The sequence below is a fragment of the Actinokineospora sp. genome (assembly GCF_052390155.1).
In the GTDB taxonomy this organism is placed as follows: Bacteria; Actinomycetota; Actinomycetes; order Mycobacteriales; family Pseudonocardiaceae; genus Actinokineospora.
The window spans coordinates 1-55191 of the sequence record NZ_JBQTHF010000034.1; the positions used below are offsets into that span (position 1 = coordinate 1).

At 69.8% G+C, this 55191-nt stretch carries 61 protein-coding genes, 3 tRNA genes and 1 pseudogene (1 of these 65 only partly in view); 37 read left to right on the plus strand and 28 right to left on the minus strand.

The features are described 5' to 3' along the window. From ACT4N7_RS13840 to fxlM, 7 genes and pseudogenes are all read left to right on the plus strand, one after another. A partial coding sequence (locus tag ACT4N7_RS13840) for a hypothetical protein (RefSeq protein WP_444829106.1) occupies positions 1-221 on the plus strand: 221 nt, incomplete at its 5' end. After that, positions 200-532, plus strand: coding sequence for an FxLD family lanthipeptide (locus ACT4N7_RS13845; RefSeq protein WP_444829107.1), 333 nt, complete (start codon positions 200-202; stop codon positions 530-532). The genes ACT4N7_RS13840 and ACT4N7_RS13845, both read left to right, overlap by 22 nt. Before the next feature lie 254 nt (positions 533-786). Continuing rightward, positions 787-2648 (plus strand): annotated as a pseudogene (locus tag ACT4N7_RS13850) (lantibiotic dehydratase family protein); the annotation flags it as partial. Positions 2649-2864: 216 nt separating this feature from the next. After that, positions 2865-3695 (plus strand): thiopeptide-type bacteriocin biosynthesis protein, encoded by an 831-nt coding sequence (locus ACT4N7_RS13855; protein WP_444829176.1) that lies wholly within the window; start codon positions 2865-2867, stop codon positions 3693-3695. After that, positions 3692-4165: a lanthionine synthetase LanC family protein gene (locus ACT4N7_RS13860; RefSeq protein ID WP_444829108.1), complete on the plus strand. Its 474-nt coding sequence runs from the start codon at positions 3692-3694 to the stop codon at positions 4163-4165. Before ACT4N7_RS13855 ends, ACT4N7_RS13860 begins: the two co-directional genes overlap by 4 nt. An 11-nt stretch (positions 4166-4176) precedes the next feature. Next, the gene (locus ACT4N7_RS13865) at positions 4177-4908 is read left to right on the plus strand and encodes a lanthionine synthetase LanC family protein (protein ID WP_444829109.1); all 732 of its coding nucleotides are present in this window, start codon (positions 4177-4179) and stop codon (positions 4906-4908) included. Continuing rightward, positions 4905-6113, plus strand: a complete 1209-nt coding sequence (gene fxlM / locus ACT4N7_RS13870; protein WP_444829110.1) for a methyltransferase, FxLD system — start codon at positions 4905-4907, stop codon at positions 6111-6113. Before ACT4N7_RS13865 ends, fxlM begins: the two co-directional genes overlap by 4 nt. A gap of 36 nt (positions 6114-6149) precedes the next feature. On the opposite strand, the gene ACT4N7_RS13875 is transcribed toward fxlM, so the two are convergent. Further along, positions 6150-6524 (minus strand): hypothetical protein, encoded by a 375-nt coding sequence (locus ACT4N7_RS13875; RefSeq protein ID WP_444829111.1) that lies wholly within the window; start codon positions 6522-6524, stop codon positions 6150-6152. 318 nt (positions 6525-6842) lie between these two features. Between ACT4N7_RS13875 and ACT4N7_RS13880 the strand changes: the two genes are divergently transcribed. From ACT4N7_RS13880 to ACT4N7_RS13895, 4 genes are all read left to right on the plus strand, one after another. Further along, complete coding sequence (locus tag ACT4N7_RS13880) at positions 6843-7103, plus strand: hypothetical protein (protein ID WP_444829112.1); 261 nt, start codon at positions 6843-6845, stop codon at positions 7101-7103. Positions 7104-7449: 346 nt separating this feature from the next. Further along, entirely contained in the window at positions 7450-7881 is a 432-nt protein-coding gene (locus ACT4N7_RS13885; RefSeq protein WP_444829113.1) for a hypothetical protein, read from the plus strand. Next, positions 7878-8540: a methyltransferase domain-containing protein gene (locus ACT4N7_RS13890; RefSeq protein WP_444829114.1), complete on the plus strand. Its 663-nt coding sequence runs from the start codon at positions 7878-7880 to the stop codon at positions 8538-8540. Before ACT4N7_RS13885 ends, ACT4N7_RS13890 begins: the two co-directional genes overlap by 4 nt. After that, positions 8491-9096 (plus strand): hypothetical protein, encoded by a 606-nt coding sequence (locus ACT4N7_RS13895; RefSeq protein WP_444829115.1) that lies wholly within the window; start codon positions 8491-8493, stop codon positions 9094-9096. The genes ACT4N7_RS13890 and ACT4N7_RS13895 overlap by 50 nt, the downstream gene beginning before the upstream one ends. A 92-nt stretch (positions 9097-9188) precedes the next feature. On the opposite strand, the gene ACT4N7_RS13900 is transcribed toward ACT4N7_RS13895, so the two are convergent. Both ACT4N7_RS13900 and ACT4N7_RS13905 read right to left on the minus strand, forming a co-directional pair. Further along, positions 9189-10118 (minus strand): NAD-dependent epimerase/dehydratase family protein, encoded by a 930-nt coding sequence (locus ACT4N7_RS13900; protein WP_444829116.1) that lies wholly within the window; start codon positions 10116-10118, stop codon positions 9189-9191. Continuing rightward, positions 10119-11411 (minus strand): lipopolysaccharide biosynthesis protein, encoded by a 1293-nt coding sequence (locus tag ACT4N7_RS13905; protein WP_444829117.1) that lies wholly within the window; start codon positions 11409-11411, stop codon positions 10119-10121. A gap of 250 nt (positions 11412-11661) precedes the next feature. Between ACT4N7_RS13905 and ACT4N7_RS13910 the strand changes: the two genes are divergently transcribed. Further along, positions 11662-13530 carry a glycosyltransferase gene (locus ACT4N7_RS13910; protein WP_444829118.1) on the plus strand — a complete coding sequence of 623 codons (1869 nt, stop codon included), beginning with the start codon at positions 11662-11664 and terminating at the stop codon, positions 13528-13530. A gap of 108 nt (positions 13531-13638) precedes the next feature. Beyond that, a complete protein-coding gene (locus tag ACT4N7_RS13915; protein WP_444829119.1) occupies positions 13639-15537 on the plus strand; it encodes a glycosyltransferase in 1899 nt (632 codons plus the stop codon). Between the two features lie 66 nt (positions 15538-15603). Here ACT4N7_RS13915 and ACT4N7_RS13920 read toward each other — a convergent pair whose 3' ends face one another. Beyond that, positions 15604-15807, minus strand: coding sequence for a cold-shock protein (locus ACT4N7_RS13920; RefSeq protein ID WP_444829120.1), 204 nt, complete (start codon positions 15805-15807; stop codon positions 15604-15606). 278 nt (positions 15808-16085) lie between these two features. Between ACT4N7_RS13920 and ACT4N7_RS13925 the strand changes: the two genes are divergently transcribed. Both ACT4N7_RS13925 and ACT4N7_RS13930 read left to right on the plus strand, forming a co-directional pair. Next, a complete protein-coding gene (locus ACT4N7_RS13925) occupies positions 16086-16442 on the plus strand; it encodes a hypothetical protein (RefSeq protein WP_444829121.1) in 357 nt (118 codons plus the stop codon). Beyond that, the gene (locus ACT4N7_RS13930) at positions 16442-17179 is read left to right on the plus strand and encodes a lysophospholipid acyltransferase family protein (protein WP_444829122.1); all 738 of its coding nucleotides are present in this window, start codon (positions 16442-16444) and stop codon (positions 17177-17179) included. Before ACT4N7_RS13925 ends, ACT4N7_RS13930 begins: the two co-directional genes overlap by 1 nt. Positions 17180-17198: 19 nt before the next feature. Here ACT4N7_RS13930 and ACT4N7_RS13935 read toward each other — a convergent pair whose 3' ends face one another. Together ACT4N7_RS13935 and ACT4N7_RS13940 are read right to left on the minus strand one after the other, a co-directional pair. Then, positions 17199-19325, minus strand: coding sequence for an acyltransferase family protein (locus ACT4N7_RS13935; RefSeq protein ID WP_444829123.1), 2127 nt, complete (start codon positions 19323-19325; stop codon positions 17199-17201). A 97-nt stretch (positions 19326-19422) separates the two neighbouring features. Then, positions 19423-20232 (minus strand): Cof-type HAD-IIB family hydrolase, encoded by an 810-nt coding sequence (locus ACT4N7_RS13940; protein ID WP_444829124.1) that lies wholly within the window; start codon positions 20230-20232, stop codon positions 19423-19425. Between the two features lie 75 nt (positions 20233-20307). Here ACT4N7_RS13940 and ACT4N7_RS13945 point away from each other — a divergent pair, with 75 nt between their 5' ends. From ACT4N7_RS13945 to ACT4N7_RS13965, 5 genes are all read left to right on the plus strand, one after another. Then, the gene (locus ACT4N7_RS13945) at positions 20308-20859 is read left to right on the plus strand and encodes a hypothetical protein (protein ID WP_444829125.1); all 552 of its coding nucleotides are present in this window, start codon (positions 20308-20310) and stop codon (positions 20857-20859) included. Positions 20860-20868: 9 nt separating this feature from the next. Then, positions 20869-21843: an LLM class flavin-dependent oxidoreductase gene (locus ACT4N7_RS13950; RefSeq protein WP_444829126.1), complete on the plus strand. Its 975-nt coding sequence runs from the start codon at positions 20869-20871 to the stop codon at positions 21841-21843. Positions 21844-21933: 90 nt separating this feature from the next. Beyond that, a complete protein-coding gene (gene glf / locus ACT4N7_RS13955) occupies positions 21934-23145 on the plus strand; it encodes a UDP-galactopyranose mutase (RefSeq protein WP_444829127.1) in 1212 nt (403 codons plus the stop codon). A gap of 86 nt (positions 23146-23231) precedes the next feature. Next, the gene (locus ACT4N7_RS13960; protein ID WP_444829177.1) at positions 23232-23729 is read left to right on the plus strand and encodes a phosphatase PAP2 family protein; all 498 of its coding nucleotides are present in this window, start codon (positions 23232-23234) and stop codon (positions 23727-23729) included. Further along, complete coding sequence (locus ACT4N7_RS13965) at positions 23726-24631, plus strand: decaprenyl-phosphate phosphoribosyltransferase (protein ID WP_444829128.1); 906 nt, start codon at positions 23726-23728, stop codon at positions 24629-24631. The genes ACT4N7_RS13960 and ACT4N7_RS13965 overlap by 4 nt, the downstream gene beginning before the upstream one ends. Here the strand turns inward: ACT4N7_RS13965 and ACT4N7_RS13970 are convergent. Further along, positions 24628-25383 (minus strand): decaprenylphospho-beta-D-erythro-pentofuranosid-2-ulose 2-reductase, encoded by a 756-nt coding sequence (locus tag ACT4N7_RS13970; protein ID WP_444829129.1) that lies wholly within the window; start codon positions 25381-25383, stop codon positions 24628-24630. The two genes, ACT4N7_RS13965 and ACT4N7_RS13970, sit on opposite strands and share 4 nt — an antisense overlap. A gap of 115 nt (positions 25384-25498) precedes the next feature. Here ACT4N7_RS13970 and ACT4N7_RS13975 point away from each other — a divergent pair, with 115 nt between their 5' ends. Then, positions 25499-25915 (plus strand): GtrA family protein, encoded by a 417-nt coding sequence (locus ACT4N7_RS13975; protein ID WP_444829130.1) that lies wholly within the window; start codon positions 25499-25501, stop codon positions 25913-25915. A gap of 10 nt (positions 25916-25925) precedes the next feature. Here ACT4N7_RS13975 and ACT4N7_RS13980 read toward each other — a convergent pair whose 3' ends face one another. The 7 genes from ACT4N7_RS13980 to ACT4N7_RS14010 all read right to left on the minus strand — a co-directional run bounded on the left by ACT4N7_RS13980 (position 25926) and on the right by ACT4N7_RS14010 (position 30837). Continuing rightward, positions 25926-26192 carry a hypothetical protein gene (locus ACT4N7_RS13980; protein WP_444829131.1) on the minus strand — a complete coding sequence of 89 codons (267 nt, stop codon included), beginning with the start codon at positions 26190-26192 and terminating at the stop codon, positions 25926-25928. A gap of 85 nt (positions 26193-26277) precedes the next feature. Beyond that, positions 26278-26664 carry a hypothetical protein gene (locus ACT4N7_RS13985; RefSeq protein ID WP_444829132.1) on the minus strand — a complete coding sequence of 129 codons (387 nt, stop codon included), beginning with the start codon at positions 26662-26664 and terminating at the stop codon, positions 26278-26280. Positions 26665-26706: 42 nt separating this feature from the next. Then, positions 26707-27609 carry a galactofuranosyltransferase GlfT1 gene (glfT1, locus tag ACT4N7_RS13990; protein WP_444829133.1) on the minus strand — a complete coding sequence of 301 codons (903 nt, stop codon included), beginning with the start codon at positions 27607-27609 and terminating at the stop codon, positions 26707-26709. Further along, entirely contained in the window at positions 27606-28397 is a 792-nt protein-coding gene (gene wzt / locus ACT4N7_RS13995) for a galactan export ABC transporter ATP-binding subunit Wzt/RfbE (protein ID WP_444829178.1), read from the minus strand. Before wzt ends, glfT1 begins: the two co-directional genes overlap by 4 nt. 15 nt (positions 28398-28412) lie before the next feature. Continuing rightward, positions 28413-29303, minus strand: coding sequence for a galactan export ABC transporter permease subunit Wzm/RfbD (gene wzm / locus ACT4N7_RS14000; RefSeq protein WP_444829179.1), 891 nt, complete (start codon positions 29301-29303; stop codon positions 28413-28415). A gap of 72 nt (positions 29304-29375) precedes the next feature. Then, on the minus strand, positions 29376-30206 hold the full coding sequence (locus tag ACT4N7_RS14005; RefSeq protein WP_444829134.1) for a class I SAM-dependent methyltransferase: 831 nt from the start codon (positions 30204-30206) through the stop codon (positions 29376-29378). Positions 30207-30273: 67 nt separating this feature from the next. Continuing rightward, positions 30274-30837, minus strand: coding sequence for a bacterial proteasome activator family protein (locus ACT4N7_RS14010; protein WP_444829135.1), 564 nt, complete (start codon positions 30835-30837; stop codon positions 30274-30276). Between the two features lie 137 nt (positions 30838-30974). Between ACT4N7_RS14010 and ACT4N7_RS14015 the strand changes: the two genes are divergently transcribed. Beyond that, positions 30975-32177 (plus strand): cysteine desulfurase-like protein, encoded by a 1203-nt coding sequence (locus tag ACT4N7_RS14015; RefSeq protein WP_444829136.1) that lies wholly within the window; start codon positions 30975-30977, stop codon positions 32175-32177. Here ACT4N7_RS14015 and ACT4N7_RS14020 read toward each other — a convergent pair. Further along, positions 32167-33129, minus strand: coding sequence for an NAD(P)H-quinone oxidoreductase (locus tag ACT4N7_RS14020; protein ID WP_444829137.1), 963 nt, complete (start codon positions 33127-33129; stop codon positions 32167-32169). The genes ACT4N7_RS14015 and ACT4N7_RS14020 overlap by 11 nt on opposite strands. A gap of 134 nt (positions 33130-33263) precedes the next feature. On the opposite strand from ACT4N7_RS14020, the gene ACT4N7_RS14025 reads away from it, so the two are divergent. Both ACT4N7_RS14025 and ACT4N7_RS14030 read left to right on the plus strand, forming a co-directional pair. Beyond that, positions 33264-34826, plus strand: a complete 1563-nt coding sequence (locus ACT4N7_RS14025) for a M28 family metallopeptidase (protein WP_444829138.1) — start codon at positions 33264-33266, stop codon at positions 34824-34826. A 220-nt stretch (positions 34827-35046) separates the two neighbouring features. Further along, entirely contained in the window at positions 35047-36624 is a 1578-nt protein-coding gene (locus tag ACT4N7_RS14030; RefSeq protein WP_444829139.1) for a M28 family metallopeptidase, read from the plus strand. A 77-nt stretch (positions 36625-36701) separates the two neighbouring features. On the opposite strand, the gene ypfJ is transcribed toward ACT4N7_RS14030, so the two are convergent. Then, on the minus strand, positions 36702-37613 hold the full coding sequence (ypfJ, locus tag ACT4N7_RS14035; protein WP_444829140.1) for a KPN_02809 family neutral zinc metallopeptidase: 912 nt from the start codon (positions 37611-37613) through the stop codon (positions 36702-36704). 615 nt (positions 37614-38228) lie between these two features. On the opposite strand from ypfJ, the gene ACT4N7_RS14040 reads away from it, so the two are divergent. After that, positions 38229-38699 (plus strand): MarR family winged helix-turn-helix transcriptional regulator, encoded by a 471-nt coding sequence (locus ACT4N7_RS14040; RefSeq protein WP_444829141.1) that lies wholly within the window; start codon positions 38229-38231, stop codon positions 38697-38699. A gap of 38 nt (positions 38700-38737) precedes the next feature. Further along, positions 38738-38822, plus strand: a tRNA-Ser gene (locus tag ACT4N7_RS14045). A 91-nt stretch (positions 38823-38913) separates the two neighbouring features. Here ACT4N7_RS14045 and ACT4N7_RS14050 read toward each other — a convergent pair. Further along, positions 38914-39588, minus strand: a complete 675-nt coding sequence (locus ACT4N7_RS14050) for a hypothetical protein (RefSeq protein WP_444829142.1) — start codon at positions 39586-39588, stop codon at positions 38914-38916. Between the two features lie 166 nt (positions 39589-39754). Between ACT4N7_RS14050 and ACT4N7_RS14055 the strand changes: the two genes are divergently transcribed. Both ACT4N7_RS14055 and ACT4N7_RS14060 read left to right on the plus strand, forming a co-directional pair. After that, positions 39755-40468 carry a DUF433 domain-containing protein gene (locus tag ACT4N7_RS14055; RefSeq protein ID WP_444829143.1) on the plus strand — a complete coding sequence of 238 codons (714 nt, stop codon included), beginning with the start codon at positions 39755-39757 and terminating at the stop codon, positions 40466-40468. Continuing rightward, complete coding sequence (locus ACT4N7_RS14060) at positions 40458-40922, plus strand: hypothetical protein (protein WP_444829144.1); 465 nt, start codon at positions 40458-40460, stop codon at positions 40920-40922. Before ACT4N7_RS14055 ends, ACT4N7_RS14060 begins: the two co-directional genes overlap by 11 nt. A 20-nt stretch (positions 40923-40942) precedes the next feature. On the opposite strand, the gene ACT4N7_RS14065 is transcribed toward ACT4N7_RS14060, so the two are convergent. The 3 genes from ACT4N7_RS14065 to ACT4N7_RS14075 are packed head-to-tail and all read right to left on the minus strand — an operon-like array spanning position 40943 to position 43153. After that, positions 40943-41116 carry a hypothetical protein gene (locus ACT4N7_RS14065; RefSeq protein WP_444829145.1) on the minus strand — a complete coding sequence of 58 codons (174 nt, stop codon included), beginning with the start codon at positions 41114-41116 and terminating at the stop codon, positions 40943-40945. Positions 41117-41118: 2 nt separating this feature from the next. Beyond that, positions 41119-41889, minus strand: coding sequence for a putative hydro-lyase (locus ACT4N7_RS14070; RefSeq protein ID WP_444829146.1), 771 nt, complete (start codon positions 41887-41889; stop codon positions 41119-41121). Positions 41890-41902: 13 nt separating this feature from the next. Continuing rightward, on the minus strand, positions 41903-43153 hold the full coding sequence (locus ACT4N7_RS14075; protein ID WP_444829147.1) for an MFS transporter: 1251 nt from the start codon (positions 43151-43153) through the stop codon (positions 41903-41905). Positions 43154-43273: 120 nt separating this feature from the next. Here ACT4N7_RS14075 and ACT4N7_RS14080 point away from each other — a divergent pair, with 120 nt between their 5' ends. Together ACT4N7_RS14080 and ACT4N7_RS14085 are read left to right on the plus strand one after the other, a co-directional pair. Beyond that, complete coding sequence (locus ACT4N7_RS14080; RefSeq protein WP_444829148.1) at positions 43274-43987, plus strand: GntR family transcriptional regulator; 714 nt, start codon at positions 43274-43276, stop codon at positions 43985-43987. A 346-nt stretch (positions 43988-44333) separates the two neighbouring features. Beyond that, entirely contained in the window at positions 44334-45089 is a 756-nt protein-coding gene (locus ACT4N7_RS14085; protein ID WP_444829149.1) for a sulfite exporter TauE/SafE family protein, read from the plus strand. A gap of 6 nt (positions 45090-45095) precedes the next feature. On the opposite strand, the gene hisC is transcribed toward ACT4N7_RS14085, so the two are convergent. Then, positions 45096-46163: a histidinol-phosphate transaminase gene (hisC, locus tag ACT4N7_RS14090; RefSeq protein WP_444829150.1), complete on the minus strand. Its 1068-nt coding sequence runs from the start codon at positions 46161-46163 to the stop codon at positions 45096-45098. 122 nt (positions 46164-46285) lie between these two features. Between hisC and ACT4N7_RS14095 the strand changes: the two genes are divergently transcribed. Together ACT4N7_RS14095 and ACT4N7_RS14100 are read left to right on the plus strand one after the other, a co-directional pair. Next, positions 46286-46957, plus strand: a complete 672-nt coding sequence (locus ACT4N7_RS14095) for a dienelactone hydrolase family protein (RefSeq protein WP_444829151.1) — start codon at positions 46286-46288, stop codon at positions 46955-46957. Then, a complete protein-coding gene (locus ACT4N7_RS14100) occupies positions 46957-47712 on the plus strand; it encodes an ESX secretion-associated protein EspG (RefSeq protein WP_444829152.1) in 756 nt (251 codons plus the stop codon). Before ACT4N7_RS14095 ends, ACT4N7_RS14100 begins: the two co-directional genes overlap by 1 nt. 33 nt (positions 47713-47745) lie before the next feature. Here ACT4N7_RS14100 and ACT4N7_RS14105 read toward each other — a convergent pair whose 3' ends face one another. After that, a complete protein-coding gene (locus ACT4N7_RS14105) occupies positions 47746-48408 on the minus strand; it encodes a 3-oxoacid CoA-transferase subunit B (protein WP_444829153.1) in 663 nt (220 codons plus the stop codon). A 4-nt stretch (positions 48409-48412) separates the two neighbouring features. After that, positions 48413-49180, minus strand: coding sequence for a CoA transferase subunit A (locus ACT4N7_RS14110; RefSeq protein ID WP_444829154.1), 768 nt, complete (start codon positions 49178-49180; stop codon positions 48413-48415). Positions 49181-49540: 360 nt separating this feature from the next. Between ACT4N7_RS14110 and ACT4N7_RS14115 the strand changes: the two genes are divergently transcribed. Further along, positions 49541-49630 (plus strand) — tRNA-Ser (locus tag ACT4N7_RS14115). A gap of 35 nt (positions 49631-49665) precedes the next feature. Continuing rightward, positions 49666-49738 (plus strand) — tRNA-Arg (locus ACT4N7_RS14120). A 264-nt stretch (positions 49739-50002) separates the two neighbouring features. Here ACT4N7_RS14120 and ACT4N7_RS14125 read toward each other — a convergent pair. Next, positions 50003-50785, minus strand: a complete 783-nt coding sequence (locus ACT4N7_RS14125) for a transglutaminase-like domain-containing protein (protein WP_444829155.1) — start codon at positions 50783-50785, stop codon at positions 50003-50005. 296 nt (positions 50786-51081) lie between these two features. Here ACT4N7_RS14125 and ACT4N7_RS14130 point away from each other — a divergent pair, with 296 nt between their 5' ends. After that, positions 51082-51918, plus strand: coding sequence for a hypothetical protein (locus ACT4N7_RS14130; protein WP_444829156.1), 837 nt, complete (start codon positions 51082-51084; stop codon positions 51916-51918). A gap of 27 nt (positions 51919-51945) precedes the next feature. On the opposite strand, the gene ACT4N7_RS14135 is transcribed toward ACT4N7_RS14130, so the two are convergent. From ACT4N7_RS14135 to ACT4N7_RS14145, 3 genes are all read right to left on the minus strand, one after another. Next, positions 51946-52431 carry a hypothetical protein gene (locus ACT4N7_RS14135; RefSeq protein ID WP_444829157.1) on the minus strand — a complete coding sequence of 162 codons (486 nt, stop codon included), beginning with the start codon at positions 52429-52431 and terminating at the stop codon, positions 51946-51948. Between the two features lie 53 nt (positions 52432-52484). Next, complete coding sequence (locus ACT4N7_RS14140; RefSeq protein ID WP_444829158.1) at positions 52485-52676, minus strand: hypothetical protein; 192 nt, start codon at positions 52674-52676, stop codon at positions 52485-52487. Between the two features lie 157 nt (positions 52677-52833). Continuing rightward, positions 52834-54111, minus strand: a complete 1278-nt coding sequence (locus ACT4N7_RS14145; protein ID WP_444829159.1) for an MFS transporter — start codon at positions 54109-54111, stop codon at positions 52834-52836. A 133-nt stretch (positions 54112-54244) separates the two neighbouring features. Between ACT4N7_RS14145 and ACT4N7_RS14150 the strand changes: the two genes are divergently transcribed. Continuing rightward, positions 54245-54436 carry a hypothetical protein gene (locus ACT4N7_RS14150; RefSeq protein ID WP_444829160.1) on the plus strand — a complete coding sequence of 64 codons (192 nt, stop codon included), beginning with the start codon at positions 54245-54247 and terminating at the stop codon, positions 54434-54436. Positions 54437-54613: 177 nt separating this feature from the next. Here ACT4N7_RS14150 and ACT4N7_RS14155 read toward each other — a convergent pair whose 3' ends face one another. Continuing rightward, the gene (locus ACT4N7_RS14155) at positions 54614-55021 is read right to left on the minus strand and encodes an SRPBCC family protein (RefSeq protein WP_444829180.1); all 408 of its coding nucleotides are present in this window, start codon (positions 55019-55021) and stop codon (positions 54614-54616) included. Here ACT4N7_RS14155 and ACT4N7_RS14160 point away from each other — a divergent pair. After that, positions 54922-55191, plus strand: the beginning of a protein-coding gene (locus ACT4N7_RS14160) for a DUF885 domain-containing protein (RefSeq protein WP_444829161.1). Its footprint extends 1386 nt past the window's final position; only the first 270 of its 1656 coding nucleotides appear in the window; its start codon is at positions 54922-54924; its stop codon lies beyond the right edge, outside the window. The two genes, ACT4N7_RS14155 and ACT4N7_RS14160, sit on opposite strands and share 100 nt — an antisense overlap.

Consider the following 55191-nt stretch of genomic DNA (forward strand, 5'->3'; position numbering starts at 1 on the left):
TGGATTTGCCGAGTGCTGCCGGGGTGGTGGTGGTCGACGGGGCGCATCTGTCGCCACGGGTCGACGTGGTGACGGAGTTGGTGCGGCAGATCCGACGTAGGGGCGCCGCCATCCTGGTCATGGACGGTGGGCTGCCACCGGAAGCCGAAATGCTCTGCGTACACCAGACAGTGCCGCCCGGCGGGGGCAGTGAGGCATCGTGCTGCTGCTGCTCATTCTGACCCGCGCCCGCGCTGATGCTCACGCACGCGGTCGGCGCAACCAGTTCCTGCCCGGAGAACCCTTGCTCCGCACGGCGTTCCGCGGCCAGGTTAGTAGGGATCTGCTCAACCACAAAGAAAGGGAACCCATGTCCGCACCCACCATCGTTGAGACCCCGGTCGAGGCGCCCGCCGTTGAGGACCCGTTCGCCCTCGACGTGCAGATCATCACCGACGTTCCACCCGGCCACCCGCTCGCGGGTTGCAAGGGCAACACCGACGACGGCTGTGACCCCACCTGCGCGTCCGCGTGCGTCACCGGCGGCGTGTGAGATCCACTGCCCGACTGTGAAGCACGGGGCCGGGGACGACATCCTCCGGCCCCGTGCTTGCCCACCCACCCACCCACCCACCCACCCACCCGCTCGACGGCTAGGAGGACTGGATGCGTGCCAGCGACAGAAAGCCGCTCTACCGACACGTTGACGTCGCACTGCTGCGGGCCGCAGCAGCGCCGCTGACCAACACCCTGAACCGTTGGCCCGACCTGACTGACATCGGCGGGTGCAGACACTGGCTGGAAGAGATGTGGTCCCAGCCCGATCTCGCCGACGCCGTGCGCCAAGCCAGCCCGTCGCTGGGCGAGGGCGTTGACGCCATCCGCGCCGGGAATACCCTGGGCGACAAGCAGATCCGTAGCGCCACCCTGTCCACAGCGCGGTATCTGTTGCGCAGCATCGGCCGCCCCACCCCGTTCGGCCTGTTCGCCGGAGTGGCCCCGGTGACCTTGGCAGGAACGGCCCAGGCGGACTGGGGCGAGGACCATCGGGGGGTGGCCCGCGTCAACACCGGGTGGTTGGCCGACATCATCACGCGCGCTGAACGGTGCCCGGACTGCTGGAACGGCTCCACGTGGTGGTCACCGACCTCGCGGTCCGCCGTGGTCCTCGACTCGAAGTGCGGCAAGGGCCGAACCGGGTGACCATCCGCTACACCCGCGCGGTCGCGGCCGTCCGCGACATGGCCGCGACCCCGGTCCGGTTCGGGACCTTGATCGACACGCTGACCGGGGACTTCACCGCCGACCGGTCAACGGTGCGGGACATGCTCACCGAACTCGTCCGGCAGGGCTACCTGCTGACCAACCTGCGCGCTCCGTTCACCGTCACCGACCCGTTCGCCCATCTGATGGACCGACTACACGACGCCGACGCCGAGAGCCTGCCGACGATCGCGACCCTGGTAGGCGACCTCGACGCGATCCTGGCCAAACTACGCCACCACAACCATGAAACGACCACCCGAACCGAGCAGAGCCATCTCCGCGCGACGGTCACCCGCCGGATGCGGGAACTCTCGCCGGAGGGGCGCACCCCGCTGGCGGTGGACCTGCTGCTCGACTGCGCGATTCGGCTACCCCACCAGGTCGCCCGGGAGATGGAGCGAGCCGCCGGCGCGCTGCTGCGCCTGACGCGGCAGCCGACCGGCGAGGCAACCTGGCGCGACTACCACTCGGCCTTCGTCGACAAGTACGGCACGTCCACGGCGGTGCCGCTGGCCGAAGTCCTCGACCCGGACGCCGGCCTGGGGTATCCGGCCGGGTATCGCGGGAGCGTGCTGCCCGCGCCGACACCAGGGATCTCCGAGCGCGACGAGCGGCTGCTGGCGCTGGCCTGGCAGGCGATGGCTGACGGCACCCGCGAGATCGTCCTGACCGACGACGTTGTCGGCGAGTTGACCGACGAGACGTTCGACGAGCGCTACATCCCGCCGCACGTGGAGTTGTCCGCCCGCGTTCACGCCGCCACCGCGCAGGCGCTTGCGCGTGGCGATTTCCTGCTCACCATCGCGCCCGCCCGCTCCGCAGGCACCCTCACCTCGCGGTTCACGCCGACGGCCACCGGGTCCGGCCTGGCGCAGGCGTACCGGGCGCTGCCCGCCGCCACCGATGGGGCGCTGCGGGTGCAGATGTCCTTCGGGCCGCTGTACCCGCACGCGGAGAACGTCTGCCGCGTCCCGGCCTACCTAGACCACGTTCTCCCACTGGGAGAACACCGTGAGTCCGGCGACGAGCACCTGCTCACGATGGATGACCTGGCCATCACCGCGACCCGCGATCGGCTCTATCTGGTCAGCATCTCGCGTTGCCAAGTCGTTGAGCCGCAGGTGTTCCACGCACTCGCACTGGACAAGCAGCCCCCGCCGATGGCCCGGTTCCTGGCGCATCTGCCGCGGGCTTTCTCCGCCACCTGGTACCAGTTCGACTGGGGACGGCACCTCCGGTTGCCGTTCCTGCCACGGGTTCGCTACCGGCGGACCGTCCTGTCCCCGGCGCAGTGGCGGCTTGCCCCCGGCGACATCCCGCCCGGCCAGGCCGGATCCGACGAAGTGCGCCAGGTGCTCGACCGGTGGCGGCAGCGCTGGGGCTGCCCCGACGTAGTCGAGTTGCGCGACGCGGACCGTACGCTGCGCCTCACCCTCGATGAACCGGCCCACGCCGCACTCCTGCACACCCACCTCAAGCGACACGGCCAAGCGATCCTCTGTCCGGCCACCCCGGCGGCCGAGTACGGCTGGATCGACGGCCACGCCCACGAGATCGCACTCCCCCTCGTCAGCACCCGGCCCGCGGCGCCTGACCCACTAAGGGGCCACCTACCCGCCGTGACGAACACCCGCGGGCACCTGCCCGGCACTCTGGACGCCACCTGGATTTCGGCGAAGCTGTTCACTCACCCCGAGCGGATGGTCGAGATTGTCACCGAGGCACTTCCCGGCCTGCTGACCACGCTCGACGCGCCCGCGTGCTGGTGGCTGCGTTACCGCAGCCCGCAGGAGACAGACCACCTGCGGCTGCGGCTGCGCACCACCCCCGGCCGCTACGCTGAGTCCTTGAACGCGGTCGGGGAGTGGGCACAGCGGATGCGGCAGGCGGGACTTCTCGGGCGGCTGGTGATCGACACCTACTACCCGGAAGTCGGCCGCTACGGGAACGGCGAGGCGATGGACGCCGCGGAGATCGTCTTCACCGCCGACTCCGCCACCGTGGCCGCCCTGCTGCGGCACCTGCCTGCCACCGACCCGGATCTCGCGCTAGTCGTGGCAAACATGGTGGGCATCGTCCACGGGTTCTTCGGCGATCCTGCTGAGGCGATGGACTGGCTGGCTGCCCAGCCGGTTCCGACTGCTGCGGCCATCGACCGGGCGGTGACCGATCGAGCGATCCGGCTCGCCACCGACCCGGCAGGATTGCTGTCGCCGTCCGGCTGGGACGTCGAAATCGGGCGGGCGTGGGAGCACCGGGCCGACGTCCTGGCCGACTACCGCAAGGCGTTGCCGCCGGAGGCGAACACCGACGTGGTGTTGGAGTCGCTGCTGCACATGCACCACAACCGGGCCGTCGGCATCGACCGGGACAGCGAACGCACGTGCCGTCGCCTGGCCCGCCAAGCCGCGCTCACCTGGCGAGCCCGCACCGACGGTGGTGCCCGGTGACCTACACCAACCCGCACACGCCGCCGCCTGAGCACGATCCCACACCCGGCTGGGGTCAGTCCCTGTCCAACGGGGCCGCCGGAATGGCGCTGCTGCACATCGCCTATGCCCACGCCGGGATCGGCGACTGGGCCACCGCCCACCAGTGGGTCAAGGCCATGACCCGCGTCCCCGTGGCCGCCGACCCGGACGCTTGCCTGTACCGGGGCGCTCCGGCAGTCGCGTTCGCGCTGAGCACCGCCACCCAACCCGCCTACGCCGGGGTGCTGGCCACCCTGGATCGGCACATCGCCGAGATCACCCGGCACCGGCTGGAACTGGCGCACGAGCGGATCGACCGCGCAGAGTTGCCGAAGCTGCGGGAGTTCGACCTGATCAACGGGTTGACCGGCATCGGCGTCTACCTGCTCCAGGCCGGGCACACCGACCTGCTGCACGGGGTGCTGGCCTACCTGGCACGGTCACCGTAGACGGCAGCACGGTGCCCGGCTGGTGGACGACCAACGGCCCCGCCGGCCGGCCTGACTCGCGCTGGCCGGGCGGCCACGCCAATCTGGGTCTGGCCCACGGTGTCAGTGGGCCGTTGATTCTGCTTGCTACCACGATGATTCACGGCGTCACCGTGCCCGGACAGCCTGAGGCGATCGACCAGGTCGACGCGTTCATCGGGCGCTGGTGCTGCGGCACCCGGACCCGCCCGTGGTGGCCGGGCATGATCTCCGCCCGAGAATGGAGGACCGGCACCGTCGATCAGCCCGGCCCGCAGCGGCCGTCTTGGTGCTACGGCACCCCCGGCCTGGCCCGCGCCCGCCAGCTCGCAGCCCTGGCACTGGATCTGCCGCAGCGCAAGGTGCGGGCGGAGGCGGCGCTAGCCGGATGCGTCACCGACGACACCCAACTCGCCCAACTCGGCGACGACTCGCTCTGCCACGGATGGGCAGGGCTCGTGCACACCACGGTGCGGGCGGCGGCCGACGCCGGAGGCGACAGCGAACTGGCCCGTGTCGTGCCCGGCCTGGAGCGCCGCTGGCGGCAGCACCGCACACAGGCCCGTCCGCAACTGTCAGACCGACATGGGATGTTGGAGGGCAGCACGGGCATCGCGCTGGCCCGCCACAGCATCGAGCGCGCCGGTCCACCCTTCGGGTGGGACGCCTGCCTGCTCACCACCTGGCACAACGAGAAGAATCCGCACATGGAAGGAACCGGATGACCAACGCGACCAGCACCCGCCCCGAGGACCTGCGCGAGAAGATGGTCCAGCACATCAAGGACGCTGGCCACCTGTACTCCGCGCGCATCGAGCAGGTACTGCGGACAGTTCCCCGGCACCGGTTCGTGCCCGCCGCGTCCGCCGAGGACGCCTACGCCAACAAGGCCATCACCATCAAGCCCGGCGCAGACCGGCCCGCCAGTTGCATCTCCGTGCCTACGGTCGTGGCGATGATGCTCGGCCAGCTAGACCCCCAGCCCGGAGACCACGTCCTGGAGATCGGCGCCGGGACCGGCTACAACGCGGCATTGCTGGCCGAACTCGTCGGTGTCGAGGGCAGCGTCACCACCATCGACATCCACTCCGACGTCACCGCCCACGCCCGCCGCGCCCTCGACGAGACCGGCTACCAGCGGGTTCACGTGGTCACCGGCGACGGTGCTCTCGGCGACCCCGCATACGCCCCCTACAACAAGATCATCGTCACGGTGGGGCCGTGGGACCTGCCCCCGGCATGGTTCGAGCAGCTCGCCCCCGGCGGGACCCTCGTGGTCCCGCTGCACTGGCGCGGCCAGGCCCGCAGCGTCGCCTTCACCCGCAAGGACACCCATCTGCGAGCGGAGAACAGCCAGCTCTGCGGGTTCATCCCCATGATCGGCATCGTCCCCACCGGCGAACAGACCGGTGCCCTCGCCGAGGACGTCGCCCTGCATTGGGACGCTGACCAGAACATCGACCCGGCCGCACTGCACGAGGTGTTCACCGGACCCGAGACCACCGTGTGGTCCGGCGCGTCCGTCATCGTCAACGAGCCGTTCGACCACATCTGGCTGTGGCTGACCGCCACTGAACCCGGCGCCTGCCGGATCGCCGCCGAAGACGAGGCCATCGAGGCCGGGACCTGCCGCCCCGCGTTCGCCTACCGCACCCCGGCCATTGTCGAGGGTGACTCCCTGGCGTACCTCACCAAACCCCGCCCCCTCGACCAGGACGGCGAACGCCGCTACGAACTCGGCGCCACCGGCCACGGCCCCCACGGCACCGTGCTGGCCGAGCGCCTGGTCGAGCAGATCCGTCGCTGGGACCGCGACCGGGCCGCTCAGCCCGTTATCGCCGCGTACCCCGCCGACACGGCCGACGCCAGCCTCCTGGCCGGCGGGGTGGTCATCGACAAGCGGAATATCCGGATGGTCGTCTCACCCTGAACAAGCCATCCCGATGGTCAGCCGGACACCCTTGAGTCAACACCGCCCGGCCCCTCGTGGGCAGGGCGGTGTTGCTGCAGTGCGAGGTTGTTGGCCGCGGGGATAGCCGCGGCTGGTCTGGTGGATCAGCGTTGACGCGTCATCGGAGTACAGGGTGTCCGACCGCCCCGCGAGGCCGAGGTGGTGGCGCAGGTAGCTGCCGGTTTCCTCCGGTGTCATGGGCGGCATCGTGTAGCGCAGTGCGATCCGTTGGTCGAGGGCGGCCAGGGCGCCCATCTTCATGCGCCGCCGCTGGGTGGGCTGGCCGACGAGCAGGCAGGCGAACGGGCTGGTGGAGTCCATGTCGTGGTTGGTCAGCATCCTGATCGACTCGGGTTGGGAGTGGTCGAGCAGATGAGCCTCGTTCAGCACCGGGACCGGAGTCCGGCCCCGTTCGACTTTGTTCGGTGGTCAGGGCGTCGGCGGTCTGGGGAACGAGGGTGGCGTGATGGACCAGGGGTTGCCCGCCCAGGGCGGCGACGATCTAGTGGTGGATGCCGCGGACCCCGACGGTCGGGTTGGGCAGATAGATCACCGTGAAGCGGGAGCTGTCCAATGTGGACAAAGTGGCGCGGATCCTCACCGTCGACGCCGCCCGACTACCCACACACGCTCACCCGAATGTCGTAGAACACATGTGCGAGGGTAATCAAGTCGATGCCCAGAGTCACTGCCAAGGAGATAATGAGGATGCCCATCACCGACCCGGTCATGGCCGTGCTGGACAGGCTGCCGCTCGCCGGTTCACAGCGCGGCGCGGCTGAGCCGACCTCGCGCGAGCGAGGCGGGCCCGCACCGTTCGGCCTACGGTTCGCTGTCACCCCCATGATGCCCTGCGGCAAGCACAATAGGACCTATTACACGGTGACGGTGAAGGAGGCTGACCGAGGTCAGCCAGGCGGCAAGGTCGTGACCATCCAGGACGACGTGCAGAAGGAGAGGGAGGACTGACCGTGGCTGTCCTGGCCGTCACCGCGCACGACGATGACACTGCCACCAGGGTCTGTCGGGCGCTTGCGGCGCGGGGACAGGACTGCGCGAGGATGGATCTGGGCGACTTCCCCGAGAGGCTTTCGTTCACCGCGTCCGGCCCTAGCCCTGTCTGGGCCGGATGGCTGTCCGATGGGACGCGCGACCTAATCTCTGGCGGACATCACGGCCGTCTACTGGCGACGGCCCACCAGCTTCCGGCTTCCCGCCCAACTGGATGAGCAGGAACGGCGGTTCGCCTTGGCAGAGGCCCGGCAGGGCCTCGGTGGGTTGGTCTCCTGCCTGCCCGTTCCGTTTCGTCAACCAGGTGAAGCTGGTCTACGCGACCCTGGTCGGAGCGGGCGAGATCGACGACGCCGCCATTGCGTTGAGCCCCTGCCAGTTTCAGGTGTTCATTCCCAAGAGTCGAGACATTCGCCTGGTCGCGGTGGGGAGGGAGTGTTTCGCCGTCGCGATCCACGCGGGCTCGGACAAGTCCTATGTTGACTGGAGAGCCGACTACCCCGCACTGTCCTACGCGGCGGTTCAGACGCCCAACCACATCGCCGCGGCCGTCGCCGCCTACCTCAAGTGGTTCGGGTTGTCGTTCGGGTGCTTCGACTTCACCGTGTCAGCCGACACCGGGGAGTGGGTATTCCTTGAGTGCGGCCCGAATGCCCAATGGGGATGGTTGGAGCACGAGACGGGCCTGCCCATGGCCGACGCCATTGCCCGCAGTCTCACCGGAGACACCGCATGACGGACGCCGACTGGGAGCCCAGGCTCGCCGCCCTCGTCGCCGCCCTCATCGAGGGTGGCCATCTGCGAAGCAGGGAATGGATGAAGGCGTTCGCCGCCACGCCCCGGCACCTGTTCACTCCTGAGGTCATCACCGTCACCCCACTCGGCTACCGGACGCTTTCGGCCGCCGACCCCGGCGTCCGCCAGGAGTGGCTGTCGGCGGTCTACTCTGACGAATCCCTTGTCACGCAAGACAAACCTCATGCAGCCGGGTACCTGCTGCCCGCCGGGCAGCCGCTACGAGTCCCCACCAGTTCGTCGACGATGCCCTCCTTGATGGCCCGGATGCTGGAGGTCCTCGACATCGGCGACGACATGCGGGTCCTGGAGGTCGGCACCGGCACTGGCTACAACGCGGCCTTGCTGTCGCACCGCCTCGGTGACCGCCAGGTCGTCTCCATCGACATCGACCCCTACCTGGTCGACCTGGCAGCCCAACCCCTCGCCCACCTCGCCCACACCCCAACGCTGCTCGCGGGCGACGGCGTGTACGGCGCCGCCGAGCACGGCCCTTACGACCGGATCATCGTACGCCACCGCCGCCGTCCCCGAGATCCCGCTGGCCTGGGTGCAGCAGCTCAAGCCCGGCGGGAAGATCCTGGCCAACCTGCGTGGTGACCTCGCAGGCGGAACCCTCTGCCTGTTGACCAAAGAAGGGGCCGATGACGAGGTCATCGGCCCGATCCTGCCCATCGGCGGGTACTTCATGTGGTTGCGATCCGATCCGTCCGACCCGCACCGGCCCCACGAGCACACCCCGGCCGCACAGCGCGGCACGACCAGCCGCAGCACAACCAGCCTCAACCCGGCCCAAGTCCCTGTCGACGAGGGATTCCTGTTTCTGCTCCAACTACAACTCCACGCGGCACAATCCCTCTGGCGAGGACAGGTGCACGACCCGGCTACCCGCGACCAGCAGGACGCGGTCATCGCCACCGCCGCCGATGGCTCCCGTGCCGAAGCACTTACCCACCCTGAGCCAGACGGCTCCTATCGAGTCGTCCAGTCCGGGCCACGTCGCATCTGGGATACCGTCGAGGCCACTCACCGGCTGTGGCGGCACCTCGGCCGACCTACACCCGACAAGTTCGGCGTCGTCGCCAACAGCGACACCCAATTCGCTTGGTTCCGCAACGACGACAACTGGCGCCGCTGGCCCCTGCCCCTCGTCTGACCACCGCAGGGCGTTCGAGACGCCGCGAAGCGTGCCGTCGTGCACGACGCATAGCGCGTAAGACTGTCTCTTGTGGACGGTCGGCCGTGCGGTCAGCCGCGGAAGTAGGCCACGGTCCGGCGCACACCTTCGGCGATGTCGACCCGCGGCGTCCAGCCCAGTTCGGCGCGGGCCGCGGTGGCGTCGATCGCGGAGGCCCGTAGGTCGCCGAGCCGGGCGGGGGCGTGCTCCGGGTCGTCGGCGACGCCGATCTCCTTGGCCACCACTGTGTGCAGCATCCGGTCGGAGGTCTGCTCGCCGGTGCCGATGTTGTAGCGGCGCCCGCCGCCCAGTTCGCCGGACGCGCTGAGGAACGCGTCCACCACGTCGCCGACGTAGACGTAGTCGCGGGTGTTGCCGCCGTCGCCGTAGACCTTGGTCGGGTGGCCCGCGAGCAGCGCGTTGGCGAAGATCGCGACGACTCCGGCCTCGCCGTGCGGGTCCTGTCGCGGGCCGTACACGTTGGCCAGCGCGAGGTGTGTGCAGTCGAGGCCGTAGAGCTGGCGGTAGGTGTTCAAGTAGATTTCGGCGGCCACCTTGGACGCCGCGTACGGCGACTTCGGGTTGATCGGCGCCGACTCGCTGACTGGCAGTTCCTCCGGTGTGCCGTAGATCGACCCGCCGGACGACGCGAAGACGATCTTGCGCACGCCCGCGCGGTGCGCCGCCTCGGCGAGGTTGACCGTGGCGACCACGTTCTGGTTCACGTCCAGCAGCGGGTCGGCCACGCTCACCCGGACGTCGATCTGCGCGGCCAGGTGGAACACGACCTCCGGGCGTGCGGTGGCGAGGACGTCGGCCAGTTCGGGGGACAGCACGTCCACCTCGTGCAGCTCGCACCCCGCCGCCAGCGCGGCCGTGAGGTTGGCGCGCCTGCCGCGGCGCAGGTCGTCCAGGATGACGACGTCGTGGCCTGCCGACAGCAGTCGGTCGACCAGGGTGGAACCGATGAAACCCGCACCACCGGTGACAAGGGCACGCATCTAGGACGATCCTCCGAGAGTCGTGGCCTGGCGCAACCCGGCGCGCAGACCCAGCAGGACGATGAGCAGCGTCAGGGCGGGCCCGACGATCTGCGCGACGGCGGCCGCGAGTACCGCGTCGAGGGGAATCAGCACGATCGCCAACGTCACGACCGACCCGATGGTCCACCCCAGGGTGACCACCTGGTCGCGGTGCAGCGCCACCAGCGCGGGCTGTACGGCGTAGGCCGCGACCAGCACCACCGTGCTGAACGCCAGCATCGCCATGGTCGACGTGTCCAGCTCGGCGGCGGTGTTCAGGAATGTCCGCAGCACCCACGGCCCCAGCAGCACGAAGATCACCGCGCCGAGCATCCCCACCCCGGCTACCCCGGCCAGCGTCAGCCGGACCCGGCGCGCCACGACACCCATCTCCCCGCGCGTGACGGCCGCGGTGAGGCTGGGCAGCAGCATGGTCTGGATCGGGAAGAACAGCAGCAGCGGTATCCGGGCCACCACCGCCGCCTGCCCGAACGCCAGCGCGACCGCGCTGTCCTCGGCCAGCCGCGAGGTGACCGCCAGCGGCGCGAGGTTGGGCAGCAACTGGGCGAACAGTGTCGCCGTCGCCAGTGCCGCGAGCCCCTTGCCGATGTGCGGCTGCTCGGCGGCCGCGGCCACCGGCTCGCTGGCAGGCGCTGTGGAACCCTTGCGCAGCAAGACAACCCCGACCAGCATCGCGACGACCGAGCCCGCCAGGTACACCGCGCCGTAGGCCCACGCGGTCGACGCGCCCGCCACCGCCAGCGCCACGCAGAACACCAGCCGCGCGACCCCCTCGACCGCGAGCGTGACCGCGTAGCCGCCGAACCGTTGCAGGCCGCCGAGCATCCCGCGCACCAGGTGCACGCCCGCCCCGATCACGGGCGTGGCCAAGACCTCGACGAACAGCACCCAGTCGCCGTGCAGCGTCGCGCCGACCAGGATCGGGCTGAGCAGCAGCAGGATGGCCATCACCGCCGCGACCAGCCACAGCCCGCCCCGGCGGGTCTGGGCGATCGCCGAGCCCAGCGGCCGCCCGGCGGCGACCGCGCCGCTGACCGACCGGCTCGTCACCTGCTCCAGCGCGTAGAAGATGCCCGGGCCGACGACGTTGACCAGGAAGTAGAACGCGATGGCGAGGTTCGCCTCGGCGCTGGAGAGGGTGCGGCCGGTCAGCGCGACGAAGACGTAGCCCGCGATCCCGAACAGGATCAGCCCCGCCGCCATCTGGGCGGGCGGCCCGAAGACCCGCCGCAGCCGTGTCGAGGTCAGCACCCGGCCAACTGTAGCCGGCGCGGTCGTGCCGCCGGTGGCTGCGGTCGGCCGTGGCCAACCGGGTACCCTGGGTCGTCCCCGAGCCCGTGGAAGTTGGCGGGGACGGCCGTGCGCGACGACGTCCGCATCCGGTCCTCGACCACGAGATGGCGCTCACGTTGCCTCTGGAGGACAACGAGGTATGGCAGGTAGCACTCGCACCACGAGTGGCACTCCGAAGACCCGCAACCAGCCGAAGTCGGAGGGTCGGGTGGAGACTTCGCCCGCCATGGACCCGACCGGCAGGATGGTGGCCCAGCGCGGCCTCTTCCGCGGGCCGGACCCGGTGTGCCCGGACGAGCTGTACGCCACCATCGTGCGGGGCACCGCCGACCGCGAGCGGCAGCGGCTGGTCGTAGGCCCGCACTCGACGGTCAGCACCGACACCTACTTCGGCCGGTTCCCCGCCGCCTACTGGCAGCGCTGGACCGTGGTGGACGAGGTCGCGGTCGAGCTGGTGCTGTCCGGCTCCGCGCGGCTCGCGCTGATCGCGTCCGACTTCAACGGCGAGACCCGGCCCGAAGCGGTCCGGGTTGTCGAGGACGCCCAGAGCCAGACCGTCCGGCTGACAGCCAAGCTCGACAAGTTCTTCGACGGCGGCTCGCTCTGGCTCGACCTCACCACCGAGGGCACCGAGCTGGTCGTGGAGCAGTTGCGGTGGACGGTGCCTGCGCCCGAGCGCGTCCGCCAGACCTCGGTCGTCATCTGCACGTTCAACCGGGCCGACGACTGCGTCCGCACCCTCGGCGCGCTCGCCGCCGACCAGGACGCGCTCACCGTGCTGGAGACGGTGCACGTCGTGGACCAGGGCACCGACACGGTCGAGTCCCGCCCCGGCTTCCCGGACCTGGAGAAGGCGCTCGACGGCCGGTTGCGCTACCTGCGCCAGCCCAACCTCGGCGGCGCGGGCGGCTTCGGCCGCGGCATGTACGAGGTCGTCAAGGCCGGTGACGCCAACGTCCTGCTGATGGACGACGACGTGCTGTGCGAGCCCGAGATCGCCGTGCGGCTCAGCGCGTTCGCCAACCGCACCGGCAAGCCGACCCTGGTCGGCGGCCAGATGCTGCGGCTGCTGCACCCCACCAAGCTCATCGCGGGCGCCGAGTACGCCGACTTCGCGCACCTGCAGCCGGGCGCGGTGGTCATGAACGCCCTGGACGACGTCGACCTGCTCGCCGAGGCTCTCGACGAGGACGGCGAGCCGACCGGCAAGCCCAACCGCGGCGACCGCAGGGTCGACGCCGACTACAACGCCTGGTGGTCGTGCCTGATCCCGAACGAGGTGGCCAGGGAGCTGGGCCTGCCGCTGCCGCTGTTCTTCCAGTGGGACGACGTCGAGTACGGCTACCGGGCGCGCGCCCGCGGCTACGCGACGGTCACGCTGCCCGGCGCCGGACTGTGGCACGCGGACTTCGACTGGAAGGACGCGGACAAGTGGAACGAGTACTTCGCGGTGCGCAACGCGATGATCGTCTCCGCCCTGCACTCCGCGTTCCCGCCCAAGCAGGTCGCCCGGGTGCTGGTGGCGCGGGTCGTGCGGGCGCTGCTGAGCATGCAGTACGGCCTGGCCGCGACGCTGATCACGGGCGCTGAGGACTTCCTGGTCGGCCCGTCGGTCCTGGCCGACGGCGGCAAGCGGGCGGCGGCGGAGATCCGCCGGATCCGCGCCATGTACCCAGACACCGTGGCGCACCCGATCGCCGGGCTGGCCGACATCGGCCTCGACCACGTGCCGATGGTGCAGGCCGCGCCCGAGCCGAAGCTGCACCGGCTGGTGTTGCTCAAGCGGCTGCTGCACCTCTCGCTCGGCAAGGCGAACTACGACATCGGGGCCATCCCCGCCGACGACTCGTCCTGGTGGCACGTGTCGCAGTTCCAGCGGGCCGTCGTCACCGACGCCGCCCAGGACAGCGTCCGGGTCCGGGTGCGCGACCGGGCGATGATGGTCGAACTGGGCAAGCGGCTGGCGGTCGTTGCTCGCAGGCTGCTGGCCGAGGGGCCCCGCCTCCAGCAGGAGTACCGGGCGGCGGTCCCGGAGCTGATCAGCGAGGAAAACTGGAAGCGGCTCTACGGTCTGTAGTGGCCGCCCGCGCGACCCGCGGGCGGGCTCGGGGGGCCGACGGAGTTAGCTCGGGAAGATCGTTCCCGAGTCGATCACGAGCCTGGACGGCTCGTTGGAGGGACAGACGTGACCGAGCAGAGGGACCCGACCGGTCCTGCCGTCGATGTGCACCGGGTGTTGCAGCGCGTCATCCTGCCCAGGGATGCCGACCCGCTCGACGTGCGACCGCTCTACCTCGACGAGCCGGAGAACGTGCACAGCCACGTCTCGTCCCGCCGGTCGGTGACCGTGCCGACCTCGGCCAAGGTGTCCTTCGCCGCCTACTTCAACGCCTTTCCGGCGAGCTACTGGAAGCGCTGGACCACGGTCGAGCGCGTCGTGCTGCGGATCAACGTGCGCGGCGGCGGCCGGATCGACGTCTACCGGTCCAAGCCGAACGGCGACCAGATCCACCTGCAGGGTGCCCCGGTCCGCACGGGCGACGACTGGGACACCGTCGAGTTCACGATCAGCCTCGCGCCGTTCGAGGACGGCGGCTGGATCTGGTTCGACGTGTTCACCGACGACTCCACCCTGGAGGTCGCCGACGCCGCGTGGCTGTCCGAGACGCCCCTGCCGCCGCAGCAGCTGGCCATCGGCACCACGACCTTCAACCGTGTCGACGACTGCGTGTCCTCGCTGCTCGCGCTGAGCGAGGACCCGGCCGTGCTCGCCGTGATCAGCCGCGTCTACGTGGCCGACCAGGGCTCGCAGAAGATCAGCGGCCACCCGCGCTACGCCGAGGCGGCCGAGCGGCTCGGCGACCGGCTGCAGGTCATCGAGCAGGACAACCTCGGCGGCTCGGGCGGGTTCACCCGGGCGCTGTACGAGTCGATCGAGCACACCGACGTCGACCAGGTGCTGCTGCTCGACGACGACATCGCGCTGGAGCCGGACAGCATCCTGCGGGCCAACGCGTTCGCGCGCGCGTCGGCCAAGCCGGTCGTCGTCGGCGGCCACATGCTCAACCTGCAGGCCAAGTCCCGGCTGCACAGCATGGGCGAGATAGTCGACCTCAGCGCGTGCGTGTGGCGCGCCGCGCCCGACGCCGTGGTCGACCACGACTTCGGCGCCAAGTCGCTGCGCGAGACCAAGCAGGCGCACCGGCGCATCAACGCCACCTACAACGGCTGGTGGATGTGCCTGTTCCCGCGCGCGGTCGTGGAGAAGTGCGGGCTGCCGCTGCCGCTGTTCATCAAGTGGGACGACGCCGAGTACTCGCTGCGCGCCCTGGCCAACGGCTTCCCGACCGTCACCCTGCCCGGTGCCGCGGTGTGGCACATGCCGTGGACGGACAAGAACGACACCACCGACTGGACTGTCTACTTCCACCAGCGCAACCGGCTGATCATGGCGGCGCTGCACAGCCCGTACGACGTCCGCAAGACGCTGCTGCTGCAGGGCCTGCGGACCTCCGTGCGCAGGCTGCTGTCCATGGAGTACTCGACCGTCGCGATCGAGCAGAAGGCCATCGAGGACTTCCTGGCAGGCCCCGGCAGGCTGTTCGAGCTGCTGCGCACCGGCTTGCCGGAGGTGCAGCAGGTGCGCAAGAAGTACACCGACGCGCAGGTCCTGCCCTCGGCCCAGGAGTTCCCGCCGCCGACCTTCGACATGGTCAAGGCCGAGCAGATGCTGCGCCCGCCCGTGCACCCGGTGAAGATCGCCGCCCGGGCCTCGCAGGCGCTCGTGCACAACCTGCGCGCGCCCGCGCAGGCCGCGGGGGAGCGCCCGCAGGTCAACATCCCGGCGGGCAGCGCGCTGTGGTTCCTGCTGGGCAACCTGGACAGCGCGACGGTGTCCAACGCCGACGGCAGCGGTGTGGCCTTCCGCAGGCGCGACCCGAAGGTCTTCCGCGAGCTGTCGGCGCGGGCCATGCAGAACTACCGCAAGCTGGTCCGCGAGTGGCCCCAGTTGCGCGAGGAGTACCGGGCCGCGCTACCGGAGCTGACCTCGGTCGAGTCGTGGCGCAAGGTCTTCGAGAACTGACCCGGACAACACACTGGGCCCGTCCCCTTCGCGGGGGGACGGGCCCAGTGTGTTACTTATCGCAGATCAGACGGCCTTGACGCCGGTGGCCTGCGGGCCTTTCTGGCCCTGGCCGATCTCGAACTCCACGCGCTGGTTCTCGTCCAGGCTCTTGAAGCCCGAGCCCTGGATCTCCGAGTAGTGCACGAAGACGTCGGCGCCGCCGTCGTCCGGCTGGATGAAGCCGAAGCCCTTCTCGGAGTTGAACCACTTCACTGTGCCCTGTGCCACGTCTATCTCCTCAACAGGTACCGATTAACGAACGTGCGCGGGTGCACACGCGTGGTCGGTTTCAGACGGCGACTTCTCCGGCTTGACCTGGAGGAAAACCGCGCGCCCGCAACGATCTCTTGCGAGCGTGATCTAACACGTACTCAAGAAAATTTACGACCGTTGACAGTCAACCACACACTGGTTCCCTCGCGCACGTGCCAACTGTGGCGGGTCGGGAGGCCCGCCACACCGGGTCGGGGGTTGCGGTGGTCCACCGGCTGGGAGACGCTTTCGGAGTGAGCGAGCTCGCCAGTGACCAGCCCGAGTCCATCGCACTGCACCTCGACGAAGCCGGAGTCTCCGTCGACCTGCCCCGTCCGGCCAATGATCGCGACCAAGTCCAAGGTGTGCCCTACCGCCCGGTCGAGTTCCGCGACGACGATCTGCCCGCCGCTCTGGAGCGGGCCGCGTCCTGGCTGCGCAGCACGCAGGAATGGCTCGGAGAACCCGTGGACGTCATCGCCATCCATCTCGACTACGACGACGGCGACGGCGCGCCGTACTACGACGTCAAGCTGCTGTGCAACGAGGAAGACCTCGCGGGCGCCCCGATCGCGATGCGCGAGCACGCCTCGAAGGCTGTGAGCGGCTAGTGGCCGAGCTCGTCTACCCGCCGGTCGTGCTGGCGGCGAAAACCCTCTTCCGGGTGATGGACTACCAGATCGACGTGCAGGGCGGCGAGCACATCCCGGCGACCGGCGGCGCGGTCATCGCCTGCAACCACGTCAGCTACCTGGACTTCATCTTCGCGGGCTTCGGCGCCCAGCCCGCCAAGCGGCTGGTGCGGTTCATGGCCAAGCGGGAGATCTTCGGCAACCGGATCGCGGGCCCGCTGATGCGCGGCATGCGGCACATCTCGGTCGACCGCGGCGCGGGCCAGGCGTCTTATCAGGAGGCTGTCGACAAGCTGCGCGCAGGCGAGGTCGTCGGGGTGTTCCCGGAGGCCACCATCAGCCGCTCGTTCACCGTCAAGGAGATCAAGACGGGCGCGGTGCGGATGGCCGCGGAGGCGGGCGTGCCGGTGGTGCCGATGGCGCTGTGGGGCACGCAGCGGCTGTGGACCAAGGGCCGCGAGAAGGACCTCAAGCGGCGGCACATCCCGATCACCATCCTCGCGGGCGAACCGTTCACGGTCGGGCCGGACGACGACCTGGACGAGGTCACCCGCGACCTGCGCACCCGGATGATCGCGCTGGTGGACCGGGTGCAGAAGGACTACCCGGACGCGCCTGCGGGCGCGGACGACTCCTGGTGGATGCCCACCCACCTGGGCGGCACCGCGCCGACGCCGGAGGAAGCCGCGGCCATGGACCAGCGTCGACCGGAGTAGCCCGGCCGGGTCAGTACAGCTAGTCGTCGAGGCCCATCGCGGCGGCGATCATCGGGCCCAGGCTGCGGCTGAACTCCAGGTTCAGGTGGTTGGCGTCGTAGTAGACGACGACGTTGCCGACCACGCTGTAGCACCGCCGCGCGTCGCAGAAGTAGTCGGTGAGGTCGACGTAGCGGACGTTCGGGTCCTCGACCGCGGCGGTGGCCTCGGCCAGCGGGTCCGGCGGCTGCGCCGTGGCCCGGTCGACCGCGCAGGCCCGCGGGTCCTGCGGCGTCAGGGCCACGCAGTCCACCGGGCGCACCTCGCCGTTGAGCGGCGGGTCGCCGAGCACGAAGACCCGGGCGCCCGCGTCGGTCAGCGTCCGCCAGTACGGCGTCATGCCGTCGCGGTACTGCTCGGCCTGCGAGCGGCCGGTGTTGTCGTCGGCCCGCTCCTGGCGGGCGTAGAACGACATGAACACCGACGCCGGGCGTTCGGCGGCGATCGCCTCGACCATGTCCGCGGTCCACGTCGTGCACCGCCGGGCATCGGCCGCCGAGTTCGCGCCGAGGAAGCCGCGGAACTCGATCTTCGCGAACGGGCAGCCGCCGAGGTAGCTGAGGTTGAGCACCCAGCGGTGCCTGCGCGCCAGGTCCAGCAGCGGCCCCTGCCACTGCTGCGCGTGCGAGTCGCCGACCAGCCAGACGACGTCGGCGGCCGGGTCGCCGCCGCTGAAGTCGCACACCTTGGTCGTCTTCCGATCGCCCGCCAGGTAGCGGTCCAGCTCCGGCCCGCACTCGGGCGCGCCGTTGAAGTACTCGTTCGCGGGCCCCATGTGGACGACCTTGGCCGGGCCGTACGGGTCGCCGCAGTCGTTGGCGGGCGCCAGCGCGGCGGCGCCGTAGCAGGGGTTGACCGCCGCCACCCGGGTGTCGGCGGCGGCTTGGGCGACGTGCCGGTCGTAGGTCCACAGCAAGCCGCCCGCCGCCAGCGCGATCGCGACCATGCCCGCGACCATGGCGGCGAACGTGGCCCTCGTGCTGTTCGCCAGCGGCGGCCAGGACATCCCGCGGTCCTCGACCAGCACCTTCGACAGGTGCGCCAGCACGATCGCCACGACCAGGACGCCGAGCCGCTGGGCCAGGGTCAGCCTGCCCTCGTCCAGCGCGTCCGCCAGGGCGAAGGGCGCCAGCACGATCAGTGGCCAGTGCCACAGGTACAGCGAGTAGCTGATGTTGCCGAGGAACTGCACCGGGGACGCCGAGGTGAACCGGGTGTGCCACAGCCGGTCCGGCCGCACGCCCGCGGCGATGACCAGCCCGGTCCCGACAGCCGGGAGCAGCGCCGCGTAGCCGGGGAACGCGGTGTGGTGGTCGAACAGGAAGGCCGACCCGAGGATCATCGCCAGCCCGGCGAACGACGCGAGGTCGGCCGCGATCCGGGGCAGGGCGAGCCGCAGCCCGCCGAACGCGATCAGCGCGCCGATCGCGAACTCCCACACCCGGACCGGCGTGATGAAGTACGCCTGGCTCCGCGCGACCTCGGTGAAGTACACGCTGAACGCCAGCGAGGCCAGCCCGACGACCGCGATCCCGATGATCTGCGCCTGCCGCCGCCGGATCAGGAACAGCAGCAGCAACAGCAGCGGCCAGCACAGGTAGAACTGCTCCTCGACCGACAGCGACCAGTAGTGCTGCGCCACGCTCGCGGACGCGGTGAGCGCCGAGTAGTCCACCGAGTTGATCGCCAGCAGCCAGTTCTCCCAGTACAGCGCGCTCGCCAGCACCTCGTCGGCGGTGGCCGCCCAGCGTGGGAACGGCAGCAGGAAGTACGCGGCCACCAGGCTGGCCGCCAGCACCAGGAACGCCGCGGGCAGCAGCCGCCGGACGCGCCGGGCGTAGAACCGGCCCAGCCGGATGCGGCCGGTCCGGGTGACCTCGCGGTCGAGGTGCGAGCTGATGAGGAAACCGGAGACGACGAAGAACACGTCGACGCCTATGTAGCCGCCGGTGAGGGCCTGGGGCCACAGGTGGTTGACCACGACCGCCATCACCGCGATGGCGCGCAGGGCCTGGATATCAGCCCGATACCCCTTGGGGGTGATCTTGCCGGGATCGTTCGGGGCGGGCTCGGGGTTGCCGCGACCCACCTGTGTAGCCGTCTCCAAGTACCGTCCACCCCTACACAGCGTCCGTGGCCATCCCGTGCGGTCGAGAAGTGTACGAGACGCGCGCCGTCCGACCTGCACTAACGCGCGATCCGGGTCAGAACCAGCGCTCCAGCACCATCGCCACACCGTCCTGTGAGTTCGGCGCGGTCACCTCGTCGGCCGCCGCCAGCACCTCCGCGTGCGCGTTCGCCATCGCCACCCCGTGCCCGGCCCAGCGCAGCATCTCGATGTCGTTGGGCATGTCGCCGAACGCGACGATCGCGTCCCGCGCCACCCCGACCAGTTCGGCCACCTCCGCGAGGCCGCGCGCCTTGGTCACCCCCGGCGCGGAGATCTCGATCAGCCCGCGGTTGGTCGAGAAGGTGACGTCGACCGCGTCGCCGAGCAGTTCGGTCGCCGCCAGCGACATCTCCTCGCTGGTCATCTTCTCGTGCCGGACGAGCAGCTTGGTCGCGGTGTGGCCGAGCACCTCGGCGCGTGGCCGCACGTTGCTCTCCGCGTCGCCCCACGGGTTGCGGTAGCCGGGCTCGGTGGCGAACGGGGCGCCGGCGGAGTCGGGGCCGGGTTCGGCGCGCTCGGTCGCCACCTTGATGCCGGGCAGCACCCTGGCCAGCGCGTGCACGACGTCGTGCAGCACGAGCGCGTCGAGGCCGTGCACGGACAGCACCCGGGCTGCCGCGATGTCGTAGACGATGGCGCCGTTGGCGCAGACCGCGTAGCCGTCGAGGCCAGCCATGTCCGCCACGGGCGGAATCCACCGCGGCGGACGGCCGCTGACCAGCACGAACGGTGTGTCCGCCGCGATCACCCTGCGGATCATGGCCGCTGTGCGCACGGTGATCTGCTCGAACGGGTCGAGCAGGGTGCCGTCGATGTCGGACGCGATCAGCCGGGGTTTCTGCACCTCTGCATCCTCCCTGACGCGAGATGCGCGCGAAGGGTGTTCCCCGTTACCGTACGGCCGATTCGAGGGGGAGAAGTGAACTATCCGTACTCGCCGTACTACGGTCAGCCGCCGTATCAGCCATACTGGGGTCCGAAACCGCCGTCGCGGGCGATGGCCGCGGTGGCCGCGCTCGTGTTCTTCGCCTGCTGCCTGCTCATGTTCATGATCGTCGTGGTCGGATGGTCGCTGGAGGAGGTCGGCAGCGGGCACGTGCCGAACAACCCGCAGTTCCTCACCGCCGCCGTCGGCATCCAGCTCGTGGACCACGTCGGCCCGGTCTGGCAGGCGCCGCGCGTGCTCACGGCGGTGGTCGGGGTGTTCGCGCTGCTGCTGGCACCGACGCTGGCGGCCGGTTTCGACGCCGGGCGGGTGCTGCTCGGCATCCTCGGCGCGACGATGACCGCGTACTACGGGTACATGCTGGTCTACCTGTTGACACAGAACGGTTTCCGGGTCAGCGGGATCGTCATCCTGGCCCTGGGGCTCTGGCTGATCGCGTTCGTCTTCTGCTGTCTGCCGCCGGTCGGCCGCGGGATGCTCAGCTACCGCAGGCGGTTCGCCGCGTATGTCGGCGGCTACCGATAGGTTCGAGTCGTGCGTGTTGGCATCGTGATCCTCCCCGAGCACCGCTGGTGGGCAGCCGAGCCGCGGTGGCGCGGCGCGGAGACATACGGCTTCGACCACGTCTGGACCTACGACCACCTCGGCTGGCGCACGCTGGTCGACGGTCCGTGGTTCGACGCGGTCCCCACCCTGACCGCCGCCGCGATGGTCACCTCGACCATCCGGCTCGGCACCTTCGTGGTCTCGCCCCACTTCCGCCACCCGGTCCCGTTCGCCCGGCAGCTCCTGGCCCTGGACGACATCTCCGACGGCCGGTTCATGCTCGGCCTCGGCTCCGGCGCGAGCGGCGCGGGCGGCTACGACCGGACGGTCATGGGCGGCCCCGAGGTGACGCCAAGACAGGTGTCCGACCGGTTCGCCGAGTTCGTCGAGCTGACCGACTCGCTGCTGGTCAGACCCAGGACGGACCACTCCGGCGAGTACTACCAGGCCGTCGCCGCCCGCAACGCGCCCGGCTGTGTGCAGCGGCCCCGGCTGCCGTTCCTGGTCGCGGCCAACGGGCCGAAGGCGATGCGGGTGGCCGCCCGGTTCGGCCAGGGTTGGGTCACCACCGGTCGCCCGGGCGCCGACAGCGTGGCCGCGTGGTGGCGCAACGTCGCCGAGTGCGCCGACCGGTTCGACGAGGTGCTCGCCGCGCACGGCCGCGACCGGTCCACCGTCGACCGGTATGTCAGCGTCGACGCGTCGCCGCTGTTCGCGCTGGAAAGCGTCGGGGCGTTCCGGGAACACCTCGGCCGGGCGGCGGAACTGGGCTTCACCGACGTGGTCACGCACTGGCCCCGCGCCGACGGCCCGTACGCGGGCCGCGAGACCGTGCTGGAGGAGGTCGCCGCCGACGTGCTGCCGCTGCTCGGCGGCCGGGCGAGCAGGAAAACGGGTGCCGAGGGCAACGCGGGCCCGGGCCCGCGCGTCCATGACAGTGAGGCAGGCAAGTCGGAGGGATGAAGTGGGGACACGGGCCCCGGCGTCGGGGGAGCGGCGCCGGGGCCCGTCCGCTTGTCGGCCCCCGCCGTCACGCGGGTAACCTGGGCCCCCGTGAGCGCCGCCAACTCCCTTGAGAACTTCGCAGCCTACGACTTGGTCATCGTCGGGTCCGGTTTCTTCGGCCTGACCATCGCCGAGCGCATCGCGACCCAACTCGGCAAGCGCGTACTCGTGCTGGACCGCCGGTCGCACATCGGCGGCAACGCCTACTCGGAGGCCGAGCCGGAGACCGGCATCGAGGTGCACAAGTACGGCGCGCACCTGTTCCACACCTCGAACAAGCGGGTGTGGGACTACGTCAACCAGTTCACCGAGTTCACCGGCTACCAGCACCGCGTGTTCGCCCGCTACCAGGGCCAGGTCTACGCGTTCCCGATGAACCTCGCGCTGATCAACAACTTCTTCGGCCGCTCCTTCACCCCGGACGAGGCCAAGGCGCTGATCGCCGAGCAGGCCGCGGAGATCGACACCGACGCCGCGCAGAACCTGGAGGAGAAGGCGATCTCGCTGATCGGGCGCCCGCTCTACGAGGCGTTCGTCCGCGGCTACACCGCCAAGCAGTGGCAGACCGACCCCAAGGAGTTGGGCGCGGCGATCATCACCCGCCTGCCGGTCCGCTACAACTTCAACAACCGGTACTTCAACGACACCTACGAGGGGCTGCCCGTCGAGGGCTACACCGCGTGGCTGGAGAAGATGGCCGCGCACCCGAACATCGACGTGCTGCTCGACACCGACTACTTCGACGTGCGCGAGCGCGTCCCGGCAGGCACCCCGACCGTCTACACCGGACCGATCGACCGGTACTTCGACTACGCCGCGGGCGAACTGGGCTGGCGCACGCTCGACTTCGAGACCGAGGTCGTGGCGACCGGCGACTTCCAGGGCACCTCGGTGATGAACTACAACGACGAGGACGTGCCCTTCACCCGGATCCACGAGTTCCGCCACTTCCACCCCGAGCGCACCCACTACCCGACCGACAAGACGGTCATCGTGCGCGAGTACTCGCGGTCCGCGGAGTCCGGCGACGAGCCGTACTACCCGATCAACACCCCCGAGGACCGCGCCAAGCTCGCGCACTACCGGGAGCTGGCCAAGGCGGAAGCCGCGCAGAGCAACATCATCTTCGGCGGTCGGCTGGGCACCTACCAGTACCTCGACATGCACATGGCGATCGGTTCGGCCCTGTCGGTCTTCGACAACAAGATCGCCCCGCACCTGCGCGACGGCGCCGCCCTCGACGGTTCCATCGACGTCTAGAAACGCCGGACCCCCCGATGGAGATTGTGCATCGGGGGGACTATCGGCGACCTGGAGGTAGGCACGTGGACCGCAGCCCATCCGTCCTGGGGCGGGAGACCGCCGCGTTGAGCCGGGTGCAGGGCGCCATCGGCACACCCGCGGTGGTGACGGCGGCCCGCGGGCTGTCCCTGTTCGGTGAGCACAGCGCGGGCTGGCTCGCGCTCGGCCTGATCGGCGCCGCGCTCGACCGGCGCAGGCGCCGCGACTGGCTGGCCGCCTCGGCGGGTGTGGTCGCCGCGCACGCCGCGTCGATCGCGGTGAAGCGGGTCGTGCGCCGGCCGCGGCCGGACGATCCAGGGGTGCGGGTGCTCGTCGGCACGCCGAGCAAGCTCAGCTTCCCGTCGGCGCACGCCACGTCCACCACCGCCGCGGCGGTGCTGTTCTCCGCGCTCACCGGGCGCAGGCTCGTGCCCGTGCTGGTCCCGCCGATGCTGGTCTCGCGGCTGGTGCTCGGCGTGCACTACCCGAGCGACGTGCTCGCGGGCTCCGTCCTGGGCGCCGCGGTCGGCGCGCTGGTGCGGCGCGGACTGGGCCGCCGGTGAGCGCCGAGGCGACGACGGTCGCGGGCAGGCCGAACCTGCTCGGCGGCCTGGTCCGCACAGCGCGGCCGCGGCAGTGGGTCAAGAACGTCCTGGTCGTCGCCGCCCCGTTCGCCGCGAACCGGATCTTCGAGCGCACCGTGCTGATCGACGCCGCGATCGCGTTCGTCGCGTTCTGCCTGGTCTCCTCGGCGGTGTACCTGGTCAACGACGCGGTGGACGTGGCGGCCGACCGCGAGCACCCGACCAAGCGCAACCGACCCATCGCGGCCGGGATCGTGCCGGTGCCGCTGGCCTACGCCGTCGCTGGCGCGCTGTTCGTGGCCGCACTCGCGATCGGCCTGCTGTCCGGGTGGCCGCTGGTCATCGTGCTCGCGGTGTACGCGGCGGTGCAGATGGGCTACTGCTTCGGCCTCAAGCACCAGCCGGTCATCGACCTGTGCATCGTCGCGTCCGGGTTCCTGCTGCGCTCCATCGCGGGCGGCGTCGCGGCGGGAATCCCGCTGTCGCAGTGGTTCCTGCTGGTCACGGCGTTCGGCTCGCTGTTCATGGTGTCCGGCAAGCGGTACGCCGAGATCATCCTGTACGAGCGGACCGGGGCCAAGATCCGCGCGTCGCTGGCGAAGTACTCCTCGACCTACCTGCGGTTCGTGTGGGCAACCTCGGCCGCGATCATGATCACCACGTACTCGCTGTGGGCGTTCGAGATCCGCGAGGTCAGCCCGAACAACTCGGTGTGGGCGGTCATCTCGATCGTGCCGTTCGTCATCGCCGTCCTGCGCTACGCGGTCGACGTGGACGAGGGCGGGGCGGGTGAGCCGGAGGACATCGCCCTCAAGGACCGCGTCCTGCAGATCCTCGGCGCCGCCTGGCTCGCGTGCCTGGCGCTGTCGGTGTACCTCTAGATCGGCAGCTTGCGGAACAGTGGGCGCGGCACGTGCCGTAGCACCGACATGACGGCTCGCCATGGCGCTGGCGCCCACACCAGGTCCTTGCGGCCGCGCACGGCGTCGACCACGATCTCGGCGACCTTGTCCGGGGTGGTGGCCAGCGGCGCGGGCTTGAGCCCCGCGGTCATCTTGGTGTGCACGAAACCGGGCCGCACCACGGTGACGTGGACGCCCTCGGGCCGCAGCGCCTCGCCGAGGCCGAGGTAGAACCCGTCGAAGCCCGCCTTGGTGGAGCCGTAGACGAAGTTCGACCGGCGCACCCGCTCACCGGCCACAGAGGACAGTGCGACCAGCGCCCCGTGGCCCTGCTTACGCAGCCGCTCGGCCAACGCAATGCCCAGTGACACGGGAGCGAGGTAGTTAACCTTGGCCAGTTCCACCCCGGCCGCGTGATCCTGCCAGAGCTGCTCGGCGTCACCCAGGAGTCCGAACGCGACGATCGTGACGTCCACGTCACCCTCGGCGAACGCGTCCGCGACCACCTTCGGGTGGGACTCGATGTCCTTGGCCTCGAAGGGAATCGTGCGCACGGTCGCGCCCAGCGCGCGCAGGCCCTCCGCCGCCGCGTCGAGCCGGGTCGACGGGCGGGCGGCGAGGGTCACCGTGAGCGACCCCTGCCGCGCGTACCTCGCCGCGATGGCGAGGCCGATCTCGGAGGTTCCGCCGAGCAGGAGCAGGGACTGCGGGGTGCCGACTGCGTTGATCAAAGTCCGAGCCTTCGCGATTGGTCCGAGGTGAACGCCGGACCCAGGGTAGCGTCGGCCCGCCGCGCTCCTAGACTTGTCCCGGCCGTCGGGGTCAACAGGGGACGGGACATCGCACGTGGCCGAGGTCGGGAACGACACCCAGCGCACCGGGCTGGTCCACCAGCTTCTGCGGTTCGTGATGGTCGGCGGATTCTGCGCGCTGGTCGACTCGGGCACCTATTGGCTGCTGCTGCAAGCAGACCTGTGGGTGCACCTGGCCAAGGCGCTGAGCTTCATCGCGGGCACGACAACGGCGTACTTCCTCAACAAGCGCTTCACCTTCGTCGGCGCCCGGGATCGCGGCGCCGCGCAGGCAGGCGGCTTCGCGCTGCTCTACACGGTGACGTTCTTCGTCAACGTCGGCACCAACGCGCTGATGCTGCACCTGCTGCCGGAGATCCGCTGGGAGTACGCCGTGGCGTGGGTGGTCGCGCAGGGGCTCGGCACGGTCATCAACTTCGTGATGCTGCGCACCGTGGTGTTCCGGCACTGATCCCCGGGTGTTACGTGCCGAAGCCGGTGCGCTTGTTGGGGCTGCCGTAGACGCGGACATGTGCGGGCAGGTCGTCCAGGTGCGCGGTGACGACGTGGCCGAAGTTCACCGCGACGGTGGTGCCGTCCTCCAGTTCCGGGGTGTCGACCCCGCCGGAGGTCAGCAGCACGGGCAGCCGCGGCGCCAGGCTCTTGGCGCTCTTGGCGGACAGCGCGAACACCAGCGGCTCACCCCCGCTCGCCAGGTGCAGGATCAGGGCGTGCCTCGAATCGCTCATGTCCTGACTGGACCATTGCGAACCCTTGTCCCGCAAGCGAAGTTCGCCGACAGCAGATCCGCTGAGGGTGGACACGGGAGCTCGATCAGACCCCGAGCGTGGTCAGCCGGACGAACTGCGGCTCGTCTGGCGCCGGTCGCTCGCCCGCGCAGGACACCGGCAGCGGACGGGGTCGACGGGGCACCCGCGCGCCGGAACCACCGCCACGACCCGGGTACACCAGCAGGCCGCTCAGGGAGTCGGGCACCGCATCGAGGACCGCGGTCACCGCGGGCAGCCCGCAGAAGCGGTCACGTGCTTCGTCGTCGGTGAATTCCAGCTCGATGACGACTCCCCAGCGGTGCTCGTGCCACTGCCACCGCAGCGCCCCGTTGGTTATCGCCGCTTCGGTGAGGTGGTCGCCGTGCGCGCGCCGCCAAGCGCTCGCCGGGAACTCGCCGTCGAGGACTTCGATGGACAGCCAGTGGTCCATATGTCGAGCGTACGCCGGAGGCCGCCCGACGACCATGAGCGATCAGTGTCGGAAGAAGCGTTCCTGCCTGCCCTTGCGAACCAGCTTGAGCCACTCCAGGAACGCCTTCGGGTCGCGCTTGGTGCCCAGGAAGTACAGCCCGAACCGGACCAGCTCCAGCAGGCCGATCTTGCGCATGCCGGGCTGCGACATCAGGTATCCGCGGTTGCGGTAGGTGTAGTAGCGCTTGACCTCGTTCTCCGGGTCCTGCGCGTGCAGCCTGCCGCCGAGCATCGGCTTGAACTCGTCCGAGCCGTCCGGGTGCAGGTAGGCCGCGCGCAGGCAGGTGCCGAACGGCAGGCCCGAGCGCACCAGGCGGCGGTGGATCTCCACCTCGTCGCCGCGGAAGAACAGCCGGTAGTCCGGCACGCCGACGACGTCGAGGGTGGCCGCGCGGAACAGGGCGCCGTTGAACAGCGACGCGATGCCGGGCAGGAAATCCGTGCCCAGTTCGTCGGCGCTGCGCTTCCAGGTGAGGCCGCGGCGCAGCGGGAACGCGAGCTTCTCCGGGGCGTCGATGTTCGTCACGACCGGCGACACCTCGGCCAGGCCGCGCTTGTCGGCGACGTCGAGCAGGGTGGCGAGCACGGTCTCGTCGGCCGGACGCCCGTCGTCGTCGGCCAGCCAGACCCAGTCGGCGCCGAGGGCCAGGGCGTGCAGCATGCCGAGCGCGAAGCCGCCCGCGCCGCCGAGGTTGCGGTGCGAGACCAGGTAGGTCGAGGGCAGCGGGCAGGACTCGACAATGTCGCGGGCCGGGTCGTCGGGACCGTTGTCGACCACGATCAGATGCTCGGGCGCCCGGGTCTGCGCCCCGATCATCTTCAGCGAGTCGGCGAGCAGCGCCCGGCGGTGCCTGGTGACCACCACGGCCACGACCGAACCCGGCGGTAGCGCCACAGTGTTCATCGGACCTCGCCGAGCCTTTCGAGGGTGGCCTGGGTCATGTGCTCGAACGGGTCGTGGCCCTTGTAGGCCGTCAGGACCTCGCGCAGCGTGCCGTGCATCTTGACGCGGCCCTCGTCCATCCAGATCGCGGTGTTGCACAGCTCGAACAGCAGCTCGTCGGAGTGCGAGGCGAACACCAGCATGCCGGAGCGGCGCACCAGGTCGACCAGCCGGTCGCGGGCCTTGGCCATGAACGCCGCGTCGACCGCGCCGATGCCCTCGTCCAGCAGCAGGATCTCCGGGTCGATCGAGGTGACCACGCCCAGCGCCAGCCGCACCCGCATGCCGGTCGAGTAGGTGCGCAGCGGCAGGTGCAGGTAGTCGCCCAGTTCGGTGAAGGTGGAGATGTCCTCGACCCGCTGCTCCATCTGCTTGCGCGACATGCCCAGGAACAGGCCGCGGATCATGATGTTCTCCAGGCCGGAGATCTCCGGGTCCATGCCGACCGCGAGGTCGAAGACCGGCGCGATCTTGCCGTTGATCTCCGAGGTGCCCCGGGTGGGCTCGTAGATGCCCGACAGCAGGCGCAGCAGGGTGGACTTGCCCGCGCCGTTGTGCCCGACCAGGGCGACCCGGTCGCCCTCGTTGAGCGAGAGCGTGATGTCGTGCAGCGCCTCGATGATCGGCACCCGGGCGTCGGTGCCGATCTTGCCGCCGACCTTGCCCAGCACGGCCTTCTTCAGCGAGCGGGTCTTGGCGTCGAAGATGGGGAAGTCGACGGAGGCGTTGCGCACCTCGATGTTGACCATGTTCGGATGCCTCACTCAGACCCAGTAGGAAACACGCGCACGGTAGTTGCGCATGGCGAGCAGCGTCAGGCCCCAGCCCGCGACGGTGAACCCGCCGACGACGGCCCAGTGGTGCCAGCTCTGTTCGCTGCCGATCAGCGGCGCCCGCAGGATCTGGATGAAGTGGTAGACGGGGTTGAGTTCGGCCACCAGCACCTGCCAGTTGCCCAGGTCCTCGCCGAATTTCTTGGTCAGCACGTCCACCGGCCACACGATCGGCGTCATGAAGAACAGCAATTGCGTGAGCGCGCCGATGACCTGGGGGATGTCGCGGTAGCGGGTGCTGATGATGCCGAACAGCAGCGCCACCCACATGCCGTTGAACGCGATCAGCGCGAACGCCGGGATGGCCAGCACGATGGTCCAGCCCAGTCCGGGTTGCGGGACGCCGCCCTCGCTGAGGGTGTAGCCGACCGTGTTCAGGTCGCTGAAGAAGATGACCAGCACGACCGCGTAGACCAGCAGGTTGTGCGCGAACATCAGGGTCAGCCGCCACACCGTGCGCAGCGCGTACACCGTCAGCGGCGCGGGCAGGTGCTTGATCAGGCCCTCGTTGGAGATGAACGTGTCGGCGCCCTCGGTGAGGCAGCCGACCATGAAGTTCCAGACGATGAACCCGACCGTGAGGTACGGCAGGAACGTGCCGATGGGCGTGTCGAAGAGTTGCGAGTACAGCAGGCCGAGACCGGCCGCCGTGACTGCCATGCTCAGCGTGATCCACAGGGGGCCGATCACCGAGCGGCGGTAGCGCTGCTTGATGTCCTGCCAGCCGAGATGCCCCCACAGCTCACGTTGCGCGAAGCCGGTGCGGAGGTCGGCGACCGCACGACTCAGACTGCGCCCCGCGTGGACCACGGGCACGGGCATCTCCTCGATCGCGCTGGTTGCTTGCACGGGGTACCAGAGTACCGGCGGCGACTATGCCCGTCGGGCACGGGCTCACACGTCGGTGATGCGCACAACCACCTGTTCGTTGAGGTGCGTGTACGCCTCGTACTGGGCCTTGGTGCTGCCCTGGGCGAGGTATTCCTGCCACGCCTTGAACTCGTGCTCGCGCCAGCCGGGGTAGTTGAAGAACTCGTCGAACACCACGATGCTGCCGACCCGCAGCCGCGGCCCGACCAGCTCCAGCACGGTCCTGGCCGAGCTGTAGAGGTCGCCGTCGATGTGCAGCAGGTCGACCGGCTCGGGGTGGGCGGCCAGGAAGTCGGGCAGGGTGTCGGCGAACCAGCCGACCACCAGCTCGGCGCCGGGCACGTCGGGGAGTCCGTCGACCTGGAAGGTGCCCGCCGGGAAGCCGAGCCGCCAGTCGTCCGGCAGGCCCTCGAACGAGTCGAACCCGTAGACGCCCTCGCCGCCGCGCGCCGCCGAGATGATCTTCAGCGTGGTGCCGGTGAAGACGCCGAACTCCAGCGCCAGCCCGCCCTCCGGGGCGATCGACAGGCCGTATTCCAGGGTCTGGTGCGGGTGCGGGAAGTGCCTGGCCGTGGACATGTACCGCGCGGCGAAGTCACCCGCGTCCGCCGCCGCCTCCCGCTCCGCGCCGAACACGATGTCCCGGTGCGCGCGCTCCTCGGCCTCCCGCAGGTAGTCCGACTGGTCGTGCAACTGCCTGCGGATCTCGGCCAGCTCGTGGCGCATCGCGTCGAGTTCGCGGGACTGTTCGCCACGGTGTCGGGCGACCACCTCGTCGACCGCGCGCATGAGCTTGTCGCGCACCGATCGCTTGAGTCGGTCGGTCCGCAGCGCTCCGCGCACCTTGTCGAGCATGCCCAGCTCCTCTCGCGATCAGGTCAGCGCAGGATACGGGCACGACCGTGCGCGGGCGTAACGAGCGTCACAGGTACTGGCCGGTCCCGCGGATGTGCGGGCCCTCGGGGCCCTCGGGCTGACCGACGCCCGGCGGCAGCCCGCGGCGCATCTGCTCAAGCTGGACCCTGGCGGCCATCTGCTGGGCGAACAGCGCGGTCTGGATGCCGTGGAACAGGCCTTCCAGCCAGCCGACGAGTTGGGCCTGCGCGATGCGCAGCTCCGCGTCGGACGGCGTGGTCTCCTCGGTGAACGGCAGCGACAGTCGCTCCAGCTCCTCGCGCAACTCCGGGGCCAGCCCGTCCTCCAGTTCGGCGATGGAGCGCTTGTGGATCTCGCGGAGCCGGTTGCGGCTGGCCTCGTCCAGCGGTGCCGCGCGCACCTCCTCCAGCAACTGCTTGATCATGGTGCCGATCCGCATGACCTTCGCGGGCTGCTCGACCATGTCGCTGACCGACTCGGCTGGGCCGTCGCCCGCGCCGGGGATGCGCGCCGCACCGAGCGGAGAGCCGTCCGGCCCCACGATCATCACGTGGTTGGCCTGCTCGGCGGCCTCGTCGGTGCGGTCGGGACCGTGCATGGGTTGGCTCATCTGTTCCGTCCTGGGCCAGGTCTGGATCCGATCGAAGGGTGTCCCCCAAGGGGACTCCGCCGAAGTCACCTGTGCGAGGGTAGTCGCCTCGCCGCCCCACGGACCGACGGCCGCCGGACGTGCGTACGGTGTGCCGCATGGCCTTCGACGTCGCTCGAATCCGCGGGCTCTTTCCCGCGCTGGGGGACGGCTGGGTACACCTCGATTCGCCCGCGGGGATGCAGGTGCCCGAGCAGGTCGCGACGGCAGTGTCGACCGCGCTGCGCGCGCCCGTGTCGGGGCCCGGCGGTATCTTTCCGGCCTCGCAGCGCGCCGAGGCGATCGTCGACGCGGCCCGCCGCGCGGTGGCCGATCTGGTCGGCGGCGACCCGGCGGGCGTGGTGCTCGGCCCGAACACCGCCGTGCTGCTCGCCCGGCTCGCCGAGGCCCTCGGCGACGGCTGGCTGATCGGCGACGAGGTCGCCTTATCCCGGCTCGACCACTCCGCCAACACCGCGCCGTGGCTGCGGGTGGCGCAGCGCGCGGGGGCGACGGTGCGCTGGGCCGAGATCGACATCGAGACCTGCGAGCTGCCCGCCTGGCAGTACGAGAACCTGATCTCGCACCGGACGAAGGTCGTCGCGGTCACCGCGGCCTCCGGCGCGGTCGGCACCCGGCCCGACCTGAACAAGATCGCCGACCTGGCCAAGGCCGCGGGCGCGTGCACGGTGGTCGACGCGTCGTCCTCGGCGCCGTTCGTGCCGCTCGACATCCACGCCATCGGCGCGGACGTGGTGGCCGTGTCCGCGAGCGCGTGGGGCGGGCCCGCGGTGGCGGCGCTGGCCTTCGCCGACCCGGCCGTGCTCGACCGGCTGCCCGCCACCTCGCTCAACCCCCGCGCGCACGGCCCCGAGCGGCTCGAACTCGGCCAGCACGCCTACCCGCTGCTCGCGGGCCTGGTCGCCTCCGTCGACTACCTCGCCGAGTTGGACGACGCGGCCACCGGCACCCGGCGCGAGCGGCTGCAGACCTCGCTCAGCTCGGCCAAGTCCTACCAGGCCGGGCTGCTGTCCCGGCTGATCGGCGACCTGCGCGGCCAGTTGCACGTCATGGTCATCGGCGACGCCATGCGCCGCATTCCCGCGCTCGCCTTCACCGTCGCCGACGTCAAGGCACACGACGCGGTCGTGCACCTCGCCGAGCGCGGTATCTGCGCCTTCGCCGACGACACCCCGAGCGGCGTCTTCGCCACCCTGGGGGTCAACGAGGTGGGCGGCGCGGTCCGCGTCGGCCTCGCGCACTACACCCACGCCGTCGAGATCGACCAGCTCGTCGAGGCCATCACCTCGCTCAGGAACTGACCGCCAGCACCAGCTTGCCGAACACGCCGCCCGCTTCGAGCATCCGGTGGGCGTCGGCGGCGCGCTGGATCGGCAGCACCTCGTGCACCACCGGCCGCACCGTGCCCGCGGCGATCATCGGCCACACGTGCTCGACCACCGCCGCCGTGATCGCGCCCTTCTCGGCCACCGGGCGGTAACGCAGACCGGTCGCGGTGACGCTCGCGTTCTTGGCCAGCAGTGCCCCGAGGTTCAGCTCACCGGTCGCCCCGCCCTGCATTCCGATCACCACCAGCCTGCCGCCGCGGTTGAGTGCGGCCACGTTCCGCGGCAGGTATTTCCCGCCCATGTTGTCGAGGATCACATCGGCGGAGATCTCGTTCTCGAATTCCCGCTCGCGGTAATTCAGCGTGACGTCGGCGCCCAATTCGCGGCAGCGGGTGAGCCGTTCGGCGGAACCCGCGGTGACGGCCACGGTCGCGCCGAGCGCTTTTCCGACCTGAATGGCGTGCGTGCCGATTCCGCCCGCGCCGCCGTGGACCAGCAGGGTCTCGCCCGCGCCGAGTCGGGCGGTGTGGACCACGTTCGACCACACGGTGCAGGCCACCTCGGGCAGCCCGGCCGCGGTCACCAAGTCCACACCGGACGGAATCGGCATGAGCTGAACCGCCGGGACGGCCACCAATTCCGCGTAGCCGCCGCCCGCGAGCAGTGCGCACGCCGGGTCACCGACGTGCCAGTCCGAGACACCCTCGCCGAGGGCCGCGACGGTGCCGGAGCATTCCAGTCCGACGATCGGGCTGCTGCCCGCCGGTGGTGGGTAGAAACCCTTGCGCTGCAACAGGTCTGCCCGGTTCACCGCGGTGGCCGCGACCCGCAGCAGGACCTCGCCGGGACCCGGCTCGGGGTCGGGTGCGGCCGACCACCGCAGGACCTCCGGGCCGCCGGGCTCGCTGATTGTGATCGCGTGCATGCCGCGACCGTATCCGGCTTTCCGTCCGATCACAGTCCCAGGTGAACACTTGACCGGCGAGGTTTTGGGAGTAAGAGTCACGTTCGCCGGAATCCGAGTCGTCGGGGTCGCCGTGATCCGGCACGATCACCGCCATGAAGGGAAGTTCACCGATGCCGTCCCCAAGGACACCGGTTCGGGCCGGGGCACTGCTGCTCGCCGCCTGTACCGGTCTCGTGCTCACCGCGGTCCCCGCGTCCGCGCAGGTCCAGCTCCCCGACGGACCCGCGCTGGCCCGCAATCTCACCAAGAAGGTCACGGTCAGTGGGATCAACCGGCACCTGATCGCCCTGCAGCGCCTGGCCGACCGCAACGGTGGCACGCGCGCGGCGGGCACCCCGGGATACGACGCCAGCGTCGAGTATGTCGCGGGCAAGCTGCGGGCCGCGGGCTACGACGTGACCACGCCCGAGTTCACCTACCCGGTGCAGATCACCGACGCGGCGTTCGCCGACGCGGGCGGCACCCGGGTCGACGCATTCCCGATGGCCGAGTCGCCGCAGACCCCGGCGGGCGGTGTCACCGGCCCGCTGGTGGCCGTTCCGCAGGACGCCACCCCGGGTTGCGAGGCCGCCGACTTCGCGGGCCTGCCGATGACCGGCGGAATCGCGCTGATCCGCCGCGGTGCCTGCACCTTCGCCCAGAAGCAGCAGAACGCCGCCGCCGCGGGCGCGATCGCCGTGCTGGTCGCCAACAACGTCGACGGCCCGCTCACCAACGTCACCGTCGGCGAGGGCGCCACGCTGCCCACGGGCGGCGTCAGCAAGGCCGACGGCGACACGCTGTTCACCAAGGACGGTGTGTCGACCACCGTCGACATGCGCTTCCACGTCGAGGAGCGCCCGTCGCGCAACGTCATCGCGCAGACCAAGACCGGCCGCAAGAGCAACGTGGTCATGGCGGGCGCGCACCTCGACAGCGTCGAAGAGGGCGCCGGCATCAACGACAACGGCTCGGGCAGCTCCGCGCTGCTGGAGACCGCGCTGCAGCTCGGCGGCTCGCCCAAGGTCAACAACGCCGTCCGGTTCGCCTGGTGGGGCGCCGAGGAGCTCGGCCTGGTCGGCTCCACGAAGTACGTGCAGTCGCTGACCTTCGAGCAGCAGCTCGACATCGCCCTGTACCTGAACTTCGACATGGTGGCCTCGCCCAACGCGGCGTACTTCGTCTACGACGGCGACGACTCCGACGCCGAGGGCGCTGGCGAGGGCCCGTACGGCTCGGCCCAGATCGAGGCCGCGTTCGCCGGGTTCCTGGGCGCCACCGGCACCCCGACCGAGGGCACCGACTTCTCGGGCCGGTCGGACTACGGCGAGTTCATCGCCCAGGGCATCCCCGCGGGTGGTCTGTTCACCGGCGCCGAGGGCATCAAGACCCAGGAGCAGGCCGACAAGTGGGGCGGCCAGGCAGGCGTCGCATACGACAAGTGCTACCACGCCAAGTGCGACAACCTGGGCAACGTCGACCGGGTCGCGCTCGACCGCAACGCCGACGCGATCGCCTGGGTGACCGCGTCCTACGCGATCAGCACCGAGGACATCAACGGCGTCCCGCCGAAGGCCAACGCCGCGGCCGCGACCGCGGCCAAGGTGGCGGCGCGGATGGTCGTCATCAAGACCTCGGACGGCGGTCACGCGCACTCGCACGCCGCGGTCGCCTAAATTGTTATCTCCGCTCGGTTAGCCCGAAAAGCCCCGTGTCGCCTGGCGGCACGGGGCTTTTCCGGCACTGTTTCCCGATGGCCAAGTAAAACTATGCGCAGTTGGGAATGAACAGCTATTGACCAGCAGCTCCGATCAGGTGAGGGTGGCACTCGCCGGAGCACGGATCGCGTCGGGGCGATCACCGGTGGCACCTAAACCCATGAGCAAGGGGACCTGCATGCCCACAAGTCAGACGCTGCGCGTCGGAGCCGCCATCCTCGTGGCCGCCGGCGCACTGGCGTTCACCACGATCCCGTCATCGGCGGCGCCGAACGCGTCCGCCGAGCTGCCGGACGGCCCTGCCCTCGCCCGCAACCTCGTCAAGAAGGTGACCGGGGCGAACGTCAACCGGCACCTCATCGCCCTGCAGCGGTTCGCGGACCGCAACGCGGGCATTCGCGCGGCGGGCACCCCGGGCCACGCCCAGTCGGCCGAGTACATCGAGTCGAAGCTCGTCGGCGCCGGGTTCGACGTGTCCCGACACGAGTTCCCGTTCACCTTCGTGCAGACGCTGGCCGAGAAGCTGACCTCCGGCGGTACTGCGGTGCCGATCACGATCATGACCTACAGCTTGTCCACCCCGACCGGAGGCATCACCGCCCCGCTGGCTGTCGTCCCCCTGGCAGGCGACGCGACCCCCGGCTGTGAGGTCACCGACTACGTCAGCGCCACCGGCAAGATCGCCCTGATCTCGCGTGGCGGCTGCACCTTCGCCGCGAAGCAGCAGGCCGCGTTCGACGCGGGCGCTGTCGGCGCGATCATCTACAACAACACCGCGGGTCCGCTGAACGGCACCCTGGGCGACCCGGCCGCGGCGAAGCTGCCCACCGGCGGCATCACCCAGGCTGACGGCACCGCGCTGGCCGCGTCCGGCGGAACGGTCACCCTGGAGCTGCGCGCGCTGCGTGAGGAGCGCACCAGCTACAACGTGATCGCGCAGACCAAGACCGGCCGCAAGAACAACGTCGTCATGGCGGGCGCGCACCTCGACAGCGTGGTGCAGGGCCCGGGCATCAACGACAACGGCTCGGGCAGCGCGGGTCTGCTGGAGACCGCACTGCAGCTCGGCGGCTCGCCGCGGGTCAACAACGCGGTGCGCTTCGCCTGGTGGAGCGCCGAGGAGCTGGGTCTGGTCGGGTCCACGCGGTACGTCGAGTCGCTGACCTTCGAGCAGCAGCTCGACATCGCCCTGTACCTGAACTTCGACATGATCGCGTCGCCGAACGCGGCGTACTTCGTCTACGACGGCGACGACTCCGACGCTGTCGGCGCGGGCGAAGGCCCGTACGGCTCGGCGCAGATCGAGGCCGCGTTCGTGGGCTTCTTCGGCGCCACTGGCACCCCGACCCAGGGCACCGACTTCTCGGGCCGTTCGGACTACGGCGAGTTCATCGCGCAGGGCATCCCGGCCGGTGGTCTGTTCACCGGCGCCGAGGGCATCAAGACCCAGGCCCAGGCGGACCTGTGGGGCGGTCAGGCGAACGTCGCCTACGACAAGTGCTACCACCAGAAGTGCGACAATCTGGGCAACCTGGACCGCACGGCACTCGACCGCAACTCCGACGCCATGGCCTGGGTGACCGCGTCCTACGCGATCAGCACCGAGGACATCAACGGCATCCCGCCGACGGCGAACGCCAAGTCGGAGGCCACGGCCACGACGGTCAAGGCCAGCAAGGCCGCGGCCCGTATGGTCATCATCAATTCCGGCAACCACGACGGTGGCCACCAGCACACCCACGACGTGGCCGAGTAAGCCCACCGAGTGAGCAGAACCCCCGTGGCGCCAGGCGCCACGGGGGTTCTGCGTTGTCTGGTCCTGCGTCGTTCCGGTCAGCCCAGGTTGCGGGTGTTGAAGGTGTCGCACTGGGTCGGGTCGCCGCCGTTGATGCCGGTGGTGAACCAGCGCTCCCGCTGCGCGGACGAGCCGTGCGAGAACTGGCTCTCGTCGACCTTGCCGCCGCCGAGGTTCTTCTGGATGAAGTCGTCACCGATGCGCGCCGCGACGTCCAGCGCGCGGTTGACGTCGTCCTGCGAGATCGACCGGATCAGCGGCTTGCCACTGGACGTCGGCACGTTCGTCGCGTGGTTGGCCCACACCCCCGCGAAACAGTCGGCCTGCAGCTCCAGCCGGACACCGTCGGACTGCGGCCCGGTGCCCGGGCGCACCCGGTCGGAGGTACCGAACAGGTTCTGCACGTGGTGGCCATACTCGTGGGCCAGTACGTAGGCTTCGGCGAAGGTGCCGCCCTGCGCGCCGAAGCGGCTCTGCAGCTCCTTGAAGAAGGTCAGGTCGATGTAGATCTGCTTGTCGGCGGGGCAGTAGAACGGGCCGACGTCGGCGGTCGCGCTGCCGCACGCGGTGTTCACCCCGCCGCTGAAGAACCGGGTCGGTGCGGGCTGGTAGGTCAGTCCCGATCGGGCGAACTCGTCGGTCCAGTAGCCCTGGATCGAGTTGATGACCGCGACCAGCGCGCAGTCGGACTTGGTGTTCGCGTCCTTGCCGGTGCGGCACTCCTGCGCCAGGTCGGTGTTGCTCACCGTCTGCCCGCCGCTCACGTCCCCGGTGCTCAGCGGCGCGCCCGCGGGCACCCCGCCGAGCTGCGAGAGCACGAAATAGATGATGACTCCGACGATGCCGAGACCACCACCACCGAGGGCGACGCGGCCGCCGACTCCGCCGCCCGCACCCCGCATGTCCTGCACCTGGGAGGTGTCCAGGGCTACGTCGTCGTTGAACTCCACGGGCCACTCCGCGTCTGAGGCGTCGGGGCGGGGCCCCGGTTGTCGGCTCAAACGATAGGCCGGCGCCGATCACCCGGAGGGGTCGACATACACCTGGGTGCGGCGCCTGTCGGCAGCCGCACCCAGGTGACCGATCTTCTCGTGTAGTGGCCGCGACCCGAACCGGTTGGCGTGGAGCCCTGCCAGGCGTGTCTGAGACACGTCCGACGCAAGGATCAACATCGTCGAGGTGCGATCCGTGTACGTTCCGCGCACGCGGGCACTCGAATTACCGGGGTCTCACGCTGCTCCGCAGTCGCGACTGGGTCGATCTCGTTCGGCTCAGGCGCGGGGTCGCAGCAGATCGCGGGCCACTACTGGAGATAGCTGCTCCGCCACGGCACCACCTACCCTCTCTCGGCAGGCTCGGCGACCGGGCACATTCACCTGCTGTGCTTCGGGTCCTCGCGGGCCGGCCATGACTCCATGGTGCTCCCCTCTCCGCCCGGAGACAACCCTTTACCCCGCCCTGAACAGGTGAGATTCCCGGTCACTGTCCGAAGCGAACGGTCACGGGTCGGCGCGGACTCTCGTCAAAACGCCTGCTTGGCGAGTCGAACGCCGTAACCTGGTCGCGTGACATCAGTGAAAGCCGAACCCCGGTGGCTCGGTCCCGGCGAGGCGCGCGCGTGGCGCGCGTACGTCATCGCCAGCGAACTGCTGCGCAGGCAGCTCAACCGCGAGCTCCAGGACAACCACGGCCTCGCGCTGCCCGACTACGAGGTGCTGGTCCGGCTTTCGGAGCGGGAGGGCTGGCAGATGCGGATGAGCCAGCTCGCTGGCCAGGTCGCGTCGTCCAAGAGCAGGCTCTCCCACCAGATCTCGCGGTTGGAGAAGTCCGGGCTGGTCCGCCGTTCCGGCTGCCCGGAGGATGCCCGCGGCGTCGTGGCCGAACTGACCCAGAAGGGCATGGAGGTACTCCGCACCGCCGCCCCCACCCACGTCGACGGGGTCCGCAGCCACCTGGTCGACCTCATGTCGCCAGAAGAGCAGGCCGTCGTGGCCGCGGTGTTCGAGCGGGTCATCGCCCATCTCGACCTCTCGTGACCAACCCGGTCGGCGCCTTGGCTACGCTGATCGGACCGGGAGGCGTGGCAGAGCGGCCGAATGCATCCGCCTTGAAAGCGGAAGACGGGCAACCGTCCGGGGGTTCAAATCCCTCCGCCTCCGCTGAACGAGGACCATTGCCTCGACGTTCGAACCCGAACATCGGCGTCATCCGTGCGCGGACCGCGGTCGGGTGCTGTTGCTTGTCTTCGTGCTACTCCTGCACCGGTTCTGTTCTGTCTCGTTCCGCCAGAACGGCCCATGAGACCCGCTGACCGCTGCTGGCACGATCGTCAACGAACGTGATTCCCTGCTGTTCAAGCAACTGCCTGCAGTGTTCTGGCCCTTGCCCGTTGCGGTCATGCCATCTTGGGTTGACGCTCCCATCGTCCACGAGAATCCGTTCTGGATGTGGAAAGCTCGGGTCGGTGGCGGCGGCACGACCGACACCTCGGGCCGCTGCCGTGTCGCCTCGTACCGCGATGGATATGTCGCCATAGCTTGCCCACTCGCCTACCCGGATCCGAGAAGCGACTCGCTTGAAGACGGTCGTGGTGGCCCGATACCGGGATGCGAGACGCCAGCGCTGAGGTGTCTCTCTGGGAACCAGTTCGACGAGGCCAGCTCTATCCAGTGCCTGCAGTGTTGAGTGAGTGTTGGGTACCTCGTAGTCGATCAGAGCTGCGATGTCTGCCGTCTTCAGGCCAGTCTCGTCGGCCAGTTGAGGGAGTTCGAGAATTTGTTGTTGGCGCTGCCCACGCCCTTGTGGTAGGTCGACGTTGTCGACGGGGACCGCGGCATCCGTCCCCTTCTCCAGCTCTGTGGCCAACGTGAGGCATGCGTCGCTCACGTTGCGGAGAAAGTCTGAGATGGCATCAGCGGCAATCATGTCAAGTCCTGTCATAGGATGGTCATCCAACTTGATAAGACCGTAGTCGACAGGTGTCAAAGGTCAACTAAATGTGACCTCAACGCACAGTGGTCGCTGTGGTTGATGTCTGTTGTTGTCGCTGATCGACGTGCTGTGGCGCCGGTAGTTGTGCAAGTCTGTGTCGGTGAACATCGGGAGCGCGGGCCCCGCGACCAGCGGCCTGGCCGTGCTGGAGCAGGAGATGTACTCCGAGGCTGAGGCGGCCCGGTTACTCAGTGTGTCGCAGAGCACGCTGCATTACTGGCTGGAGGGCGGCACGCGCCTGGGCAAGACTTACCCGCCGATCATCCGCGAGAAGTCGCGGGGCGGTCATCCGGCCGTGACGTGGGCGGAGTTCGTCGAGTGCGGCTGGCTCAAGCAATATCGGCGGGAGAAGCGGATCCCGATGCGGGAACTGCGTGACTTCATCACCAAGCTACGGGAAGACTACGGGGTCCCGTATCCACTCGCGCATGAGCGGCCGTTCGCCAACCAAGGGCAACTCGTGACGGTCTCCCGTGCGCAGGAAGAGGTTGGTCTCGATCCAGAGTTCTGCCTGGTTGCGGAGGTCAGCGGACAGTACGTGCTGACCGGCCCGTCGTCGTCGTTCCTAGCTCGTGTCACCTGGGAGGGCGGCGTCGTCGCCGAGTGGCGTCCCCACGAGGACAACCGTTCCAGGGTGCGGATACGACCCGACGTGCGGTTCGGCCGTCCTTCGGTAGGCGGGATCAGCACCGAGGTCCTATGGGAGCAGGTCGACGCCGGCGCGACCGTGGCGGAGGTCGCGGAGGACTTCGGGATCACCATCGCTGATGTGCGGTGGGCGGTCAGCTACGAGAACGGCGCTCGTGCAGCGTGAGTCAGCGCCGGCCGCCGCCGCTGCCGTGCGGTTCTATATCGACGCGGACTTGCTGGGCCTGGCCAAGCTGCTGGTCCAGGTCCGCAACGATGTCACCTACCCGGGAGACCCGGGCGGCGAGCTGTACCGCAAGAAGCGCCCGCCGTGCCCGGTCGCGAGCCCAGCGGTAAAGGACGTCGAGTGGCTCCCGGTGGTATGCCGAAACAAGTGGCTGATCATCACCCGTGACTGGCACATCAACGACCACCGTCAGGAGATCGCCGCGGTCCGCGATCATGGCGCCCGCATGGTCACCCTCGCCAGCAAGGAAGCCAACTCGAAGTTCGCGCAGCTTGAGCTGTTCATGTGCCGGTGGCGCACCATCGAGGCGCTGCTTGAGCAGCCTGGTCCGTTCGTCTACGAGGCGACCCGGACCACGCTTAAGCCGGTGCCCCTCGGCAGTGGCAGGCGCTGACCTACGACGCCAAGGGACAGCTATATCGCGGCGCCGATGCCGCCGAGTAGCACGAACAGGGACGCCGCCGAGATCGCGCCGAGGACGAAACCCGCGACTGCCAACGGACCGAACAGCCGGGCCTTGCCGAGCAGGCTCATGATGCCCAGGCAGGCGATCAGGACGGCGAAGGCGATGGATGTGTTGCTGTGCATGACTATCCTCCCGATCGATATGCGGTCTCCCGGATGTCGGTGATGAACATGTGGCCCGGTGCGTGCGTGATGGCGAACGGAACGTCGGACCCGGCGAGCGCGGCCTGCGGGGTGACGCCGCACGCCCAGAACACCGGGATCTCGCCCGACCGCAGCGCCACCGGTTCGCCGTAGTCCGGTGCGGCGAGGTCGGCGATACCGAGCGCTTCCGGCGCACCCACATGGATGGGCGCGCCGTGCACCGCGGGCACTTGCGCGGTCACCTGGACGGCCGTGGCCACCAGTTCGGCGGGCACCGGGCGCATCGAGACGACCAGTGGGCCGCGGAGTCCGCCCGCCGGGCGGCACAGCCGGTTCGTGCGGTACATCGGCACGACCGTGCCCTGCTCGACGTGCCGCAGCGGGACGCCCGCGGCGGTGAGCGCGGCCTCGAAGGTGAAGCTGCACCCGATCAGGAAGCTCACCAGGTCTGTCCGCCAGACGTCGGCGACGTCGGTGGGTTCGGCGACCAGCGCGCCGTTGCGCCAGACGCGGTAGCGGGGGAGGTCGGTGCGCAGGTCGGCGTCGGCGAGCGGCGTTCGCCAGGCGCCCTCGTCGGTGACGTCGAGCAGTGGGCACGGTTTCGGGTTGCGCTGGGCGAAAAGCAGCATGTCGTAGGCGTGCTCGCGGGGCAGCGCGACCAAGTTTGCCTGGGCGAACCCGTTGGCCCAACCCGACGTCGAGGTGATCGTGCCGGACCGGAACGCCGCCCGGGCCGCATGTGGATCGTCCATTTGGTACCTCCATTCAGGACAGTTCACGGCCGCGGGTCTCCGGCAGGCCGAACAGGGACACGAAGGCCAGCGCGTAGGCAAGGGCGCCGAACGACATCGCGCCGCCGATGCCGTACCGCGCGGCCAGAAAGCCGATGGCGGCGGGGAAGAACGCGCCGACCGCGCGACCGATGTTGTAGGTGAAACCCGGGCCCGCCCCGCGCGCCCGGCTCGGGTACAGCTCGGCGAGGAACGCGCCGAACCCGCTGAAGATCGCCGACGAGCAGAACCCGAGCGGGAAGCCCAGGTACATCACATAGCCGCCCGCGGACGCGGGAAGCTGCGTGTAGAGCAGCACGAGCGCGGCGCTGAGCACGGCGAAGAGCCGGAAAGTGTTCTTGCGCCCCAACCGGTCGGCGAAGTAGCCGCCGGTGAGGTAGCCCAGGAACGCGCCGGTGATCAGGAAGGCCAGGTACCCGCCCGTGCCGATCACGGTGAGACCCCGCTCCTTGCTCAGGAACGCGGGCAGCCACGTCGCCAGTGTGTAGTAGCCGCCCTGGCAGCCGGTGGCGAGCAGGGACGCGAACACCGTGGTGCGCAACAGATCCCGGCGGAAGATCGCCCGCAGTGAGCCGCGCGCCTCCTGCCTGTGCTCGGTGAACACGGGTGCGTCCTCGATGCCGCGCCGCAGGTAGACGACGAGCAGGGCGGGCAACGCGCCGGTGACGAACAGGACGCGCCAGGCCAGGTCGGGCTCCATCAGGCTGAACACCAGCGTGTAGGTGAGCACGGCCAGACCCCAGCCCACGGCCCAGGAACTCTGGATGACCGCGATCACTCGACCCCGGTGTCGCGCGGAGGTGTGCTCGGCGACCAGGATCGCGCCGGTCGCCCATTCGCCGCCGAAGCCGAGGCCCTGCAGCGCGCGGAAGGCAAGCAGCGTCTCGTAGTTCTGCGCCAGCCCGCACAGCGCCGTGAACAGCGCGTACGTGACGACGGTGATCATCAGGGTGCGCACCCGGCCGATCCGGTCGGCCAGCACGCCCGCGATCACACCGCCCACCGCCGAGAACACCAGCGTGGTGGTGGACAACAGGCCGGTCTGGCCGGTGCTCAGCCCGAACGTCGCGGCGATGGCGGCGAGGCTGAGCGGAAGCACCCAGAAGTCGTAGGAGTCCAGGCCGAAGCCGAGGAAGGCGCCGACGAATGCCTTGCGGCCCTTCGCGGGCAGCTCCCGAAACCAGGTGAGCCTGCCGTCGGTCCGCGGGACTGTGCTGCTGCTCATGACATACCCCGTTCGGTCGATGACCCATCGTAGTGTTCAGTGTGAGGATTGTTGAACAATATGACAATGGTCCGATCGGACGATTACTGTTCAGGTACCTACGACGTGGTGGAGGCCCCCGTGGCTGCGGCGGAGATCGTCGGTCGGCTCACCGAACTCGTCCGGGAGCGGCGGCGGGAGCGCAGCAGCGCCGCCGAAGTGGCCGCCGCCGCCCTGCGCGACCTGATCATGGAGGGCGCGCTTGCCCCGGGCAGCCGGGTGTCCGAGGAGGCGTTCATGGCGCCCCTTGAGGTCTCCCGCAACACCCTGCGCGAGGCGTTCCGGCTGCTCACGCACGAGAAGCTGCTCGTACACAAGCTCAACCGCGGCGTCTTCGTCCGCAGCCTCGACGCCGCGGACGTGGTCGACCTGTTCCTGGTCCGCCGCATGATCGAATGCGCCGCCCTCACCCTCGCCGACGACGTGGGCATCGCCCGCATGGCGGACGCCGTCGAACGCGGCGAACGGGCGGCCGCTGACGGTCAGTGGGTCGATGTGGGCACCGCCAACATCCGGTTCCACCAGGCCATCGCCGCCCTCGCGGGCAGCCCCCGCGTCGACGAACTGATGCGTCAGGTCGCCGCCGAACTTCGCCTGGGCTTCCACGACATGGGCGATCCGCGGTCATTCCACGAGGGTTACCTGGTCCGCAACCGGGAGATCGTCCGCACCCTGCTGGCGGGCGAGGTCACCGCCGCCGAAGACCTCTTGCGCGCCTACCTCGCCGACGCCGAAACCGAAATGCTCGCCGCCTTCCGCACCCGCCCGATCACTCCTACCCTGGCTATGCCCTGACGCCCGGCCTCGGCTGCCCTGACGGGCTCTTCCTGGCCCCATCGCGGCTAGGCAACGGTCGACACGGCACGCGAGCCATCCCCGCCTGTCCACATCCACGCCAACCATCCACAGAATTTGCCACCCCCTCCCCACCAGCCATTCCACCGATAGACTGGCGCAGGGCCGAGCCCCCAGTGGACGGGTGGGGGTTGTAGTTAGGGGTGGCGGCGAAAATGGGTCCGGGCGCGGGGGGTGTGTAGCGGGCGGGGTGGGCAATGGCACGCCGGGTTGGCTGTTGGCGCGTGGGCGGGGGGCATCTGATCGCAGTAGGGTCGATGACTGTGCGGATGATGGGATGTCCCCGGTGACGGTCTGGGAAGCGATCGGTGTCGTGCTGGCCGGGGTGTTCGCGGGCGGCATCAACACGGTCGTCGGCTCCGGCACCCTGGTCACCTTCCCTGTCCTGCTCGCCGTCGGCTATCCGCCGGTTGTCGCGAACGTGTCCAACACGCTGGGATTGGTTCCCGGGTCGGTGACGGGCGCGATCGGCTACCGGCGCGAGCTGGTCGGGCAGCGTGCGCGGCTGCTGCGGCTGGGTGCGGCATCCGTGACCGGCGGTGCGGTCGGCGCCGTGCTGCTCCTGGTGTTGCCGCCGGGGGCGTTCGAGACGATCGTGCCTGTCCTGATCGTGTTGGCGCTGGTCCTTGTCGTGGCGCAGCCGTGGTTGTCGCGCAAGCTCGACGAGCGGCAGGCCGAGCGACACCTGCACGGCGGTCTCGCGCTGTTCTCCGGTGTGTTCGTCACCGGCGTCTACGGCGGCTACTTCGGCGCCGCGCAGGGCGTGTTGCTGCTCGCGCTGATGGGGATTCTCATGGACGAGACCCTGCAACGGATCAACGCGGTCAAGAACGTTCTCGCCGCTGTCGTCAACCTCGCCTCCGGCATCATCTTCGTCTTCGTGGCCGAGGTGGCCTGGCTCGCCGTCGCGCTGATCGCGGGTGGGGCGATCGTCGGCGGCCTGCTCGGCGCGAAGGTCGGGCGCAAGCTGTCCCCGGCCGTGCTGCGGGGCGTGATCGTGGTTGTCGGCGTCGCGGCGATTGTGCAGTTGTTGGCGCGGTGAACCGGCTTACCTGGGGAACGACAAGGCGGCGGCCAGGAACGTGTCGTTCTCCTCGGGCGTGCCGACGGTGACCCGGGCGCCGTCGCCGACGAACGCGCGCACCACGACCTTGTGCGACAGACAGTGCTCGTTGAACTCGGCGGTCCGCGCACCCAGCGGCAGCCACACGAAGTTCGCCTGCGTCACCGGCACGTCGTAGCCCGCATCGACCAGTGCCGCGCGCACCCGGCCGCGCTCGGCCACGATGTCGCGGCAGCGCGCGAACAGCTCGTCCTCCGCGTCCAGCGACGCCAGCGCCGCGACCTGCGCGAGCGCGTTGACCCCGAACGGTACGAACACCCGGCGCGTCACGTCGGCGACCGCCTCGGACGCGACCAGGTAGCCCACGCGCAGCCCCGCGAGGCCGTACGCCTTGGAGAACGTTCGCAGCACGGCCACGTTGTCCCGCCCGCGCGCCCACAGTTCCTTGGCCACCTCGACGCCGTCCGGCACGTCCGCGTCGTCCACGAACTCCCGATACGCCTCATCGATCACCACGAGCACGTCCGCGGGCACCGCGTCGACGAAGCGCTCGATCTCCGCCTTGGTGAGCGCCGTGCCGGTCGGGTTGTTGGGCGTGCACACGAACACCAGCCGGGTCTTCGAGGTGACCGCCGCGATCATGGCGTCCAGGTCGAGCGCGTGCGCCTCGGTCAGCGGCACGCGCACCTGACCGGCGCCGACGACCTGCGTGATGATCGGGTACGCCTCGAACGAGCGCCAGCCGAACATGACCTCGTCCTCGGCGGTGCACGTGGCCTGCACGAGCTGCTGGCACAGGGTCACCGACCCGCAGCCGACGGACACCTGGTCCTCGGTGACGCCAAGCTTGCGCGCCAACCGCGCCACCAGTTCGCCCGCGCCGCTGTCCGGGTAGCGGTTGATCCGGGCGGCGGCCTCGGCGATCGCGCCGACCACACTGGGCAGCGGGCCGAGGGAGACCTCGTTGCTGGCCAGCTTGATCGCCCCGGGGACGCTCTTGCCCGGCACGTAACCGGGCAGCGAGTCCAGATCGGCGCGGATACGCACGCTCATCGAAAACTCCTCGTCGTCACAGGGGGCCGCTTGCGTCGAACCTATCTTCCGCCGAGGCGGTGCCGACGCCTGAGCGGTCGATCACGTTGACTGCGGTTCACCCTCGCATGGTTGGGTGTGGCATGGCTCAGACACGCACAGAGGACTTCCGGCTCGACGACGGCCGTGCGCTGCGCCTCACTTTCGCCGAACCGGACGGGGTCACCCGGGGCGGGCTCGTCGTGCTGCACGAAGCGCGGGGGATCACGGACGCGGTGCGCGGCATGGTGACGGGTCTGGCGGCCGAGGGCTGGCTTGTCGTCGTTCCACATCTGTACGCGGGTGAGGCGGGCTCCACCGAAGTCGACCACCACGAGGCCCGCGACAAGGTCAGCGAGCTGTCAGGCGACTCCGTGCTCGCCGCCACCGACATCGCCTTCGCCTGGCTGGCGGGCTACGAGGTCGCCGCCGACCGCATCGGCGTCATCGGGTTCGAACTCGGCGGCGCGGTTGCGCTCGTCGTGGCCGCGCGCCGCGACATCGGGGCCGCGGTCACCGTGGCGGGTGGCGGCATCCTGGAACCGCTGTCCGACGGCCTCCCCGCGCTGGTCGAGGTCGCGGGCGAGCTGCGCTGCCCGTGGCTAGGCCTCTACCGCGAGGAGGGCGACGACATCTCCGCCGAGCAGGTCGAGAAGCTGCGCGAGGCGGCCAGCGCGGCCAACATCGCCTCCGACGTCGTCCGGTTCCCGTTCGAGTCGGGCGCGTCCGAGGCGTGGCAGCGCGCGCTGAACTGGTTCGACGCCCACCTGCGCTGATGATCACCACGCTGACCGAGCCGGAGTTCGACCTCGTCTGGGAGCGGCTGGGCCTGGGCGAGCGGCCGTACCCGCTCGACGTGCCGAGCTTCGGGGAGACCCTGGACGAGCGCGCCGAACTGCTTGCCCAGGTGCTGGACAGCCTGGCCGCCAAGGGTTGTTACGACGGCCGCGACCTCGACCGGCGCTTCGAGGACCAGCTCCTGCTGCTCGCGCGGCACGAGGTCAGCGTCGACGGGCTGCTCGCGGTCGGCGAGAACCTGCGCGTGCTGGGCGCGGCGCGCGGCGGGCGCGGCGTGCTGGCCGTGCAGTCCGGCGGGGAGATCCGGGTCGGCCCGGTGCCGAGCGAGCGGGTCGTGGCCGAGATCATAGCGCTGGTGCCGGACGCGGAACCCGGGCCTGGCGGACCGCTCTCACTGCCCAAGGCGGTGTTCCACGAAGCGGTGGATGCCTTCGCGCGCAACGGTTTCGCCGGGTTGGAGCTGGCGCTCAACCAGGGCGGCGTCCGCGGCCGCGACATGCGGACCGTGGCCACGCTGGTGTCCAGCTCACGCCACGGCGGCGGCCAGCTCGCCGCGAACAGCCTCGACCGGGTCGGCAGACGCAGCCGCACCGACGTGCTCAACTGGTTCGACACCGAGGCTGGCCGCTACCTGTCCTACCCGGAGCGCCAGGACCGGCTCACCTTCACCCCGGCCGACTCCGCCCGGCTGGCCCAGCGGCTGCGCGAGCTGGTCACCTCGGTCACCGCCTGACGGGGCTCCCAGCGGAACCCCGTCCGGCGACAGTCAGACCGCCACGGCCATCTCGACCACGTCGGCGCCCACGACCAAGTCGGGCTCGGTCTTCGCGCGGACCTCGTCGACGGTCACGCCCGGCGCCAGCTCCCGCAGGATCAGGCCGTCGGCGGTGATGTCGATGACCGCGAGGTCGGTGATGATCCGCTGCGCCACCCGCAGCCCGGTGTAGGGCAGTGAGCACTCGTTGACGATCTTGTGGCTGCCGTCCCTGGCCACGTGTTCCATGAGCACCACGACGTGCTTGGCGCCGTGCACCAAGTCCATCGCGCCGCCCATGCCCTTGACCATCTTGCCGGGGATCATCCAGTTCGCGATGTCGCCGACCTTGGACACCTGCATGGCGCCCAGGATCGCGGCGTCCACCTTGCCGCCCCGGATCATCCCGAACGACAACGCCGAGTCGAAGATCGACGCGCCCCGGCGCAGGGTCACCGTCTCCTTGCCCGCGTTGATCAGGTCGGCGTCCTCCTCGCCCTCCCACGGGTAGGCGCCCACGCCGAGCAGCCCGTTCTCGGACTGCAGCACGATCTCCACGTCGTCGGGCACGTAGTTCGGCACCAGGGTCGGCAGGCCGATGCCGAGGTTGACGTACGAGCCGTCGGTCAGCTCCGCCGCGGCGCGCGCGGCCATCTGCTCACGGGTCAGTGCCATGGGTTCAGCCCTCCTGCTTCGCGCGGACGGTGCGGCGCTCGATTCGCTTGTCCGCGGCCTGCTCCGCGGTCAGCGGCACCACGCGCTGCACGAAGATGCCGGGCAGGTGGACCTCGTTGGGCGCCAGCTCGCCGGTCTCGACCAGGGTTTCGACCTCGGCGATGGTGATCCGGCCCGACATGGCGCACAGCGGGTTGAAGTTCTGCGCGGAGTCGCGGAACACGAGGTTGCCGTGCCGGTCGCCCTTCCACGCGCGGATCAGGCCGAAGTCGCAGACGATGGCGCGCTCCAGCACGTAGTCGAGCCCGTCGAACTCGCGGACCTCCTTGGGCGGGGAGGCCACCACGACGTTGCCCGCGTCGTCGTAGCGCCACGGCACACCGCCGTCGGCGACCTGCGTGCCCACGCCCGTGCGGGTGTAGAAGGCGGGGATGCCCGCGCCGCCCGCGCGCAGCCGCTCGGCCAGCGTGCCCTGCGGGGTCAGCTCCACTTCCAGCTCGCCGGAGAGGTACTGCCGGGCGAATTCCTTGTTCTCGCCGACATAGGAGCTCGTCATCCGCGCGATGCGCTTCTCGCGCAGCAGCAGCCCGAGCCCCCAGTCGTCGACGCCGCAGTTGTTGGACGCCACGTCCAGCCCGGTGACCCCGCTGGCGAGCAGGGCCTGGATCAGCACGCTCGGAATCCCGCACAGCCCGAAGCCGCCGACGGCCAGGCTGGCGTTGTCCGGGATGTCGGCGACCGCGTCGGCGGCGCTGTGGACGACTTTGTCCATGTGTGGCCCTCCTTCTGGGTGTGGCAAAGGCGAGCCTAGCGGGGCGGAGCCGGGTGCAGATGTGTTCGTGATCGCCACAACTGACGGCGTCGGGATGTCCGGTGACACCGGGGCGGACGTTGCCCAAACCGCCGCGAACTTCGCGCACGACCGGGCCGTGGCGGCAGCGGCGTCGGTGAGGTCATGTGATCCTGATCTGCCCGGTCGCCCGCGATCTCCCGCGTGTCGCCGCTGCGGCTCCGGGCGACTACGGCGGACGCCCACCAGCGGTTTTGCCCGCACCGCACTGCTTGGCGGGGGGCGTTTTGCCTGGCGGACCGCGGCCTGTGTAGTCTGATCGCCGAGCGGCCTGGGGCCCCGGGAGGCTTCGCCTAGTCTGGTCTATGGCGCCGCACTGCTAATGCGGTTGGGGTTAACCGCCCCTCCCGGGTTCAAATCCCGGAGCCTCCGCACTACACCCGGTCCGCCGGGTGACAACTGAACATGCGCCCGTAGCTCAATGGATAGAGCACTTGACTACGGATCAAGAGGTTAGGGGTTCGAATCCCTTCGGGCGCGCGGTATTCGCAGGTCACGGCCCTGTCCTCGATTGAGGACAGGGCCGTGACCGCGTTTGCGGCGGCGCCCGGTTCGTATCGTGATCCGCGAAAGTGATTCTTCCTCTCGCCGGTATTCGCGGCTTGTGCACAAATGGCCACGTGGTCGAGTTGTCCACACCTGGACGTGGTTGTCGGCCGGAGATTTTATTGTGGCTGTGGAGGCTCGGGTCTGCGCGGTCTGGGGTTCTCGGTTCGTCCCCAGGGTGATCCACAGGTCTGTGGATCACCCGAGTGAGACGAGGGTCGTGCCGTCGTCGGCGGGGAGGTTCGGTTCCGCGACGGCGAAGACGTGGGCGGTGATCAGCTCGGCGGCGTTCGGCGTGGTGAGGAACGCCGTGTCCGCCGCGTCACGGCCGGTGGCGATCCGCACGAACGACGGCCGAGGGGCGAGGCGGGTCGCGTCGAAGACGTACCAGTGGTCGCCGATGGCCGCTTCGAAGACGGCGTGGAAGTCCATCGGGAACAGGCCCGGCGCGTAGACGGACACGAAGCGCGCCGGGATGTCGAGGGCGCGGCACAGGGCGATGCAGACGTGCGCGTAGTCCCGGCAGACGCCTTCGGCGGTCAGCAAGGTGTCCACGGCGTCGTCGGTCGGCCCGCTCGAACCGCCCACATAGGACAGATACCCGGTCGCGTACGCCACGATGGCACGCACCTGGTCGGCAGGCGCGCGGGTGTCGCCGAAGGTGCGCACCGCGAAGCCGCCGAGCCGGTCCGACGGGCAGAAGCGACTCGGCCGCAGGTAGGTGATCCGATCGGCGGCGGTGACCGGGTTGCGGCCGTGGCTGTAGCGGTGGGTGGCCGCGTAGCCGACAGTGACCTCGCCCGCGTCGGCACCGATGACGTGCACCCGCGTGCCGTGCGGGAAGTCGACGGTGCGCACGGAACCGGCGTGGCGCAGCGTCTCGGCCTGCACCCCGTGCGCCACGGCGATCGAGAACACCAGGTCGCCGGGGGTGCTCAGCCGCACACCCAACTCCACCTCGATCCGACAAGTCTCGACCATCACCCCATGATCTGTGACAGCTTCGGCTTACGCCGGGCCAACTCGACACCGTGCCGTTCCGGTGATCGGTGATCGGTGATCGGTGGTGGCTGGTGGCTGGTCCTTTCGTTCTGGTGGTCCGGCGGAGGGGTGCTGGGATGCGGCGGCGTTGTGCGGGTGGTGGCGGGTGGATGGGGGTTGATGGGTATGGCCACGGGGTCTTTGGGCGGTGCCGAAGTTGGATGGGCTGCCCGAGGGTGGATGGGTGGGCAGAGGTTGGATGGGTGGAAAGAGGATGTGGGGCAGAGGTTGGAGGAGTGCTGTCAGCGAAGCCGCGGGTGCTGTATGTGACTGACCTGGCCTATCCCGCCGCGGGTAGGCGGTATGGGGATGAGGACATCGCGCTGGCCGGGCGGTTGCGCGACGAATTCACCGTGGTGCTTTGCCATCCGCTGGACGCCTTGGCGGTGATGGACGGGTTCGATGTGACCGTGGTCCGCAACAGCGGGCCGGTTGTGCACTACCGCGAGGGCTACGAGCTGTTCCGGGCGCATGCTCTCGCGGGCGGGCACAAGGTCTTCAACGAACTCACCGGCAGCGCGGACATGGTCGGCAAGCGGTACCTGGTCGACCTGTGCCGTGCCGGCTACCCCGTCATCCCCACCGTCGACGACCCCGCCGACCTCGGGCGGCTGCCCGTGGTCGCCGAGTACGTCGTGAAGCCCAAGTTCGGGTCCGACTCGATCGGGCTCACGATGGTGGCGCGCAACCACCTGGCCGCCACGTCTCTCGTTGACATGTTGGTGCAGCCGCGGGTGGACTTCGAATACGAAGTCTCGTTCTATTTCGTGGACGACTCCTTTCAGTACGCGTTGTACGCCCCCGATCCCGGACATCGGTGGCGGTTGGTGCCTTACCGGCCATCGGCGGCCGATCTCGGGTTCGCTCGACGCTTCGTCGAGTGGAATGGGATCCGCCATGGGATACAGCGGATCGATGCTTGCCGCACCCGGCAGGGAGAACTGCTGCTGGTCGAGGTCGAGGACCTCAATCCCTTTCTGTCGCTGGAGGTGCTCGACGGCGACACCCGCGCTCGGTTCGAGCGGGCGGTTGCCGACGCGCTGCACCGGTTGCTCCGAGAGGGTGCGGGCTGAGCGGGCCTTGTGTCCTTTGTGGACTGTCTAGTCGGGAATCACGGCAGCGTCCCGGCCGACCAGTTCGGCTGTCTCCTGGGTGAGGAGCCTGCCCGCGACGTCCGGGTCGCAGCCGACTCGGGCGAGGCGGGCACGGATGGCCGCGGGTGAGCGCTCCCGGGCGGCGGCCAGTTCGCGGATAGCCGAAGTGGCCGGGGTATGGGTCGCGAGGGTGAGCCACTCCACCCGCAACGCCGTGTCCTGTTCGGACGTCCACGGCGCGTGCGAGTTGCCCACTCGGCGGCGGACTCGTCTGCCCTCGAAGGTCGAGATGGCCGTCAGCGCCTGTTGCATCAGCTTCGCTGTCTCCGTCGCGCCGCCCGCGGGCAGACGCAGCGTGCCCTCGGCGACGATGCTGCCCGCGTCGTCGGCCCCGACGAGGTCGAGGCCGAGGTCGCCGCCATCCTGGGCGGCGATTGTCAGCGCGTAGGTGATGTCGCGGAGCTTGCTGGTGTATTCCATGGTGAATGTCATGGAGGGGACGGTACGGGGGAGACGGGGGTACGCGGGGAAACTATCCACAGGGGTCAGATGGACCGGTGGCGGCGGCCGATCCGGTCGTGCTTGGACTCGGGAAACGGCTCTTCGGCAGGCTCCAGGTCGGTGCGCTCACGTTCTTCGCGCAGGATGGTCGACACCGTGTGATCCGCCCGTCGCAGCCGCCAGCCGACGAAGGTCATGACGATCGCCGTGGTGGCGATCCACAGTGCAGTTACCATCCCGGGATCACTCGCTTCACCTGTTACCCCTGCGCCAGGCAGGTACCACCAAGGTTCCCATTCCATGCGCCCACGTGCAGGTGATTCGTGGATGGGGGGCGTAATTGCGCCCTAACAGAGCAACGGGTTACGCCTCTGGGTGACCGGATTCAGGCGGCTACTTGGCGGGTTCGCACGGCAGCTCGACGCCGATGGCTTCCTCGGGCGTCGGGTGGGGTTGACCGCCGTGGTGGTCGCGCGGGAGCGTCTCGCGGGCGGGCAGCCAGACCATCGCCGCGACCAGTGCCAGCGCCCCGGTCACCACGAACGAGGCGCCGAAGGAGATCTGGTCGGCGAGCAGACCGGCGATGATCGGACCCAGGATCGCGCCCACGTCGGCAGCCATCTGGAAGGTGGCGAGCACCTGCCCGCCGCGCGCCTTGGCGCCGATGACATCGGCCACCGCGGCCTGCTGCGGCGGTGTGAGCAGGCCGGAACCGAGTCCGGTGACGGCGGTCGCGATCAGGAACTCCGGCACCGATTGGGTGAATCCGACCCAGCTCATGCCGCCCGCCGACACCAGCAGGCCCAACAGGATCGGCGGCTTGCGCCCCCAGCGATCGGAGATCCGCCCGGACATCAGCAGCGTGGCCACGTTGCCCGCGGCGAACACCGCCAGCGCGGTGCCCGCGAACGCGTCCTCGCGCTGCAGCACCTCGGTGATGAACAGCGGCACCAGCGAGACCCGGACGCCGAAGACCGCCCATCCGTTGGCGAAGCTCGACACCAGAGCGGCGCGGTAGCCGCTGTTGCGCAGGGCTGACCGCAGCGGGAAAACTGGTCCGCCGTCCTCACCCGCGGGCGCGATCAGGGTGGACCGCCGCAGGAACAGCCAGACGAGGGCGATGGCGACCAACAGCGATCCGGCGTAGACCAGGAACGGCGCGCGCAGCGAGATCGCGATCAGGCCCCCGCCTGCCAGTGGACCAGCCACGTTGCCGAGCAGGAAGCTGGTGCCCCACAGCCCCGACGCGCGGCCACGCAGCGTGGCTGGGGCGAGGTGGACGAGCAAGGCGATACCCGAAACGGTGAACATCGTGGAGCCGGTGCCCGCGAGCGCGCGCAACGCGACGAGCTGCCAGTACTCGTCGACGAAGGCGCACGCGCCGGTGGTGACCGCGACGATGAGCAACCCGGTCAGGTAGACCCAGCGTTCCCCGAGTCGGGTGACGAGGCGGCCGCTGACCGGGGCGAACAGGAGCCGGGCCATCGCGAACGCGCTGACCACGAACGACGCGGCGGTGACGCTGACGTCGAAACTTCGGGCGAACGTGGGCAGTGCGGGCGCCACGAGGCCGAACCCGATCGCGATCACGAAGTTCGCGGCCACCAGGACCCATACTTCGCGTGGAAGGGTGTCGGGCGTCCGCGGTGTCGTGACCGGTGCCGCACTCACCCGTGACCCCTCCAGAAAGTTGTTAGCCAAGCGAACTATAAGGGTCGTCAACCCGATCGGGTCAACCAGCGACACAACCCGTGAATTCCGGGTACCTGAGGGTCGCCACGTTGAGTTGAACAAAGGAACGCCGATGTCTGAGCCGCTCGACACCGTCGAGGTCACCGCTGTGCTCGCCAAGCTGGCCGAGGCCGAGCGCGACGCGCGCGACCTGACCACCGACGAGACCTACCGGCTGGGCCAGGCCGCAGGCTTGGAACTCGCGCAGCGGATTGTGCGTGAGCTGGCCGGCCTGCCGGTGGAGGCAGACTCCGACCGCACCTGAGCCGTCTGCCGACGTCGCGTCGGCGGAACGCGGCTATCCTGGCGCCGAACAGCACGACCGCGATTCCGCGCACGCACGCGGTCGGCCTGTCTGGGCGACTCGCCGAGCAGGTCGCGGGCCGGACGGGTCGGCCGGTGGCGTGGCAGGTGTCGGGCTGGATCGGGGCGAACGCGCGGGTCACCAGGGTCGAACTCGCGCAGGCGCTGGATCCCGCCGACGTCGGCCGGTGCCCGGGACGCGCTCGACGAACCTGCACCGCCAGGTCAGGTCCGTGCCGCCCGCTTCGCGGGGTACCAGGGTGATCTCGCCGCGGTAGTCCTTGATCGGCGCCGGGGAGCGCAGCGCGTGGACGTGCCTGCGGTCCTGCTCGTACTCCAGGGTCTCCTCGCGCAGCAGGAACGGCTTGCGCGCTCGACCGTGGGCTACCTCCCGGGGGCTGTGGACAGATTCATCGTGACATCCCGATCTCCGCGTAATCTCACGGTATGACCACTGGGGACGACATCTTGACCCTCGCCGACGAGCTGCTCGCGCTGAGATTCGCCGACGAACCGCTCGGCGCCACGCTCTACGGCGTGCCCGGATACGACGACCGCCTGGGCGATCCGTCCGAGCAGGCCGAGCAGGTCGTGCGCGCCGAGGCCCTCGACATCGCCGCGCGCGCCGACGCGCTGAGCGGACTGTCCGGGCAGGACGTCATCACCGCCAAGGTGGTCGCGCAGCAGGCCCGCGCGGCCGTCGACCGGATCGACTCC

What these genes read in the sequence shown, in the direction of transcription:
- ACT4N7_RS13890 (WP_444829114.1), top strand. Translation starts at nt 7,878, where the DNA reads ATGACGGACGCCGACTGGGAGCCCAGGCTCGCCGCCCTCGTCGCCGCC.
- ACT4N7_RS13900 (WP_444829116.1), bottom strand. Translation starts at nt 10,118, where the DNA reads ATGCGTGCCCTTGTCACCGGTGGTGCGGGTTTCATCGGTTCCACCCTG.
- ACT4N7_RS14025 (WP_444829138.1), top strand. Translation starts at nt 33,264, where the DNA reads ATGAAGGGAAGTTCACCGATGCCGTCCCCAAGGACACCGGTTCGGGCC.
- ACT4N7_RS13985 (WP_444829132.1), bottom strand. Translation starts at nt 26,664, where the DNA reads ATGGACCACTGGCTGTCCATCGAAGTCCTCGACGGCGAGTTCCCGGCG.
- ACT4N7_RS14030 (WP_444829139.1), top strand. Translation starts at nt 35,047, where the DNA reads ATGCCCACAAGTCAGACGCTGCGCGTCGGAGCCGCCATCCTCGTGGCC.
- ACT4N7_RS14125 (WP_444829155.1), bottom strand. Translation starts at nt 50,785, where the DNA reads ATGGTCGAGACTTGTCGGATCGAGGTGGAGTTGGGTGTGCGGCTGAGC.
- fxlM (WP_444829110.1), top strand. Translation starts at nt 4,905, where the DNA reads ATGACCAACGCGACCAGCACCCGCCCCGAGGACCTGCGCGAGAAGATG.
- ACT4N7_RS14140 (WP_444829158.1), bottom strand. Translation starts at nt 52,676, where the DNA reads ATGGTAACTGCACTGTGGATCGCCACCACGGCGATCGTCATGACCTTC.
- ACT4N7_RS14150 (WP_444829160.1), top strand. Translation starts at nt 54,245, where the DNA reads ATGTCTGAGCCGCTCGACACCGTCGAGGTCACCGCTGTGCTCGCCAAG.
- ACT4N7_RS14095 (WP_444829151.1), top strand. Translation starts at nt 46,286, where the DNA reads ATGGCTCAGACACGCACAGAGGACTTCCGGCTCGACGACGGCCGTGCG.
- ACT4N7_RS14110 (WP_444829154.1), bottom strand. Translation starts at nt 49,180, where the DNA reads ATGGACAAAGTCGTCCACAGCGCCGCCGACGCGGTCGCCGACATCCCG.
- ACT4N7_RS14050 (WP_444829142.1), bottom strand. Translation starts at nt 39,588, where the DNA reads ATGATTGCCGCTGATGCCATCTCAGACTTTCTCCGCAACGTGAGCGAC.
- ACT4N7_RS14135 (WP_444829157.1), bottom strand. Translation starts at nt 52,431, where the DNA reads ATGACATTCACCATGGAATACACCAGCAAGCTCCGCGACATCACCTAC.
- ACT4N7_RS14010 (WP_444829135.1), bottom strand. Translation starts at nt 30,837, where the DNA reads ATGAGCCAACCCATGCACGGTCCCGACCGCACCGACGAGGCCGCCGAG.
- ACT4N7_RS13880 (WP_444829112.1), top strand. Translation starts at nt 6,843, where the DNA reads ATGCCCATCACCGACCCGGTCATGGCCGTGCTGGACAGGCTGCCGCTC.
- ACT4N7_RS14105 (WP_444829153.1), bottom strand. Translation starts at nt 48,408, where the DNA reads ATGGCACTGACCCGTGAGCAGATGGCCGCGCGCGCCGCGGCGGAGCTG.
- wzt (WP_444829178.1), bottom strand. Translation starts at nt 28,397, where the DNA reads ATGGTCAACATCGAGGTGCGCAACGCCTCCGTCGACTTCCCCATCTTC.
- wzm (WP_444829179.1), bottom strand. Translation starts at nt 29,303, where the DNA reads ATGCCCGTGCCCGTGGTCCACGCGGGGCGCAGTCTGAGTCGTGCGGTC.
- ACT4N7_RS14015 (WP_444829136.1), top strand. Translation starts at nt 30,975, where the DNA reads ATGGCCTTCGACGTCGCTCGAATCCGCGGGCTCTTTCCCGCGCTGGGG.
- glfT1 (WP_444829133.1), bottom strand. Translation starts at nt 27,609, where the DNA reads ATGAACACTGTGGCGCTACCGCCGGGTTCGGTCGTGGCCGTGGTGGTC.
- ACT4N7_RS14005 (WP_444829134.1), bottom strand. Translation starts at nt 30,206, where the DNA reads ATGCTCGACAAGGTGCGCGGAGCGCTGCGGACCGACCGACTCAAGCGA.
- hisC (WP_444829150.1), bottom strand. Translation starts at nt 46,163, where the DNA reads ATGAGCGTGCGTATCCGCGCCGATCTGGACTCGCTGCCCGGTTACGTG.
- ACT4N7_RS14070 (WP_444829146.1), bottom strand. Translation starts at nt 41,889, where the DNA reads ATGGACGATCCACATGCGGCCCGGGCGGCGTTCCGGTCCGGCACGATC.
- ACT4N7_RS14020 (WP_444829137.1), bottom strand. Translation starts at nt 33,129, where the DNA reads ATGCACGCGATCACAATCAGCGAGCCCGGCGGCCCGGAGGTCCTGCGG.
- ACT4N7_RS13980 (WP_444829131.1), bottom strand. Translation starts at nt 26,192, where the DNA reads ATGAGCGATTCGAGGCACGCCCTGATCCTGCACCTGGCGAGCGGGGGT.
- ACT4N7_RS14100 (WP_444829152.1), top strand. Translation starts at nt 46,957, where the DNA reads ATGATCACCACGCTGACCGAGCCGGAGTTCGACCTCGTCTGGGAGCGG.
- ACT4N7_RS14075 (WP_444829147.1), bottom strand. Translation starts at nt 43,153, where the DNA reads ATGAGCAGCAGCACAGTCCCGCGGACCGACGGCAGGCTCACCTGGTTT.
- ACT4N7_RS14065 (WP_444829145.1), bottom strand. Translation starts at nt 41,116, where the DNA reads ATGCACAGCAACACATCCATCGCCTTCGCCGTCCTGATCGCCTGCCTG.